The sequence below is a fragment of the Pseudomonas sp. 51_B genome (genome assembly GCF_017491595.1).
Taxonomy (GTDB): domain Bacteria; phylum Pseudomonadota; class Gammaproteobacteria; order Pseudomonadales; family Pseudomonadaceae; genus Aquipseudomonas; species Aquipseudomonas promysalinigenes.
In genome coordinates, this window is sequence record NZ_JAFGYW010000001.1 from 1 (window position 1) to 55,228 (window position 55,228).

At 61.4% G+C, this 55,228-nt stretch carries 58 protein-coding genes (1 of these 58 cut by a window edge); 31 read left to right on the top strand and 27 right to left on the bottom strand.

The window, feature by feature from the left end; genetic code table 11:
* Window positions 1-628 (bottom strand): LLM class flavin-dependent oxidoreductase (locus J5M56_RS00005; protein WP_207868896.1); only part of this gene is annotated, 628 nt, incomplete at its 3' end.
* Window positions 629-640: 12 nt separating this feature from the next.
* Window positions 641-1,594: an ABC transporter substrate-binding protein gene (locus J5M56_RS00010; protein WP_186477101.1), complete on the bottom strand. Its 954-nt coding sequence runs from the start codon at window positions 1,592-1,594 to the stop codon at window positions 641-643.
* Window positions 1,595-1,890: 296 nt separating this feature from the next.
* On the opposite strand from J5M56_RS00010, the gene J5M56_RS00015 reads away from it, so the two are divergent.
* From J5M56_RS00015 to J5M56_RS00025, 3 genes are all read left to right on the top strand, one after another.
* Window positions 1,891-2,499, top strand: a complete 609-nt coding sequence (locus J5M56_RS00015; RefSeq protein ID WP_207868898.1) for a cysteine dioxygenase — start codon at window positions 1,891-1,893, stop codon at window positions 2,497-2,499.
* A complete protein-coding gene (locus J5M56_RS00020; RefSeq protein WP_207868900.1) occupies window positions 2,496-4,079 on the top strand; it encodes a rhodanese-related sulfurtransferase in 1,584 nt (527 codons plus the stop codon). Before J5M56_RS00015 ends, J5M56_RS00020 begins: the two co-directional genes overlap by 4 nt.
* Window positions 4,080-4,370: 291 nt before the next feature.
* Window positions 4,371-5,030, top strand: coding sequence for an HAD-IA family hydrolase (locus J5M56_RS00025; protein ID WP_060476542.1), 660 nt, complete (start codon window positions 4,371-4,373; stop codon window positions 5,028-5,030).
* Window positions 5,031-5,146: 116 nt separating this feature from the next.
* Here J5M56_RS00025 and ureG read toward each other — a convergent pair whose 3' ends face one another.
* The 8 genes from ureG to J5M56_RS00065 are packed head-to-tail and all read right to left on the bottom strand — an operon-like array spanning window position 5,147 to window position 10,709.
* Entirely contained in the window at window positions 5,147-5,770 is a 624-nt protein-coding gene (gene ureG / locus J5M56_RS00030; RefSeq protein WP_027916761.1) for an urease accessory protein UreG, read from the bottom strand.
* Window positions 5,771-5,781: 11 nt separating this feature from the next.
* Window positions 5,782-6,456, bottom strand: a complete 675-nt coding sequence (locus tag J5M56_RS00035; RefSeq protein ID WP_207868902.1) for an urease accessory UreF family protein — start codon at window positions 6,454-6,456, stop codon at window positions 5,782-5,784.
* Window positions 6,456-7,001, bottom strand: coding sequence for a HupE/UreJ family protein (locus J5M56_RS00040; RefSeq protein WP_186477096.1), 546 nt, complete (start codon window positions 6,999-7,001; stop codon window positions 6,456-6,458). Before J5M56_RS00040 ends, J5M56_RS00035 begins: the two co-directional genes overlap by 1 nt.
* Before the next feature lie 23 nt (window positions 7,002-7,024).
* Window positions 7,025-7,516, bottom strand: a complete 492-nt coding sequence (gene ureE, locus J5M56_RS00045; protein WP_060476545.1) for an urease accessory protein UreE — start codon at window positions 7,514-7,516, stop codon at window positions 7,025-7,027.
* Window positions 7,517-7,526: 10 nt separating this feature from the next.
* Window positions 7,527-9,230, bottom strand: a complete 1,704-nt coding sequence (gene ureC, locus J5M56_RS00050) for an urease subunit alpha (RefSeq protein WP_060476546.1) — start codon at window positions 9,228-9,230, stop codon at window positions 7,527-7,529.
* On the bottom strand, window positions 9,227-9,544 hold the full coding sequence (locus tag J5M56_RS00055) for an urease subunit beta (RefSeq protein ID WP_060476547.1): 318 nt from the start codon (window positions 9,542-9,544) through the stop codon (window positions 9,227-9,229). The genes ureC and J5M56_RS00055 overlap by 4 nt, the downstream gene beginning before the upstream one ends.
* Window positions 9,545-9,563: 19 nt before the next feature.
* On the bottom strand, window positions 9,564-9,866 hold the full coding sequence (locus J5M56_RS00060; RefSeq protein WP_060476548.1) for an urease subunit gamma: 303 nt from the start codon (window positions 9,864-9,866) through the stop codon (window positions 9,564-9,566).
* Between the two features lie 9 nt (window positions 9,867-9,875).
* Window positions 9,876-10,709 carry an urease accessory protein UreD gene (locus J5M56_RS00065; protein WP_207868904.1) on the bottom strand — a complete coding sequence of 278 codons (834 nt, stop codon included), beginning with the start codon at window positions 10,707-10,709 and terminating at the stop codon, window positions 9,876-9,878.
* Window positions 10,710-10,980: 271 nt separating this feature from the next.
* Here J5M56_RS00065 and J5M56_RS00070 point away from each other — a divergent pair, with 271 nt between their 5' ends.
* From J5M56_RS00070 to J5M56_RS00090, 5 genes are all read left to right on the top strand, one after another.
* Window positions 10,981-11,358 carry a glyoxalase superfamily protein gene (locus J5M56_RS00070; protein ID WP_060476550.1) on the top strand — a complete coding sequence of 126 codons (378 nt, stop codon included), beginning with the start codon at window positions 10,981-10,983 and terminating at the stop codon, window positions 11,356-11,358.
* Window positions 11,355-11,714, top strand: coding sequence for a hypothetical protein (locus tag J5M56_RS00075; RefSeq protein ID WP_207868906.1), 360 nt, complete (start codon window positions 11,355-11,357; stop codon window positions 11,712-11,714). Before J5M56_RS00070 ends, J5M56_RS00075 begins: the two co-directional genes overlap by 4 nt.
* Before the next feature lie 294 nt (window positions 11,715-12,008).
* Window positions 12,009-13,028 carry a branched-chain amino acid aminotransferase gene (locus J5M56_RS00080; RefSeq protein WP_207868908.1) on the top strand — a complete coding sequence of 340 codons (1,020 nt, stop codon included), beginning with the start codon at window positions 12,009-12,011 and terminating at the stop codon, window positions 13,026-13,028.
* Between the two features lie 146 nt (window positions 13,029-13,174).
* Window positions 13,175-13,855, top strand: coding sequence for a response regulator transcription factor (locus J5M56_RS00085; RefSeq protein WP_060476553.1), 681 nt, complete (start codon window positions 13,175-13,177; stop codon window positions 13,853-13,855).
* Window positions 13,833-15,224 (top strand): HAMP domain-containing sensor histidine kinase, encoded by a 1,392-nt coding sequence (locus J5M56_RS00090; RefSeq protein WP_207868910.1) that lies wholly within the window; start codon window positions 13,833-13,835, stop codon window positions 15,222-15,224. The genes J5M56_RS00085 and J5M56_RS00090 overlap by 23 nt, the downstream gene beginning before the upstream one ends.
* Window positions 15,225-15,257: 33 nt before the next feature.
* Here J5M56_RS00090 and cysS read toward each other — a convergent pair whose 3' ends face one another.
* A complete protein-coding gene (gene cysS, locus J5M56_RS00095) occupies window positions 15,258-16,640 on the bottom strand; it encodes a cysteine--tRNA ligase (RefSeq protein ID WP_060476555.1) in 1,383 nt (460 codons plus the stop codon).
* A gap of 9 nt (window positions 16,641-16,649) precedes the next feature.
* Entirely contained in the window at window positions 16,650-18,353 is a 1,704-nt protein-coding gene (locus tag J5M56_RS00100) for a glutamine--tRNA ligase/YqeY domain fusion protein (RefSeq protein WP_186477090.1), read from the bottom strand.
* Between the two features lie 244 nt (window positions 18,354-18,597).
* Here J5M56_RS00100 and J5M56_RS00105 point away from each other — a divergent pair, with 244 nt between their 5' ends.
* Together J5M56_RS00105 and J5M56_RS00110 are read left to right on the top strand one after the other, a co-directional pair.
* Complete coding sequence (locus tag J5M56_RS00105; protein ID WP_207868912.1) at window positions 18,598-19,098, top strand: peptidylprolyl isomerase; 501 nt, start codon at window positions 18,598-18,600, stop codon at window positions 19,096-19,098.
* Window positions 19,095-19,817 (top strand): UDP-2,3-diacylglucosamine diphosphatase, encoded by a 723-nt coding sequence (locus J5M56_RS00110; RefSeq protein ID WP_207868914.1) that lies wholly within the window; start codon window positions 19,095-19,097, stop codon window positions 19,815-19,817. The genes J5M56_RS00105 and J5M56_RS00110 overlap by 4 nt, the downstream gene beginning before the upstream one ends.
* 60 nt (window positions 19,818-19,877) lie before the next feature.
* Here J5M56_RS00110 and J5M56_RS00115 read toward each other — a convergent pair whose 3' ends face one another.
* Window positions 19,878-22,190, bottom strand: coding sequence for an acylase (locus tag J5M56_RS00115; RefSeq protein WP_207868916.1), 2,313 nt, complete (start codon window positions 22,188-22,190; stop codon window positions 19,878-19,880).
* Window positions 22,191-22,388: 198 nt separating this feature from the next.
* Between J5M56_RS00115 and J5M56_RS00120 the strand changes: the two genes are divergently transcribed.
* Window positions 22,389-22,763: a hypothetical protein gene (locus tag J5M56_RS00120; protein WP_060476560.1), complete on the top strand. Its 375-nt coding sequence runs from the start codon at window positions 22,389-22,391 to the stop codon at window positions 22,761-22,763.
* A gap of 13 nt (window positions 22,764-22,776) precedes the next feature.
* Here J5M56_RS00120 and J5M56_RS00125 read toward each other — a convergent pair whose 3' ends face one another.
* Complete coding sequence (locus tag J5M56_RS00125) at window positions 22,777-22,965, bottom strand: hypothetical protein (protein WP_060476561.1); 189 nt, start codon at window positions 22,963-22,965, stop codon at window positions 22,777-22,779.
* Between the two features lie 147 nt (window positions 22,966-23,112).
* On the opposite strand from J5M56_RS00125, the gene J5M56_RS00130 reads away from it, so the two are divergent.
* The 4 genes from J5M56_RS00130 (at window position 23,113) to J5M56_RS00145 (ending at window position 25,539) form a co-directional block, all read left to right on the top strand.
* On the top strand, window positions 23,113-23,571 hold the full coding sequence (locus J5M56_RS00130) for a hypothetical protein (RefSeq protein ID WP_207868918.1): 459 nt from the start codon (window positions 23,113-23,115) through the stop codon (window positions 23,569-23,571).
* Window positions 23,572-23,803: 232 nt separating this feature from the next.
* Window positions 23,804-24,184: a Mor transcription activator family protein gene (locus J5M56_RS00135; protein WP_207868920.1), complete on the top strand. Its 381-nt coding sequence runs from the start codon at window positions 23,804-23,806 to the stop codon at window positions 24,182-24,184.
* A 61-nt stretch (window positions 24,185-24,245) separates the two neighbouring features.
* Complete coding sequence (locus J5M56_RS00140) at window positions 24,246-24,908, top strand: DUF2589 domain-containing protein (protein WP_060476564.1); 663 nt, start codon at window positions 24,246-24,248, stop codon at window positions 24,906-24,908.
* A 73-nt stretch (window positions 24,909-24,981) separates the two neighbouring features.
* Window positions 24,982-25,539: a DUF2589 domain-containing protein gene (locus J5M56_RS00145; RefSeq protein ID WP_243430400.1), complete on the top strand. Its 558-nt coding sequence runs from the start codon at window positions 24,982-24,984 to the stop codon at window positions 25,537-25,539.
* Window positions 25,540-25,545: 6 nt separating this feature from the next.
* Here the strand turns inward: J5M56_RS00145 and J5M56_RS00150 are convergent, their stop codons facing one another.
* Genes J5M56_RS00150 through J5M56_RS00160 form a run of 3 tightly spaced genes read right to left on the bottom strand, consistent with a single transcriptional unit; the run spans window position 25,546 to window position 31,663 of the window.
* A complete protein-coding gene (locus tag J5M56_RS00150; protein WP_207868922.1) occupies window positions 25,546-29,220 on the bottom strand; it encodes a translocation/assembly module TamB domain-containing protein in 3,675 nt (1,224 codons plus the stop codon).
* Window positions 29,217-30,959: an autotransporter assembly complex family protein gene (locus J5M56_RS00155; RefSeq protein ID WP_207869629.1), complete on the bottom strand. Its 1,743-nt coding sequence runs from the start codon at window positions 30,957-30,959 to the stop codon at window positions 29,217-29,219. The genes J5M56_RS00150 and J5M56_RS00155 overlap by 4 nt, the downstream gene beginning before the upstream one ends.
* Before the next feature lie 53 nt (window positions 30,960-31,012).
* Entirely contained in the window at window positions 31,013-31,663 is a 651-nt protein-coding gene (locus tag J5M56_RS00160; protein ID WP_207868924.1) for a GNAT family N-acetyltransferase, read from the bottom strand.
* Between the two features lie 163 nt (window positions 31,664-31,826).
* Between J5M56_RS00160 and xthA the strand changes: the two genes are divergently transcribed.
* A complete protein-coding gene (gene xthA / locus J5M56_RS00165) occupies window positions 31,827-32,639 on the top strand; it encodes an exodeoxyribonuclease III (RefSeq protein WP_207868926.1) in 813 nt (270 codons plus the stop codon).
* Between the two features lie 56 nt (window positions 32,640-32,695).
* Here xthA and J5M56_RS00170 read toward each other — a convergent pair whose 3' ends face one another.
* Entirely contained in the window at window positions 32,696-33,448 is a 753-nt protein-coding gene (locus J5M56_RS00170) for an anti-sigma factor (protein WP_207868927.1), read from the bottom strand.
* On the bottom strand, window positions 33,445-33,966 hold the full coding sequence (locus J5M56_RS00175) for a sigma-70 family RNA polymerase sigma factor (RefSeq protein ID WP_207868929.1): 522 nt from the start codon (window positions 33,964-33,966) through the stop codon (window positions 33,445-33,447). Before J5M56_RS00175 ends, J5M56_RS00170 begins: the two co-directional genes overlap by 4 nt.
* Window positions 33,967-34,098: 132 nt before the next feature.
* Between J5M56_RS00175 and J5M56_RS00180 the strand changes: the two genes are divergently transcribed.
* The 3 genes from J5M56_RS00180 to J5M56_RS00190 all read left to right on the top strand — a co-directional run bounded on the left by J5M56_RS00180 (window position 34,099) and on the right by J5M56_RS00190 (window position 36,354).
* Window positions 34,099-35,145: a catalase family peroxidase gene (locus J5M56_RS00180; RefSeq protein ID WP_207868931.1), complete on the top strand. Its 1,047-nt coding sequence runs from the start codon at window positions 34,099-34,101 to the stop codon at window positions 35,143-35,145.
* Window positions 35,142-35,675, top strand: a complete 534-nt coding sequence (locus tag J5M56_RS00185; protein ID WP_186477078.1) for a cytochrome b — start codon at window positions 35,142-35,144, stop codon at window positions 35,673-35,675. Before J5M56_RS00180 ends, J5M56_RS00185 begins: the two co-directional genes overlap by 4 nt.
* A gap of 133 nt (window positions 35,676-35,808) precedes the next feature.
* The gene (locus J5M56_RS00190) at window positions 35,809-36,354 is read left to right on the top strand and encodes a cupin domain-containing protein (RefSeq protein ID WP_027916793.1); all 546 of its coding nucleotides are present in this window, start codon (window positions 35,809-35,811) and stop codon (window positions 36,352-36,354) included.
* A gap of 37 nt (window positions 36,355-36,391) precedes the next feature.
* Here the strand turns inward: J5M56_RS00190 and J5M56_RS00195 are convergent, their stop codons facing one another.
* Window positions 36,392-36,985 (bottom strand): 2-hydroxychromene-2-carboxylate isomerase, encoded by a 594-nt coding sequence (locus J5M56_RS00195; protein WP_207868933.1) that lies wholly within the window; start codon window positions 36,983-36,985, stop codon window positions 36,392-36,394.
* Between the two features lie 25 nt (window positions 36,986-37,010).
* Window positions 37,011-37,742 (bottom strand): SDR family oxidoreductase, encoded by a 732-nt coding sequence (locus J5M56_RS00200; protein WP_207868935.1) that lies wholly within the window; start codon window positions 37,740-37,742, stop codon window positions 37,011-37,013.
* Window positions 37,743-37,827: 85 nt separating this feature from the next.
* Between J5M56_RS00200 and J5M56_RS00205 the strand changes: the two genes are divergently transcribed.
* Window positions 37,828-38,391 (top strand): TetR/AcrR family transcriptional regulator, encoded by a 564-nt coding sequence (locus tag J5M56_RS00205; protein WP_207868938.1) that lies wholly within the window; start codon window positions 37,828-37,830, stop codon window positions 38,389-38,391.
* Window positions 38,392-38,545: 154 nt separating this feature from the next.
* Here J5M56_RS00205 and J5M56_RS00210 read toward each other — a convergent pair whose 3' ends face one another.
* Window positions 38,546-39,550, bottom strand: a complete 1,005-nt coding sequence (locus tag J5M56_RS00210) for a bile acid:sodium symporter family protein (RefSeq protein ID WP_186477075.1) — start codon at window positions 39,548-39,550, stop codon at window positions 38,546-38,548.
* Window positions 39,551-39,654: 104 nt separating this feature from the next.
* On the opposite strand from J5M56_RS00210, the gene ampC reads away from it, so the two are divergent.
* A complete protein-coding gene (ampC, locus tag J5M56_RS00215) occupies window positions 39,655-40,824 on the top strand; it encodes a class C beta-lactamase (protein WP_207868942.1) in 1,170 nt (389 codons plus the stop codon).
* 261 nt (window positions 40,825-41,085) lie between these two features.
* Complete coding sequence (locus J5M56_RS00220) at window positions 41,086-41,418, top strand: hypothetical protein (RefSeq protein WP_060476575.1); 333 nt, start codon at window positions 41,086-41,088, stop codon at window positions 41,416-41,418.
* 73 nt (window positions 41,419-41,491) lie between these two features.
* On the opposite strand, the gene J5M56_RS00225 is transcribed toward J5M56_RS00220, so the two are convergent.
* From J5M56_RS00225 to J5M56_RS00240, 4 genes are all read right to left on the bottom strand, one after another.
* Window positions 41,492-41,794 carry a hypothetical protein gene (locus tag J5M56_RS00225; protein ID WP_060476576.1) on the bottom strand — a complete coding sequence of 101 codons (303 nt, stop codon included), beginning with the start codon at window positions 41,792-41,794 and terminating at the stop codon, window positions 41,492-41,494.
* Between the two features lie 160 nt (window positions 41,795-41,954).
* Complete coding sequence (locus J5M56_RS00230; RefSeq protein WP_060476577.1) at window positions 41,955-42,143, bottom strand: hypothetical protein; 189 nt, start codon at window positions 42,141-42,143, stop codon at window positions 41,955-41,957.
* Window positions 42,144-42,279: 136 nt separating this feature from the next.
* Window positions 42,280-42,600 (bottom strand): YbjQ family protein, encoded by a 321-nt coding sequence (locus tag J5M56_RS00235; protein ID WP_060476578.1) that lies wholly within the window; start codon window positions 42,598-42,600, stop codon window positions 42,280-42,282.
* A 57-nt stretch (window positions 42,601-42,657) separates the two neighbouring features.
* Window positions 42,658-43,545: an EamA family transporter gene (locus J5M56_RS00240; protein ID WP_186477073.1), complete on the bottom strand. Its 888-nt coding sequence runs from the start codon at window positions 43,543-43,545 to the stop codon at window positions 42,658-42,660.
* 421 nt (window positions 43,546-43,966) lie between these two features.
* On the opposite strand from J5M56_RS00240, the gene yghU reads away from it, so the two are divergent.
* The 4 genes from yghU to J5M56_RS00260 all read left to right on the top strand — a co-directional run bounded on the left by yghU (window position 43,967) and on the right by J5M56_RS00260 (window position 48,374).
* Entirely contained in the window at window positions 43,967-44,806 is an 840-nt protein-coding gene (gene yghU, locus J5M56_RS00245) for a glutathione-dependent disulfide-bond oxidoreductase (RefSeq protein ID WP_207868944.1), read from the top strand.
* 135 nt (window positions 44,807-44,941) lie between these two features.
* Window positions 44,942-46,642, top strand: a complete 1,701-nt coding sequence (locus tag J5M56_RS00250) for an amidase (protein ID WP_207868946.1) — start codon at window positions 44,942-44,944, stop codon at window positions 46,640-46,642.
* A 140-nt stretch (window positions 46,643-46,782) separates the two neighbouring features.
* On the top strand, window positions 46,783-47,460 hold the full coding sequence (locus J5M56_RS00255) for a PAS domain-containing protein (protein ID WP_207868948.1): 678 nt from the start codon (window positions 46,783-46,785) through the stop codon (window positions 47,458-47,460).
* A complete protein-coding gene (locus tag J5M56_RS00260; RefSeq protein WP_207868950.1) occupies window positions 47,457-48,374 on the top strand; it encodes a pyridoxal-phosphate dependent enzyme in 918 nt (305 codons plus the stop codon). Before J5M56_RS00255 ends, J5M56_RS00260 begins: the two co-directional genes overlap by 4 nt.
* A 26-nt stretch (window positions 48,375-48,400) precedes the next feature.
* Here J5M56_RS00260 and J5M56_RS00265 read toward each other — a convergent pair whose 3' ends face one another.
* Window positions 48,401-48,610 (bottom strand): DUF2945 domain-containing protein, encoded by a 210-nt coding sequence (locus tag J5M56_RS00265; protein WP_060476584.1) that lies wholly within the window; start codon window positions 48,608-48,610, stop codon window positions 48,401-48,403.
* Between the two features lie 196 nt (window positions 48,611-48,806).
* On the opposite strand from J5M56_RS00265, the gene J5M56_RS00270 reads away from it, so the two are divergent.
* The 5 genes from J5M56_RS00270 to J5M56_RS00290 form a co-directional block, all read left to right on the top strand.
* Window positions 48,807-49,904 carry a carboxynorspermidine decarboxylase gene (locus tag J5M56_RS00270; RefSeq protein ID WP_207868952.1) on the top strand — a complete coding sequence of 366 codons (1,098 nt, stop codon included), beginning with the start codon at window positions 48,807-48,809 and terminating at the stop codon, window positions 49,902-49,904.
* Between the two features lie 33 nt (window positions 49,905-49,937).
* A complete protein-coding gene (locus tag J5M56_RS00275; protein WP_207868956.1) occupies window positions 49,938-51,182 on the top strand; it encodes a saccharopine dehydrogenase family protein in 1,245 nt (414 codons plus the stop codon).
* A gap of 136 nt (window positions 51,183-51,318) precedes the next feature.
* Entirely contained in the window at window positions 51,319-52,539 is a 1,221-nt protein-coding gene (locus tag J5M56_RS00280; protein ID WP_186477066.1) for a putative DNA modification/repair radical SAM protein, read from the top strand.
* The gene (locus J5M56_RS00285; protein WP_207868958.1) at window positions 52,530-53,375 is read left to right on the top strand and encodes a TIGR03915 family putative DNA repair protein; all 846 of its coding nucleotides are present in this window, start codon (window positions 52,530-52,532) and stop codon (window positions 53,373-53,375) included. Before J5M56_RS00280 ends, J5M56_RS00285 begins: the two co-directional genes overlap by 10 nt.
* A 116-nt stretch (window positions 53,376-53,491) precedes the next feature.
* Window positions 53,492-55,228: the 5' portion of a TonB-dependent siderophore receptor gene (locus J5M56_RS00290; RefSeq protein WP_207868960.1), read on the top strand. Its footprint extends 420 nt past the window's final position; the window shows 1,737 of its 2,157 coding nt (coding positions 1-1,737); the start codon lies at window positions 53,492-53,494; the stop codon falls past the right edge of the window.

Below are 55,228 nucleotides of genomic sequence, written 5' to 3' on the forward strand. Positions count from 1 at the left end.
GCGGCGAACGTTGTATGTTCAGCGGCCCGACCACCGAAAAGTACTCGCCCCTGTGATTGAGGGCGTGCAACTTGGCCGGGTCTAGGAAGCGGCCACTAGTGCGGTCCCGAGGGAAGGCATCGTCCTCGTACGAATTCCAGAGACCTTGCACCACCTGGACATGTTCCTGGGCCCGGGCATAGCGGGTATCGTAGTCGTAGTGCTCGTCCAACCCATAATTGCCCGCAGTGCCAGCATCGCCGCTGGTGACCACGTTCCAGCCGGCGCGGCCTTTGCTGATCAGGTCAAGCGAGGCCAGCCGGCGAGCAACGTTGAATGGTGCGTTGTAGGAGGTGGTTAGGGTACCGACCAAGCCGAGATGACGAGTGCTGACCGCCAGCGCCGAAAGCAGTGTCAGTGGCTCCAGACGGTTGAGGTAGTGCGAGGGCGAGTTTGCGGTGATGAACTGGCTGTCGACGATGAACATAAGATCGAACAGCGCCGCCTCGGCCTGGCGGGCGATGTCGATGTACCAATCGATATTGATGCTGGCATCGGCCGGCAACTCGGGATCAAGCCACAGGTTGTGCCGACCAGGGCCACCGCAACCCATGGTCAGGGCACCAAGTTTGATCTTGCGTCTGCTCATTGGAGGCTCCTTTCAGTGGTTGCCGGCAACAGGCGTCTGCAAGGCCGTGCCAAAGGAAGTGTCGAATAGGCTCGACGCCGGGTAGGCTTTGATCAGGCCAAGCCCGGCGAAGAAGTCGATGGTCTTCTGTGCATCGACGATTACCTGCGGATTCAGCGGCGCCAGGTCAGTGCGCGCGCGGGCGAACCAGACTCGGGCGATGTCGCGGTCGGCTCGCGTGCGCTGGGCCCATGCGTCGGCGTAGGCATCGGTATTGGCCGTGTCTTTCAAGGTCCATTGGCGGGCTTTCTTCAGGCGCTGCAGGAAATCGGCAATCTGCGCGCGCTTTTGCTCCACGGCCTTGATGTTGGCCACCACGAAGCTTTGCGCGGGGATCACCCCCTCGGCGGTAGCCAGCACACGGGCGCCCTGGCGCTCCTGTTGGGTGACATAGGGCTCCCAGGTGGCTATGACATCTACCGAGCCGCCGTCCAAGGCATGAGAAGCATCAAGGGCGCTGAGGTAGCGCAGTTCAACTGCCTCGCGTGGCACTCCAGCCTTGTCCAGAGCACTCAATAGCAACTGCTGACTCCACGAGCCCTTCCAGATCGCTGCACGTTTGCCGCGTAGGTCCTGCAGGCTTTGGATCGACGAATCTTTGCGCGCAAGAATAGCGACACCTGCAAGGTTCTGGTGACTGACCGCGATGACCTTGATCGGCGCCCCGAGCGCACCGAGGAACAACGGGGGTGCATCGCCGAGCAGGCCGATGTCGAGGCTGCCGACATTGAGCGCCTCCGCCACCGGCGAGCCGGCGGTAAATTGCTTCCATTCCAGGGTGTAGGGCAGGTCGCTGAGTACGCCGGCCGCTTCCATTACTGCACGGGCGTTGTAGCTTTGGTCACCCACTACCAGCGTCTGGGCGGCGGCAGCACCGCTGAATGTTATGGCCAACAATGTGGCCGCCAAATGTTTGATGTAGCGCACGTTCGTCTCCAATTACCCACCGGGGGAAGATGAGGCGATCCGCGCGTGCGGTCTCGTCAAAAGCCTTATATAACCACAAGGAATTCATAAGGTTATTTTTATAACACTAACCTTGTTAAGCAGTGCCTGCAATGCACATTAGGTTTCAGCTCAGCCCTTGGGCTAATGACATTTCAAAACAGAATGCCAGCGCTGTAAATGCATTTTATGCATATTAGCTTATGATCATTTTGCATTTTGAGAATATATGATTGGTTTGCTAGGGTTAACTCACACCCAGAACCTGAGCATGATCCATGACCCAGACATTGCGCCCGGAGCGCTTGCGACACTTCATCGACCGCCTCGCCGCACTGCTAGACCAGCGCCCTGACGACAGTGACCTGCTTACCCGCGGTCAGCAGTTACTTGCCGAGCTGGTCGCCCACGACGACTGGCTGCCAAACGACCTCGCCCAGCCTGATCCACAGCGCTACCAGCAGTACCTTCTGCATTGCGACTCGCGTCAGCGTTTCTCTGTGGTGAGCTTCGTCTGGGGCCCCGGCCAGCAAACGCCGGTGCATGACCACCGGGTCTGGGGCCTGATTGGGATGCTGCGCGGCGCGGAGCTGGCGCAAGGTTTCGCGCGCGACGGTCGAGGCGCACTCTCATCACACGGCCCGGCAGTGCGCTTGTTGCCTGGCCAGGTTGAGGCAGTGTTGCCCGGCGTCAGTGACATACATCAGGTCAGCAATGCCTTCGCCGACCAGGTGTCGATCAGCATTCATGTCTACGGCGGCAATATCGGCGCGATCAAGCGCGCTGTTTACGCAGAGGACGGCAGCGAAAAACCGTTCATTTCCGGCTACTCCAATACCCACCTGCCCAACATCTGGGACCTATCTAAAGAGAACCCTATCCGATGAGCACTGTCACCACCCGCCGCTATCGCGACATCCGTCGAGCCCTGCTGGCCCGGGAGGAATTGGCCCTGATCGACGTGCGCGAAGAAGATCCGTTCGCCCAGGGCCACCCGCTCTTCGCCGCCAACATTCCCCTGTCTAAACTGGAACTTGAGGTACTCGCCCGCGTGCCGCGAGCAGCAACCCCCATCACCGTCTACGACAATGGCGAAGGCCTCGCCACGGTGGCCGCACGGCGCCTGTTTGCGCTGGGCTATAGCGACGTGGCCGTGCTCGACGGCGGCCTGGCCGGCTGGCGCGCTGCCGGTGGCGAGCTGTTCCGTGATGTCAACGTGCCAAGCAAGGCTTTTGGCGAACTGGTGGAAAGCGTGCGCCATACGCCGTCTCTGGCTGCCGAGCAGGTCCAGGCGCTGCTGGATGAAAAAGCCGACGTAATAGTGCTGGATGCCCGCCGTTTTGACGAATATCAGACCATGAGTATACCGGGAGGCATCAGCGTGCCAGGCGCCGAACTGGTGCTGCGGGTGGCTGAGTTGGCGCCAGATCCAAACACCCAGGTAGTGGTCAATTGTGCCGGCCGTACTCGCAGCATCATCGGCACTCAGTCACTGGTCAACGCAGGCATACCCAACCCGGTGGCGGCCCTGCGCAATGGGACCATTGGCTGGACACTCGCCGGTCAGCGACTGGCCCACGGCCAGCAGCGGCGCTTCACTGAGGTCGGCGCCGGCACCCGTGCCAATGCTGGGCGCCAGGCCCGTCAAGTGGCCGATCGTGCCGGGGTACTGCGGCTGGACCGTGCCGGACTCGCGCAATGGCAGACCGAAGCCGGCCGCACCACTTACCTGTTCGACGTGCGTACGCCTGAGGAATATAGCGCCGGGCACCTGCCTGGCAGCCGTTCGGTACCGGGTGGTCAATTGGTACAGGAAACCGACCACGTGGCAAGCGTGCGCGGGGCGCGGATCGTGCTGGTGGACGACGACGGTGTCCGCGCTAACATGAGCGCCTCGTGGCTGGCACAAATGGGCTGGCAGGTCGCCGTGCTCGACGGATTGTCGCCGGCTGACTTCGACAACGCGGGTGAATGGCAGCCGCCACTGCCAGAACTGCCCGCAGCCAACGAGATCAGTGTCGAGCAACTGTCCACCTGGCTCAAGCAAGACGGCACGGTGTTGCTGGACTTCACCACCAGTGCAAACTACGTCAAACGCCATATCCCAGGCGCCCACTGGGCAATTCGTGCACAACTGGCCGAGGCCTTGGAACGGCTGCCTCAGGCCAGTCGCTACGTGCTGACCTGCGGCAGCAGCCTGCTGGCGCGCTTCGCCGCTCAAGACCTGCAGGCACTCACACGCACTCCGGTCTACCTGCTTGAGGGCGGCACTGCGCAGTGGATCGCTGCCGGGCTGCCGCTGGAGACTGGCGAATCCCAACTTGCCGTGCGAAGAAGTGATCGCTATCGGCGCCCCTACGAGGGCACAGACAATCCACGCGAAGCGATGCAGGGTTACCTGGACTGGGAATTCGGCTTGATTGCGCAACTTGAGCGCGATGGCACCCACGGGTTCAAGGTGCTCTGAAGCGGAGCAGGCAAGTGTACGCTGTGGATCGATAGCAGCCTTTCGTAATGTGAGGCGTATTGGATCAGACAATGTACTGTTCGCTATCCGCTACGTAGCGTCGCAGGCAAGCGTGTCGAGATCAATCGGGTACTAGTGGTGGGGTCGAGCTATCATCGACCATTCAGATTTGCAGATCCCATCCGACGCCCCGTTGTGTTGTTGCTCAATTGGGGCTTGAGAGCGCAAATGCCTACAGCCACCTGGATGTTTTCAATCCTGCGTGTTTGTTTTCTTTGACTTGGATACCTGATGCTGACTGCCCTGCTGTTCGATCTCGATGGAACCTTGACCGACACCGATACCCTGCATTTGCAGGCATTTCGCCAATTACTCAACGCCTATGACGGCCGCGAACTGACCCAGGAGCAATTTGACGCCCAGGTCAGTGGGCGCGCTAATGGCGCATTGTTCGCTGAATTGTTTCCACTGGCGAGCACAAGCGAGCGCCAGGCGCTTGCCGAGCGCAAGGAGGCGCTGTTCCGCGAACTGTCCACTGAACTGCACCCCCTGCCCGGCCTGCTGCGCCTGATGGACCATGCCCGCGCCTGGGACATCGGCATGTGCGTGGTCACCAATGCGCCGCGGCTCAATGCCGAGCACATGCTCAACGCCATGGGGTTGGCAGCTCGTTTCGAGCACGTATTGGTAGCGGAGGAGCTGGCGCGGCCAAAGCCTGATCCGCTGCCGTACCTGACCGGCCTGTTGCGCCTAGAGGCGCTGGCGAGTGAAGCGTTGGCATTCGAGGACTCGTTGCCGGGGGTCGCTGCGGCAAGCGGCGCCGGAATATTCACCGTTGGGGTTGCCACCACGCAGACGCCAGAGCGCCTGCTTGCGGCTGGAGCAAAACTGGTTGTGAAGGATTTCGATGATCCAGCGCTCTGGGCGTTGATCGAAACCCTGCACGGTTGAACCTAGCAATGAGGTCGCCTTGTGTCTTTCATCGAGGCGGCAACCGGGCGCCGCACAGGCGGCGCTCGATCTCACTGGCAGCAGCGTTTTAGCCAAGCCCACCCATTGACCGCTGTTCAGCCTCTGACGCCGAGCATTCCACGCTCGACGATGAAGTCGATCACCGCCTGCAAACCCTCACCCTTCTTCAGGTTGCTGAAGGTCCAGGGCCGCTGGGGCCGCATGCGCTGGGTGTCACGCTCCATCACTTCCAGCGAGGCACCCACGTAAGGCGCCAGGTCAGTCTTGTTGATCACCAAAAAATCCGACTTGGTGATGCCGGGGCCGCCTTTACGCGGGATCTTTTCACCCTCGGCCACGTCGATGACGTAAATGGTCAGATCGGCCAGTTCCGGGCTGAAAGTGGCGCTGAGGTTATCGCCGCCACTCTCGACGAAAATCACCTCAAGGTTGCCGAACTTGCGCGCCAGTGCTTCTACCGCCGCAAGGTTCATCGAAGCATCTTCACGGATGGCGGTGTGCGGGCAGCCGCCGGTTTCTACGCCGACAATCCGCTCAGGCTCAAGCGCGCCGGCTTCGGTGAGAATACGCTGGTCTTCCTTGGTGTAGATATCGTTGGTGACAACGGCGATCTGGTAGTGGTCACGCATGGCCTTGCACAGGCATTCGAGCAGTGCGGTCTTGCCAGAGCCGACCGGGCCGCCGACACCGACGCGCAGGGGTTGCTGATAGCTTTGCATGGAGGCAGTCCTCAGGAACGGAATAAACGGGTGTATTGAGTTTCGTGACGTGATGAAGCGATCGCCAACAGCGGCAGACCCCCGCCTAGCTGGTCATCCGCCAGCGTCAGGGCCCGGTCCAGCACGCACGGCAGTTCGGCGCCCAGATCCCGCAGAAGAGTCTGCGCTGCCTGCTGGCCGAACGGCACCAGCTTGACCCCGGCCATCACCGCCCCTTCCAGCCAGGCGAAAGCATGGCCAAGGGCGAGTTGACGAAGGGGTATCTGCCAGTGCGCGGCGAGCCATGCCATGGCGCCGAGCTGGCTGAGTTCCAGGCTGCTGCGCCAGGCAGGCTCCTGACCTAGCTGCCAACCATCGAGCATCCGCGCCAGGGCCGCGCCGCGCTGCTGTTCTTCCAGGCGCAATTCGGCCGTTTCGCGGTTGGCCAGCAAGAATTGGCTCCAGCGAGTGAACCCTTGTGAATCGCCGGCCTCGCAGGCGTGGTACAGGCGCGCCAGCACAGGCCAGTCAAGGCAGGCCAGGGTGTCGTGGATCTGTTCGCGCTGCCAGGCGCAGAAGCTGGCGGTGTCACGCACCCAGCCAGCCTCGACGGCCCACTCCAAGCCCTGTGAGTAGGTGAAACCACCCACCGGCAGGCCCGGGCTGGCCAACTGCAGCAAACGCAGCAGTGCCAGGTCGCTGTTCATCACCCAGCGAGCACCAGAGCAGCACCGGCCAACATGCCGCCGCCGAAGGCTTTCTGCAGGCCGCTGTGGCGACGCAGCAGGCAACCTACCGCGAAACCGGCCAGCAACAGCAGGCCGCTGACGGTGACGAAGCCTGCGCTGAACATCCAGAATGCGCTCGGGGTAGCTTCAACGCCATGGGCCCAGCCGTGGAACAGGGCGAACACCGGCATGGCCAAGGCCAACACCAATTGGCGGCTTGGCAGCAGGACTGCGGCGGCGGCAACCAGCACCGAGACGGCAATCATGGTTTCCATCCCCAGCACGTCGCCGAACAGGTGGCCGCACACCGCACCGGCGAACATCGACGCCAGGGTGGCCAACGGCAGGGTCAGGTTGCGCCGGGTCAGTGCGGCGAGCACGCCTGTGCCAAGCAGCATCAGCAGGTGGTCGAGCCCGGTCAGCGGGTGCAGCAGACCATCATGCAACGGGTTGCCATCGTGGCCGGGGTGAGCGAAAGCCGGCAACGCGACCATCAACAGTGCAAGGGCGAAAATCTTTTTCATGGTGGACTCCTACGGGGAACGTTTCAGGAATGGGCAGGCAGGCGCACGAAGGGGTGGTCGTTGCCATGGCTGTGGCTGTGGCCGTGCGGCGCACTCTGGTAAGCGCCGGCTTCAGGCTCGAAGGGAGCCTGCTCGGCTTGTACCGTCAGGCCCAGGCCCCGCAGCATGTCGTCGAGCACATGGTCGTGCTGATAACGCAGCAAGCCCGGTTCGATCTGCAGGGGAACATGGCGGTTGCCAAGGTGATAAGCCGCGCGCGCCAGCAGGTGGGGGTCGGCGCAACGCACTGTCGATACCGCTTCTGGTGCCGCCAGCACACGCACCACTTGGCTTGCGGCATCATCGGTGAGCAACTCGCCGCCACGCAGCAGGTGGCCACGTTCGAGCATCAAGCCAGCTTCACGGCCATCGTCGAGGGTTACCCGTAAGCGGCTCTTGATGCGGCTGTCGACATCCAAGGTGACGCTTGCAGTGACATTGTCGGATGCCTCGATTCGGCGGGTCAGAACAATCATCTTCACTCCTTCAGAACAGAAAATATCGCTGGGCCAGCGGCAGTTCGCTGGCCGGCTCGCAGACCAGCAACTGGCCGTCGGCACGAACCTGGTACGTCTGCGAATCGACTTCGATCAGCGGTTGCAGGGTGTTGTGGACCATGTCGGCCTTGCGCACTTGGCGGCAACCGTGCGCTACGCCAATCAGGCTCTGCAGCCCAAGCTCCTGGTGCAAACCACGGTCCATGGCGGCCTGGGGCAGGAAGGTCATGCGCGTGGCATGTCGCGCCGCCCCCATGGCGCCGAACATCGGCCGGTAGTGCACAGGCTGCGGCGTCGGGATCGAGCCGTTGATGTCGCCCATGGGCGCAGTGGCGATCATCCCGCCCTTGATCACCAAGGCAGGCTTGACCGCAAAGAAAGCCGGCGCCCACAGCACCAGGTCGGCCAGCTTGCCGACTTCCACCGAGCCGACTTCATGGGCGATGCCATGGGTCAACGCCGGGTTGATGGTGTACTTAGCGATATAGCGTTTGACCCGGAAGTTATCGCTGTAGGCGGTGTCCGGTGCCAGCGGGCCACGGCGCAGCTTCATCTGATGGGCCACCTGCCAGGTGCGCAGCACCACTTCGCCCACCCGGCCCATTGCCTGGGAGTCGGATGAGGTCATGGCAAAGGCGCCCATGTCGTGGAGGATGTCTTCGGCGGCGATGGTCTCGCGGCGGATGCGCGACTCGGCAAATGCCACGTCCTCGGCAATGCTCGGGTCCAGGTGGTGGCAGACCATCAGCATGTCCAGGTGCTCGTCGACCGTATTGATGGTGTATGGCAGGGTCGGGTTGGTCGAGGACGGCAACACATTGGCCTGCCCCGCCGCGCGAATGATGTCAGGGGCATGTCCGCCACCGGCACCTTCGGTGTGGAAGGTATGGATGGTGCGGTCGCCAATGGCCGCCAAGGTATCCTCGATGCAGCCGGACTCGTTGAGGGTATCGGTATGGATGGCGACCTGGATGTCCATCTCTTCGGCCACCCCCAGGCAGCAATCGATGGCAGCCGGGGTCGAGCCCCAGTCTTCGTGCAGCTTCAGGCCCACCGCACCCGCGGCGATCTGTTCGCGCAGCGCTTCAGGGCGCGACGCATTGCCCTTACCCAGCAGGCCGATATTGATCGGCAGGCAGTCGGCGGCTTGGAGCATGCGGGCCAAGTACCAGGGCCCTGGCGTACAAGTGGTGGCATTGGTGCCAGTAGCAGGGCCGGTGCCACCGCCGATGAACGTGGTGATGCCACTGGTCAACGCCTCCTCCACCTGCTGCGGGCAGATGAAATGGATATGCGAATCGATCCCGCCTGCGGTGACGATCTTGCCTTCGGCGGCGATCACTTCGGTACCCGGGCCGACCGGCACGGTCACGCCCGGCTGCACATCCGGGTTGCCGGCCTTGCCTATGGCTGCGATGCGCCCGTGCTTGACGCCAATATCGGCCTTGACGATGCCCCAGTGGTCGATGATCAGGGCATTGGTCAGCACCAGATCCATGGCGTGGGCGGCGAGCATCTGGCCTTGGCCCATACCGTCGCGGATCACCTTGCCACCACCGAACTTGACCTCTTCGCCATAGATGGTGAAGTCCTGCTCGACCTCCACCCACAGCTCGGTGTCGGCCAGGCGTACGCGATCGCCCACGGTGGGGCCGAACATATCGGCATAGGCCCTACGCGAAATACGACTCATGCCTTGCCCTCCAGTGGGCCATTGATTTTGCCCTGAAAGCCATACACCTCACGCTTGCCGGCGTAGGCCACCAGCTGCACGGTGCGCGACTGGCCCGGCTCGAAACGCACCGCGGTGCCTGCCGGGATATCCAGGCGCATGCCACGGCTGGGATCGCGTTCGAACACCAGTGCTTCGTTGACTTCATAGAAGTGGTAGTGGGAACCGACCTGCACCGGCCGGTCGCCATGATTGGCCACACTCACGCGAACGGTTTCACGGCCGACGTTGAGTTCGATGTCGCCATCGGCGACCTGAATTTCACCTGGAATCATGCTGGGCTCCTGCTTCAGGTCAGACGATAGGGTCGTGTACGGTCACAAGCTTGGTGCCGTCGGGGAATGTTGCTTCGACCTGCACGTCGTGCAGCATTTCGGCCACCCCTTGCATGACCTGATCACGGCCGAGCACTTCGCGGCCAAGGCTCATCAGCTCGGCCACCGTGCGGCCATCGCGGGCGCCTTCGAGCACCGCTGCACTGATCAGCGCCACAGCCTCGGGGTAATTGAGCTTGAGGCCACGGGCCAGGCGCCGCTCGGCCAGCAATGCGGCGGTGAACAGCAGCAGTTTGTCTTTCTCTCTCGGGGTCAGCTCCATGGCGCTCTCTCAAGTGGCCCAGATGCGCGGCGGGCACGCGGCCAGGCCCAGAACGGCCGGGCGCAGCACGTACCACAGGCGCTGCAGGGTCTGTTGCAGATGTTGGTTGTCGTGGTCGAGCAAGCGAATCACCAGCAGCGAGCCGAGCAAGGTCGCGCCGGCGGGGATATCAAGTGCGTCCAGTTGCGCGCGCACCTGCTCCAGTACGAGCGGTGTCGCGGGATAGGCGCAAAAGGTAGCGACCAGCGGATGGTCCGCGACTTTGGCCAGTTGCCCGCCTGCGATGCGTAGACGCTCGTGCAGCCCCGGGTCGCCTGGCAGCTCTATGCACAAGCGGCTGTCGATGGCGCCCTGTTCGAAGCGCTCGTTCATCACCGGGCGCCCCAGGCACAAGGTCTCCCATGCCAGCAGTTTGGCACCGGGTTCAAGGGTAAAACGGTTATCCAGGCTGGCGCGGGCGCCGTTGAAAAAGATGCTGTCCTGGGGCAGCCATTCCAGGGTGCTGCCTGCCTGCAGGTGAAAATGCTGAGCCAGGCGCGCGGTGGGGCCGATACTGCGGTAGAACTTGCTGGCACCGGGCATGGTGAGCAGCGCGTGGCTACCCGGTTCGAGGTGTATGTCCAGTTCCAGCCGATCACCTGCGACGATGCCGCCAGGTGGATGCAGCACGTAAACATGACAAGGAGCACCCTCCGGATAGAATGGGCGCTGCACCAAAAGTGGGCCGAAATGCCGACGCGCACCAAGGCGGGTCATGCCCTCACCCTCGACAAAGCGCAAGTGCAGGTACGCGCTCCAGCCGGCGTCTGTTTCCAGTGGTTCGATATGCTCCGCGAGCGACATCCTGCGGCCCCTTGATTTCTGTGGCCTTGCGGCCTTTTTGAGGATCATGCGCCGGCCCTTGGGAGCACACGGACTGACCACTCGATCAAATTTCGTGGGTGGGATATAGCAGGTTGCGGGCCAACTCCGCAGGTGAACGAAGATGAAAGCTTGCAGGCTATGGCTCTGGCATGGGGCACAGCTGTGATGTGCGCCCATTACCGGGGCGCCTCTTGGCCCTGTTTCAGTGCTGCGCTAGAGTCACGTCACTCCCATCGACCCTGGTACCGCTATGTCCCTATCCCCCGCCATCCCGGTCTTGAGGATTTTTTCTGTCGACAAAGCCAAGGAGTTCTACCTCGACTTCCTGGGCTTTGAGCTCGACTGGGAACACCGCTTCAGCCCAGATTTGCCGCTCTATGCGCAGATTCACCGCGATGGCCTGATCCTTCACTTGAGCGAACACCACGGCGATGCCTGCCCAGGCGCCACCGTGTTTGCCCGTACCCAAGACCTGCGCGCACTGGAGCGCGAGCTGTTGGCCAAACAGTACGGTTACGCCCGCCCTCAGGCCGAACGCGTGGACTGGGGCCTGCAAATGCAGGTGCGCGACCCGTTCGGCAACCTGTTGCGCTTTTGCCAGCAGATCGATGAGCAGGCCGCCCAATGAGAGCCATGAGCAAGCGCGATCTGGCGCGCCTGGAGCGCGAACTGGTCGCCTGTCTGACTGATGCCTGCGAAACGGCCAAGGCCGAGATCGTCGGGTTCAGCTGGCTGACCCATCGGCTCGATCCAAACGATATTCCAGCAAGCCTTCGCGTCACTTGGGTGTTCGAGTACGAGGCCGACAAAGCAGCGGCGCTAGCGGGTGAAGCCAAGGCGCGGATGCTTGCGCTGACAGGCCAGGCGCTTCAAGAAGCCGGTGTGCACCTGGACCACTTGGCTTGGCATGTGCGCTTCGACAGTGAGCAGGCCTGCATCGCCAGCCATGCAGGTGACTGGAAACGGCGCCTACAGCAAGGCTGACGTCTAGTTGAGGCTGGGCTGGCCTCCTCGCGGGCGAACCCGCTTGCTCAACGAGAGATTGAGTCTGCTTTTGTTTACTCAGCCCGATCTGGGAGCACGGGCACCTCAGGGCTTAAGCAGTTCTTCCAAGAGCGGCTTTAGCCTCGAAGAGGCCAGCCAACCAGTGAGCGCTTGCAGATCAGTGCCAATTCGTGACTGACCGTTCCCGATCCGCGACGGATGTATTATCGTGGCGTGGTGCGCATATAACAGCAGCCCGAGCGATCGGGCACTTGCAAGACAATCGAGGGTGTCATGAGTAACGAAAGCATTAACTGGGACAAGCTGGGTTTCGACTACATCAAGACCGACAAGCGCTTCCTGTCCGTATGGCGCAATGGTGAGTGGGACAAAGGCACCCTGACCGAAGACAACATGCTGCACATCAGTGAAGGCTCCACCGCCCTGCACTATGGCCAGCAGTGCTTCGAAGGCCTGAAAGCCTATCGTTGCAAAGATGGCTCGATCAACCTGTTCCGCCCAGACCAGAATGCCGCCCGCATGCAGCGCAGCTGTGCGCGCCTGCTGATGCCTCAGGTCCCGACCGATGTGTTCATCGAGGCCTGCAAACAAGTGGTCAAGGCCAACGAGAAGTTTGTCCCTCCCCATGGCAAAGGCGCCCTTTACCTGCGCCCGTTCGTCATTGGCACCGGCGACAACATCGGCGTGCGCACCGCCCCCGAGTTCATCTTCTCGGTGTTCGCCATCCCTGTGGGTTCTTACTTCAAGGGCGGCATGAAGCCACACAACTTCCAGATTTCCAGCTTCGACCGTGCCGCCCCTCAAGGCACGGGCGCAGCCAAGGTCGGCGGCAACTATGCTGCCAGCCTGCAACCGGGCGCTGAAGCCAAGAAAGCCAACTTCGCTGACGCCATCTACCTCGACCCTCTGACCCACACCAAGATCGAAGAAGTCGGTTCGGCCAACTTCTTCGGTATCACGGCCAACAACGAGTTCGTCACGCCTAAGTCGGCCTCGGTGCTGCCGGGTATCACCCGCCTGTCGCTTATGGAACTTGCGCAATCGCGCCTGGGCCTGACCGTGATCGAAGGCGACGTCGAAATCAACAAGCTCGACCGCTTCATCGAAGCCGGCGCTTGCGGCACTGCCGCAGTGATCACCCCCATCGGCGGCATCGAGTACAACGGCAAGCTCCACGTGTTCCACGACCTGGAGAAGGTCGGCCCGGTTACCCAGAAGCTTTACAACGAGCTGACCGGTATCCAGAGCGGCGATGTCGAAGCGCCGGCGGGCTGGATCGTCAAGGTCGCCTGATACGCTGCGCCATGCTGACCGACGGGGCATGCCAGACACTGGCATGCCCCGTTTGGTTTAAGCCGGCGTAGATGAATTTTTCTTAAATCGCCGTTTGGCTATTCTTTGGCACAATCGAGTCTCCAACTAGACGCCCAGGAACGAGCATGCCACGCGTATTGACCATCGAAGACGACGCCGTCACCGGCCAGGAAATCGTCGCCGAACTCTCAAGCCACGGCCTGGAAGTGGATTGGGCCGATAACGGCCGCGAGGGCTTGGCCAAGGCTATCGCCGGCGGTTACGACCTGATCACCGTCGACCGCATGCTGCCCGAGGTTGATGGCCTGACGATCGTCACCACCCTGCGCAACCTGAAGATCGCCACCCCGATTCTGATGATCAGTGCCCTGTCCGACGTCGACGAGCGGGTTCGCGGCCTGCGTGCAGGGGGTGACGACTATCTGACCAAACCATTTGCCTCCGATGAAATGGCGGCGCGGGTCGAGGTACTGCTACGACGCAACAGCGTGCCGATGACCCAGACCCGCCTGCAAGTGGCAGACCTGCAACTGGACCTGATCAGCCACGAGGCGCGCCGTGGCGAGCAAACCCTGAACCTGCTGCCTACCGAATACAAATTGCTGGAATACCTGATGCGCCACAGCGGCCAGGTGATCACCCGAATGATGATTTTCGAGGAGGTCTGGGGCTACCACTTCGACCCAGGTACCAACCTGATCGACGTCCATATCGGCCGCCTTCGCAAGAAGATCGACTCCCCCGGCCAATCGCCGCTGATCCGTACGGTACGGGGCTCGGGTTATGCCATTGCTGAACCCGTCTAAGGGCTGGAGCTCCTCGACGAGCCGCCTGCTGGCGCTTTACAGCTTCCTGTTCGTGGCCTGGAGCTGCATCCTCATGGGGGTGCTGTACTTCGAAGTGTCCAGCTACCTGAACAAACTCACCCGCCATTCCATGCTGCAGCGCCAGCACCTGTTCGCGCACATGAGCGGCAAGCAACTGGACGACGCTCTGGTGGCAAGCCAAGCGTTCGAAGAGCGCAGCTTCGATGCCTATGGTTTGTTCGATGCCCAACTCAACCCTGTGGGCGGGCGGATTCGCACCATACCTCCTGAACTTGGGCTGGACGGTAAAGTGCACGAACTCAAGCGCTGCCTCGATGCTGACGACCCCCATGTGCCGCGCGACAGTTGCGATGCCGTGGCGATCAAAGTGCAAGATGGCCGCTGGCTGGTGCTGTTTCGCGACAATGGCTCGTTGTTCGTGGTCACGCGGATCATTCTCGATGCCCTGCTATGGGGTATCTCACTGACGCTGATTCCAGGCTTTGCCGGCTGGTATCTGCTGCGCCGCCGACCGCTCAAACGTATCCGCGCCATCCAGGCCCAGGCCGAGCTGATCGTCGCAGGTGACCTCACCCATCGCTTACCGCTGTCTGCACGCCGCGATGAGCTGGACATGCTCGCCGCCATCGTCAATGCCATGCTCGACCGTATCGAGCGGCTGATGCATGAAGTCAAAGGCGTCTGCGACAATATCGCCCATGATTTGCGCACGCCCCTCACCCGCCTGCGCGCCCAGCTCTATCGCATTCGCCAGCACAGCGAACACGACTCGCCCCAGGCCGAGGCACTGGACCAGGCGATCGGCGAAACCGACACATTGATGGCGCGGTTCCGTGGATTGCTGCGCATCAGCGAACTGGAAGACCGCCAGCGCCGTGCGGGTTTCGTTCAGCTGGACCCTCACGAGCTGCTGGTGGAGCTGCATGATTTCTATCTGCCCTTGGCCGAAGATGGCGGGATCCGCCTGAACCTTGAGCAGCCTGCGCAGTTGCCGGCACTGCATGGCGACCGCGAGCTGTTGTTCGAGGCCTTGGCCAATCTGGTGGGTAACGGCATCAAGTTCACACCTGAAGGCGGCCGGGTTGCCATCACCGCTCACCAGGATGATACAGGCGTGCACATTGCCATCGAAGACAGCGGCCCCGGTATCCCTGAAGAGGAACGGGCTGCGGTACTCAAGCGCTTTTATCGCAGTGAGGAAGGCCACCGCCACGCAGGTTTCGGCCTGGGGCTGTCGATCGTTGCGGCGATCGTCGACTTGCACGGGTTCGGGCTGGAGATTGGCGAGAGTGAGCTGGGCGGGGCAAAGCTGGTATTGCACTGCCCGCTGGCCGGCGCGAGCAAATAAATTCGGGGCCGCTTTGCGGCCCCTTCACATCGGTCAGTCCGCCAGGCGCCAGGTCGTTGCGCCCTTGCTGTCTTCCAGGACCACACCCATGGCGGTGATCTGGTCACGGATCCGGTCGGACTCTGCCCAGTTCTTGTCCGCACGCGCCTGCAGACGCGCCTGGATCAACGCTTCGACCTCAGCTGCATCGACCTTGCCCTCGGCACCGGCACGCAGGAAGTCATCGGCTTCTAGCTGCAGCACACCCAGCACATCACCCAGTTCACGCAGGCGACCGGCCAGCCCCGCTGCGGCATCGACATCGCTGTCACGCAAGCGATTGATCTCGCGCACCAGGTCGAACAGCACAGCGCAAGCTTCAGGGGTACCGAAGTCGTCGTTCATCGCCACGCTGAAGCGCTCGACGAAGGCTTCGCCACCCTTGGCGGCTACCCGCGGCAGGCCACGCAGGGCGTGGTAGAAACGCTCCAGGGCGCCCTTGGCATCGCGCAGGCTGTCTTCGGAGTAGTTGATCGCGCTGCGGTAGTGGCTGGCCACCAATAGATAGCGCACCACCTCCGGGTGATACTTGGCGAGCACATCGCGGATGGTGAAGAAGTTGTTCAACGACTTGGACATCTTCTCGCCGTTGATGCGGATCATGCCGCAGTGCATCCAGGCGTTGGCGTACTGCTTGCCAGTGGCAGCCTCACTTTGAGCGATCTCGTTTTCATGGTGCGGGAACTCGAGGTCGCTGCCGCCACCGTGGATATCGAAGCTCTCGCCCAGGCAGCAGGTCGACATCACCGAGCATTCGATGTGCCAGCCCGGACGGCCAGGCCCCCACGGCGAGTCCCAGTACGGCTCGCCTGGCTTGACGCCTTTCCAGAGAACGAAGTCCAGTGGGTCCTGCTTGGCCTCATCGACCTCGATGCGAGCGCCAATGCGCAGGTCTTCGACCTTTTTGCGCGACAGCTTGCCGTAACCGACGAACTTGCCGACACGGTAGTAGACGTCGCCATTCCCAGGGGCGTAGGCATAGCCCTTGTCGATCAGGGTCTGGATCATCGCGTGCATGCCGGCGATATGGTCGGTGGCACGTGGCTCCAGGTCCGGCTTGAGGATGTTCAGCCGGCGCTCGTCCTCATGCATCGCGTCGATCATGCGCGCGGTCAAGGCGTCGAACGCCTCGCCGTTTTCATTGGCGCGGTTGATGATCTTGTCATCGATGTCGGTGATGTTACGTACGTAAGTCAGCTCGTAGCCGCTCTTGCGCAACCAGCGGGTGACCAGGTCGAATGCCACCATGCTGCGGCCATGGCCAAGGTGGCAATAGTCGTACACGGTCATGCCGCATACATACATGCGCACCTTGTTGCCGTCGAGCGGCTTGAAGGCTTCCTTGGTCTTGCTCAGGGTGTTGTAGATGGTAAGCACGGCGGTTCCTCAACTCCCCCAGGAGTCACGCAGGGTGACGGTGCGATTGAATACCGGGCGCCCCGGCTGGCTGTCTTTGAGGTCGACGCAGAAGTAGCCTTCGCGCTCGAACTGGAAGCGGTCCTCAGGCTGCGCCTGAGCCAGCGACGGCTCGGCGCGGCAACCGGTGAGCACCTGCAGCGAGTCGGGGTTGATGTTGTCGAGGAAGCTGCCGCCTTCTTCGGTTTTTTCCGGGTTGGCGGAGCGGAACAGGCGGTCGTACAGACGCACTTCGCACTCGATGCTGTCTTGGGCAGGCACCCAGTGAATAACGCCCTTGACCTTGCGGCCTTCAGGGTTTTTGCCCAGGGTGTCGGGGTCGTACGAGCAGTGCAGCTCGACGATGTTGCCTTCGGCATCCTTGATCGCCTCGTCGGCACGGATCACATAGCTGCCGCGAAGGCGTACCTCCCCGCCCGGCTCCAGGCGCTTGTAGCCCTTGGGCGGCTCTTCCATGAAATCGTCGCGGTCGATGTACAACTCACGGGCGAACGGCAACACCCGCACACCCATGTCTTCTTTCGGGTGGCGCGGCAGTTCGAGCTGCTCGACCTGGCCTTGCGGATAGTTGGTGATGACCACTTTCAGCGGGCGCAGCACGCACATGGCACGCGGGGCAGTACGGTCCAGATCGTCCCGGATGCAGAATTCGAGCATCGACATGTCGACCACGCCGTCGGAACGGTTGGTGCCGATCATTTCGCAGAATGCACGGATCGATGCCGGGGTGTAACCCCGACGGCGGAAGCCCGACAGCGTCGACATGCGCGGGTCATCCCAGGCGGTGACGTGCTTTTCGTCGACCAACTGCTTGAGCTTGCGCTTGGAGGTGATGGTGTAGTTCAGGTTCAGGCGGCTGAACTCGTACTGACGCGGGTGCGCCGGTACCGGCAGGTTGTCGAGGAACCAGTCGTACAGCGGGCGGTGGCCTTCGAACTCGAGGGTGCAGATCGAGTGGGTGATGCCTTCGATGGCGTCCGACTGCCCGTGGGTGAAGTCGTAGTTGGGGTAGATGCACCACTTGTCACCGGTCTGGTGATGGTGAGCGTGGCGAATGCGATACAGGATCGGGTCGCGCAGGTTCATGTTCGGCGAAGCCATGTCGATCTTGGCACGCAGCACGCGCTCACCGTCCTTGAATTCGCCAGCCTTCATGCGTGCGAAGAGGTCGAGGTTTTCTTCGACGCTGCGCTCGCGGAACGGGCTGTTCTTGCCAGGTTCGGTCAGGCTGCCGCGGTATTGCTTGGCCTGATCAGGGGTCAGGTCGCAGACATAGGCCTTGCCACGCTTGATCAGTTCAACGGCCCAGTCATGCAGCTGGTCGAAGTAGTCGGAGGCAAAGCGCACCTCGCCTGCCCAGTCGAAGCCCAGCCACTTGACGTCGCGCTGGATGGCGTCGATGTATTCCTGGTCTTCCTTGGCCGGGTTGGTATCGTCGAAGCGCAGGTGGCACACGCCGCCAAACTCCTTGGCCAGGCCGAAGTTGACGCAAATCGACTTGGCATGACCAATGTGCAGGTAACCATTAGGCTCCGGCGGGAAACGGGTGACAATGGTGCTGTGCTTGCCCGAGTCCAGGTCGGCCTGAATGATTGGCCGCAGGAAGTTCGCAGGGACAGCGGGGGCGCCTTTGGTAGCGGCGTTGGGCGCGTTGTCGGCAGTGGGCTTGCTCATAGGATCCTTGAATGCACGTGTCCGGCCTGGGTAGGCCGATTGAATCAAAGGGCCTATCATAGCCGAAGCAGTCAAGCTGCTGACAGCCGGGCACCGACAAACTGGCGCGATTTATCGCCAGCCGTGCAAAATGACCGCTGCGGGCCATGCACATGTGTCGCGCTTGGCCGATGCTTCGTCTGGTCACTACCACGCGCCCAGCGCAGCCTATTTTCCTGTATGCCTTCAAAGAGCGAATTCCAGCATGTCCAAAGTCAAACTGACCACCAACCACGGCGACATCGTTCTGCAACTGAACGCCGAAAAAGCGCCGCAGACCACCGCAAACTTCGTTCAGTATGTCAAGGACGGCCACTACGACGGCACCGTTTTCCACCGTGTGATCAAGGGCTTCATGATTCAGGGCGGCGGCTTCGAAGCCAGCATGAAACAGAAGCAAACCCGTCCCAGCATTCAGAACGAAGCTGACAACGGCCTGAAGAACACCAAGTACAGCATTGCCATGGCCCGTACCATGGAGCCGCACTCCGCCTCCGCGCAGTTCTTCATCAATGCCTCCGACAACGACTTCCTCAACCACAGCGGCAAGAATGTGCAAGGCTGGGGTTACGCCGTGTTCGGTGAAGTGACCGAAGGCCGTGAAGTTGTCGATGCCATCGAAAAAGTCGCCACCGGTTCCAAGGCTGGCCACCAGGACGTGCCCAAGGATGACGTGATCATCGAGAAAGCCGAGATCATTGAGTGATCCTGCTGATCTCCGATCTGCACTTGCAAGAAGAACGCCCGGATATTACCCGGGCGTTTCTTGATCTGCTCGACGGGCGCGCCCGTCACGCCAAAGCGTTGTACATCCTCGGCGACTTTTTCGAAGCGTGGATCGGTGACGATGCCATGACCCCGTTCCAGCAGTCGATCTGCCAGGCCCTGCGCCAACTCAGCGACAGCGGCACGGCGATCTACTTGATGCATGGCAACCGCGACTTCCTGATTGGCCAGGCGTTCTGCAGCGCTGCCGGCTGCACACTGCTGGCTGACCCGAGCGTGATCGAGCTGGGCGGTGAGCAGGTGTTGCTGATGCATGGCGACACCCTGTGCACGCGGGACGTCGGCTACATGAAGATGCGCCGTTACTTACGCAACCCGTTAAGCCTTTGGGTTCTGCGGCACCTGCCGCTGGCCACTCGCCAGAAGCTGGCACGCAAACTGCGCAACGAAAGCCGGGCACAGGTGCGCACGAAGGCTACCGACATCGTCGACGTGACGCCGGACGAAGTGCCGAAAGTGATGGCAGCCCACGGGGTGCGCACGCTGGTGCATGGCCACACTCACCGGCCGGCGATTCACCAGTTGTTAGTCGAAGGTGAACCGGCACGGCGCATCGTGTTGGGGGACTGGGATCGCCGGGGCTGGGTTCTGCAGGTCGATGCCCAGGGCTTTGCTCTGGAGCCATTCGAGTTTTCCTGACCTGCCGACTCTGCCCCCGTCGCCGGTTGACCCGCGACGGGGGCAGTGTCGGCCAGGGCCTTAAGGCTGGCTAGCCACAGCATCCTTGTCTCGCTCGCTGATTGCATACTGACGGTACCCTGGGTCCGCCTTGATCTGCGCCTCGGTGAACGGCAGCGGTGCCAGTTGCTTGGCGGCGAACGCCTTGGTCTGGTCGCTGAAGTGCGCCGAGCCCGCTTCGCTGGACTGCGAAAACGCCAGTAGCCCACGCGCCTGCGGCCCCCGCTCGGTGAAACTCACCAGTTGCAAATAGCTGGTGCCGCTGACCACCAGACGTTTGCCTGGCCCATTGGGCACACTGAACATTGCGTTATAGACCCCCAGCTGTTGCGGCCCACCTGGCACCGGCGTGCCATCGGCAGCTTGTTGAATTTGCCCCCAACGCCGCCCCGGCGCCACACCGGCCTTAGCCACCTGCTGCATCGAAGCCAGAGCCGCATCGTGCAACAGCTTGCGCACCGATGCCTGCTCGACCGCCAGGCCACGCGGCGTGTGTTGCGGGTCTGCCGGGTCGAAAGGCACACGCCAGCTTTGCGGATCGCTGGCCAACGCCTCGAACAAGTTCTGGAAGTGCATCAGGCCCACGCCACTGTCCAGGTCCGCCTTGCCATTCCAGTCAGCAAGGCTCGAGCACACGCCCTGCACGTCTTGCCCTTCCCCTTTGCACCACTGCAGCAGGTCGGGCAGGACCAGATCGGCCAGGTACACCTGGTCATCCAGCACCATGCGCTGCAGGTCATCGACACTGAGCTTGGTGTTGCCTTGCAAACGTTGCAGAGCGAAACGCCCGCGCATACCCAGCGGCTGATCGCTACGACTGATCAACGGCGAAAAGCCCATCAGTGGCTGAGCCGGGTTGGTCATCCAGGCCGGGTCATTGGAGTTCTGCACATAATCACTGCGCTCCAGGCTGGGCAGCATCGCTGCCGGAAAGATGCCAGGCTGCGCGGCCTGGGCATCGACCTTCCACCGACAAGCACTGCGAGCGCCATCCAGTACTACCAGCGGCCCTTGCCCTGCCGGATCGCCGCATTCGCTGAGCAGTTGCTGATCGACATAGGGCACCACGGACTGGTTGAGGTAAAGCGCGGTGCCTTGGGCATCGACGGCCAAGGTGTTGACCCATGGAATACCTTGCAACTTTTCGATCGATCCTCTCAGCTCACCCAGGCTGTCGGCGCGGTTGATGCCGTACCACTGCTGCAGCACACGCGTGTTGTCCAGGTTGGCATCGCGCAGGCTGAAGGCCGCTTGAGTATCCCAGTCCAACCGGCCTGGCCATTGCACGATCGGCCCGAAATTCGAGCTGTAGACCTGGCGGTCAACCTGGTGGAGGGTGCCATCGGCGGCTTTGACCGTGACGCTGATGGTTTCCTGCGCCATCGGCACCGATTTGCCGTCCTGCAGGTAGTGAGTCGGGTCTTTGGGGTCCAGTTGCAGGCGGTACAGGGTGAAGTGCTTGGAGGTGTCCACCGTATGGGTCCAAGCCAAGTGACGATTGAAGCCGATGTTGACCACTGGCAGGCCAGGCAGCGCAGCGCCCATCACGTCCAGTTTGCCGGGAATGGTCAGTTGCATCTGGTAGAAACGCATGCCTCCTACCCACGGGAAATGCGGGTTGGCCAATAGCAGGCCTCGGCCGTTGGCTGAGCGCTCAGCGCCCACCGCTACCGCGTTGCTGCCGCGCTCGAAGGCAAAGCGCTGCTGCTGGGCCATTGCCACGTCGAAGCCCAGTGCGGCCTGCTGCGCGGCCTGCTTGGGCGGTTGTGCCCCCGCCAGCGCTTCGGCGAACTGGCCCAGCCCGCCTTCTGCCAGCAGCCGGCGCGTCAGTTTGATCAGGTCTTCACTGCTGATCGGCCGTACCCACTGGCCATCGCCGCATTCCGCTGGCAGGCCTTGGTGACGACGCTCGGCCAGCGCGCGGTTGAACCCGTTGGCGTAGCCCTGGAGCAACTCACGTACTGCGCCAGGCTGAGCCTGCAGGAAGCCATCTACCGCCGCCGGCTTGTTCAGCCAGGTGAAGAACAGGTCGCTGGCAAGGTTTGCGCGTTGTTCAAGCGTGACGCCCTCGGCGCCAAAGTAGCGCGAGCGCTGGCCATTGACCGTGAGCACTTCGTTGGCCAGCAGGCACAGGTTGTCCTCGGCATAGGCATAACCAATGCCATAGCCCAGACCACGCTCGTCCTTGGCGACGATGTGGGGGATGCCAAAACTGGTGCGGCGGATTTGCGCAGCGTCATCGCTGCCCGCCTCCCGCGCCTGTCCTGCGGCACTAAAGGCGACCAGGGCAGCGGCCAGGCTGGCACAGGTCAATGGACGCGATATTGGCAACACAGGCACTCCTCGGATTCAGGGGGTTATCCCTGGTCAGACGAATGGCGCGATGAAAATTTACGCGCTCAGTCTGCGCGAGCCGTCTTCATCAACGCAGGGCAGATTTTTATCAGCCACAGACTGCAGATTTGCCGCGCTCATTCGTCCTATCAGTGAGCCACCGAAATTTCGGGAAAGTCCACGAAAAGGAGTATTCACATGTACAACCCGCGACTCACAGCGCACACCGGGGGTAGTCCAGGCAAGCCGGTAAGTGCAGCGGCGGCCTGCGTGGACGAGCGAACCGGCAACGAGCAGATTCGCGAACTGCTGCGCAGCTACGGCCTGCGTACCAGCCTGATTCGCCTGAAGGTGATCGACGCGCTGTACAGTGCACAGCGCAGTGGGCGAAGTATCGGGGTGCGGGGAGTACACGCGCAATTGGAACAACTGGACATACCACTGTCGTTCCTGAGCGTACGAGAAGTGCTCAAACGGCTCTGCGCCGAAGGCGTGATCAGCCTTGGCAGCGACAAATGCTATAGCCTCGAACCCGAAGCGCGCGCCGTGCTCGAGCAGGCCTTACCGCGCTGATCCTAAGCTGGCGTCAGGGTTTGACCTTGCGCCGCAGAATGCCGTTTACCACCACCACAACCACGGCAATGGCGATGGCCAGCATCTGGAAGGTCTGTTCACTGATCGTGCCTTGCTTCTGCAGGTGCGACAGGCCCAGCATCAGGCCCAGCACCACCAGTATGATCAGAAGCGAGTATTTAAGGCGCTGCACGTGTGTCATCGAAGATTCCTTCAACATCAGGGTAATTGGCTCGCAACGAGCGAGCGCAATGATACAACGGTGATGGCTTGAAGCGGTGTATTTCCTGCTTAGCGCGATCATCGAGCCCTGAAAGCATTGGGTCTCACACCCCATGCTGGAGGGACTATGCGCCATCTACCGCTGTTGATCATGCTACTCACCCCGTCACTTGCCATCCATGCCCTGGAGACGCAACAAGCCCCGCCCGAACAATTGCACAAGCTGGGCAGCCAGTTGGCGGCACAGGCCGGCAATAGCCAATGGCAACAGCTATGGCAACGAACCCGTGCTGCTGGGCACCTGCAGGCCACCTCCGGGCATGCCTACTTCACGGTGCCTCACCCACTGCTGCCAGGCCTGGCTAGGCAGACGCTGGCGCGGGCGGATCAGGTCGAAGCCCTTGGCAATACCCTGGCGCGTTATCGGCGAAGCTTTCCCGACAGCGTGATCGGCCTGCTCGATGGCCGGCCTTTGAACAGCTTATGCCTGGTTATCGACTGGCGCACATTGCCCCAAAGCAACGCCAGCGAACCCCATGCCTACCTTGGCAGCGCCACCTTGCTAAAGAGCTATCCATGCGATTAAGGGTACGGGCAACCGTCTGCATGCTGGAAACACAACCCACCGTGAAATGGGGGCTGCAGGGCATCGCTAGGGCATCGTCCTACATTGCGCGACACCGTTGCCTGCGAGCCTTACTCACCGAAGCTACAACTGCCAGCCCACATGGCGCCTAGCGACCCACTTCGTCGCTCACCGAGAATTCCCCCATGCCAACGACAGGCATCGCGCCCCATCCACCGCGAGGAAGTCTCTTATGGAACTGCCAGATCTCACATCCATCGACATCGGCCAGTTACCGCATTCGTTGCAGGCCCTGATCGAATGCATCGGCATTGAAAACGCTTACTTGCTGACTTGCGCCTACGGCGGAAGGCCCAAGTACATACCCAAACATCGAGAACGCACCAAGCTTGCCGACGTGCTGCCGGCCGATGCCCTCGACGCCCTGATCAAACGCTTCGCAGGGGTCGCCCTGGAAATCCCCAAGGCTGATCACTTCCTGCGCCAACTGCGCAACCTGCAAATCCAGAAAGAAAGTGCCAACGGTTTGTCCCGCAGCTTGCTGGCCAATAAATACGGCTTGAGCCTTCGCCAGATCGGCAACATCCGTCGCCAGGAGCAATGCGTCCGCTGACGGCCCGCTCGGCCGCCCACAGCGGCCGTGTCCTCAACCCTAGAAAGAAGAGAGATCAACAATGTCCATCGACAATAGCCTCATCGGCTCGGTCATCAATGCTCTGCCCATGGACCGCATGATCGCTGCACCCCTGCAGGCCATGGTTCAGGCCCAGGTCACCGCCAGTAAATCCTATGCAGACTTCCTCATGCAGGTCTGTGTCCAGGATGGCAAGGCGGTAGCCATTCAGTTCGACTACGACGAAACCATCGTTGACGAACAAGGCGAGTACAAAGGCGTCGTCAGCAAGTCCATGAAGGTGCCGCTGCTGGCAGCCATCACGCACCCGAACATCACCATCGAACAAGGCAACGTCGAGTTCGAATTGACCATCAGCCAGATGGCCGAAGACTTCAGCGAATCGAACAAGTCCGGCGAACTTGCAGCGTCCCTGGGCTGGGGGCCATTCAAGCTGGATGTCAAAGGCAGCATCAGCAGCAAATCCACGCAAACTCGCAAGACCGATACCCGGGCACGCTATGCGTTCAACACCTCGCTGCGCCGCCAGGACCCGCCAGAGGCCATGATGCGAGTGATCGACTTTCTCACCGAAGCCGCTACCAAGCCAACCGTGGTGAAAACCTCGACACTCGAGAGCCAGGACTCGATCTCCCAGGCCGACACGCTCAAAGCGCTGCCTGGTGAGCAACAACCCGCTGGCAATAGCGCCCCCACCCCTTGATTGTCAGCTCGTCGCTTGACCGGTTGCCCCGCTACCGACAGCGGGGCTTCTTGCTGCCTCAGGAGCCCAAACCTTGGACAACTCACCCGCCCCCATGACCGCCATCGACCTGCGGGACATTACCCGTGGTCTGCAAGAAGCCGCTGCGGCTACCAACAGTTTGATCGCCCAGCAGTACATCAATCTGTTCGACCAGTTCTTCGATTGTGATACCCAGGCATTGGGCAGCCCGATGAAGGCCAAGATGGTCGAGGTTGCCATGGACGACCGGCACATCATGCGCGTGCCATTGTTCGCCCTGGTGGCTCCCAAGGGCCTGACGCTCGAGCGCATGCAGGTAGACCTGTCGGTACGGGTCAACGCTACCGAAGAGTTGCGCGCCCTACGCGAAGAATGTGACAAAGCCAGCACGGCCAGCTTCAAGGTGACCATCGGCGCGCAGGGTCGCCAGGGCGAAGCCCGGGACCCTGATGAAGTGCAGATCCGCATGCAGTTTCATGCCAGCGAACCCCCTGAAGCGCTCAACCGCTTGATCGAGGAATACACCAAGCTGATCACGCCGACGCGCAAGCCCGACACGCCTGCCCCCGAGCCAACCAACGAGTTCGTCGAAGCCGCTACAGTGCGTTGATGCCACTTAAAAGTCGCGCTTGTAGAAGATATCCAGGGAGCTTGCCAGCCCGCTGGCGGCCTCCAGATACACCTTCTTGCTCAGTTTGTAACGCAACGCAATGGTATTGGCCGGCTCGAAAACCCCTACGCCATAGCGCAGACTGAGCTTTTCGGTCAGGTTGCCGCTGGCCACCACGCTGGTACTGTTACCAGAGCCTTCGGTATCCAGCTGGAAGTCATCGATCCCCAGGCCAGATGCCAGCTTGCCGGTGATGCCCGCACTACCGGCCAAGCCCAAGCCCAATGCCGCTTCGGCCAACATGTTGTTGTCCTCTCCAGAGTTGCCTAGCGGGCGTCCAAGGACCAGATAAGACAGTGCTTGCTCCTGGCTCATGGCTGGCTCGGAGAACACGGTAGTCGTGGGTTGCTCGGCACTGCCACTGAGGCGAATGCCCGCGATCACATCGTCGACGGTGCGGATCGCCTCGATATCCAGATAAGGCTGATCTATCGGCCCTGCGAACAGCAGCCGGGCGCGGCGTATGGTCAGGCGTTGACCATAGGCGCGGTAGCGGCCGTCGGCCAGGCTCAGTTCACCCCGGGTGTCCATGTTGTCACCGATGTGCACATGGCCCAGCAGGTTGGCAGTCAGGCCAAAGCCGCTGAACGACAGCTTGTCCTGCCCCACCGCTACGTCGATGTCCATTGCCATCGCCATGGGCGGCTTGCCTTCTTCGGTCTGTTGGCCAACGATGACCGTATCATCCGAGACTTTGACGGTCGAAGGTGGCAGCTCGCGAACGGTAATCTTACCTTTGGGCACCAGCACTTTACCGGTCACCGCGAGCTTGTCGTCGATCAGGCGCAGGTTCAGATCTGGGGCGACTTCAAGGGTGGCGTAAGGCTCGACGGTCACGGGCAACTGCTGCCCCTGCAGCCGCAGGTCCATACCCAGAGCCTGCCCCCAGGTCAGTTGGCCGTTGAGCTGGCCGCGCCCGGCATCGCCGCTGCGCCAGTTGCCATTGAGCTGTACCTGCTCGCCGGCAATCAGCGCCCGTAACGACAAGTCATGCAGGCTGACCGGTAACTGTGCACCACTGACCTGGCCGCCACTGAGCTCCAGGTTGCCGTTGACCTGCGGCGCCAGCAGAGTCCCGGTCAAGCGCCCACTGCCATTGAGCTGCCCCGTCAACTGTTCGACCATCGGCACGAACGGCCGGGCGATCGACAGGTCCAGACCCGACAGGCGGAAATCACCCGACAGCGGCTTGTTGGTACCCAGCGGATCGATACGCGTGTTCAGGCTCAACTGGCCCAGGCGTTCACCGCGAAACTCCAAGCGGGTATCGACCCGGCGCGGCGCCAGCGTGCTGTCTACACGCAGGGCCTGGTAGGGGAAGTCGATCCAGCGCCCCTGGTCGCGAACCCGCAGCGTCCCACCACTGGCATCGACGCGAACGCTACCTTTCGGGCCGCCAGCCGGTATATCCAGGTTCACGTCTGCATTGAGCAGGCCTTGCCAGGCAAAGTCTTTGGGTAGCCATTGCGCCAGGCTGTCGAGCGGGAACTGCTTGAGGTGATAACGCAGGCGAGGCTCGGGGGCCAGGCGCTGGTCCTCACCGCACAAGCTCGCCTGGCCAGAGCGCCAGCAATGGGCGCCGAAATCCAGCTGACCATTGGCCAAGCGCTGCAAACGGGCCGGCCCCTGCAGCTGCCAGTCCTGGCCGCCGGCCTGGATCCTGCCTGTGGCCAGCCGTCCGCGCCAATCACCTTTGTTCAACTGGCCATCGAGCCCCAGGTTCAACTTCAGCTGAGGCCCCTCAAGGGCCAAGGTCAACGCCTGCTGACGAATATCGCCCTTTCCATTGGCTTGCAGGGTACCCAGCACGGTGTCACCCGAGCGGATGCCATCGGCTTTGAGCGCAAGCAGTGCGCGCTGGGCGCTGTCCAACTTCGCCTGCAGATCGAGCCGCTGAATGCGGTTAGCTTCTTGCGCCAATTGCTGGCCCTGCAAGGTCAAGTTGCCCTGCGGCGCGTCCAGGGTGCCACTGACGTCCACACGGCCCTTGATCTGGCCCTGCAGCCTTGGCCATAGCTGGCCCAGGCGCGGCAGGTCGAGGTCGATACGACCGGCAAGACGCTGCTGCAAGCTGCCGCTGCCGTTGATGCGGTTATCTCCCAATTGCACTGCCAGGGCGCCAAGGGTCCAGTCCTGGCCGCCACCCTGCGCCTGGACTTTGAGCAGCGCTGGTTGCCCGCGCAGGCGCCCTTTGAGGTCGAGCTGGGCATCCAGGCTCAGGTGCTCACCCTTCATTTCCCCCTTGCTGCGCAAAGGGCCTGCCAGGGTGCCCGGTAACTCAGCGAGCCAGTACGCAGGGTCCAGGGCAGACAACTGCAAGTCGACGTCCCAGGCCAGGGCGTCGGCGAAGCGTACCGCGACGCTGCCAGCCGCTTTGCCCTGCCCGGCAGTCAGCGCCAGTTGCGGTAGGCGCACTTGGCCCAGGTCACCCTCGAATGGGCTGGCCAGGTTGAACGCACCTGCCGGCCCATCGAGATCACCGTTGAAGTTGCCGTTGTAGGTACCGTCGCGGTAGTGCACCTGAGCGTTCAGCCGCTTGAGAGTCACCTGCGGCGCAGCCTCAAGCGGATAAAGCCGCAGCCATGGAAAGTCCTGCCAGTCGAGTTGCGCATCAGCCTGCAGACCTTGCTGCCAGTCCGCTTTGGCCTTGAGCTTGACCTGTTGAGTTTCGCTGGCGGTCAGGTCCAGCGCATCGAGCTGAGCGCCTTTGGCATCTACCTTACCCGCCAGAGCCAGTGCAATTGGGCCCTGTTCGGCGGGCAGACTGGCAGTGCCAGACAACCGGTAGCCATCGAGCAAATCGCCTTGGGCGTTCAGTACCAGCTGATCGAGCTGCAAGGTGTCAGGCAAAGAGGCCGCAGGTTTGAAGGCATCTGAACGAATCTGCAAAGTCGCCGGTAAATGTTCGGCCAAGGCCTGGATCGACCCGCTCAGGCGGGCATCGAGATAACCGCTGCTGGTGGCATCGAGGCTAAGCGCTTTCTGAAGCTCACCTTTGGCGCTCAGCGCCAGTTGCCACGCCTTGCCATCAACTGCCGGCAACTGCACCTGCCCTTGCAGTTGCAGCGGCCAATCGCCGTCAGGCTGCACATCACCTTGCAGGTCCACGCGCAAGTCGTCACGTTGCAATTGCAGGCTGTCGATATGCAATCCAGCGCCGGTCCAATGGGCCGCCAGGTGCAGATCGGCCAAGAGGTCGCTGCCATCCAGACGCAGCTGGCCAACCCTGACCTCCCCCACTTCGATCCCCAACGGCAAGCGCAGCGTCGGCAATTGTACGGGGCCGGGCTCGGCTGGCGTGTCGCTGGGGGCAAACGCCATGTCGATTCGCTCTGCACGCAGTTGCTCGATGCACAGCGTGGCACGCAGCAGGCAGGCCGGCGACCAGATCAGCAGCGGCGCCTGCACCTGGACCTGGCTATCACCCTGGCGCCAGCTCAACTGGCTGGCCTGCCAGGTGCCGGCCAGGCGCCCCTGGAAGTCATCGACCGTGAGCCCAGGCACGCGACTCAGCGCCCAGCGACTACCGCCTTCGGTGCCCAGTAGCAGACTCAAAACCAGAGCCACCAGCAGCACAGCCCCCACTACGCCCAGCAAAACCAACTTCAACGCACGCTTCACAGCTCAGGCCCCATGGAGAAGTGCAGGCGTATACCGCCATCGTCATCGAGCGCTTTGGCCAGATCCAGGCGCAACGGCCCTACCGGCGAGACCCAGCGCACCCCGAAACCCACCCCGGTCTTGAGGCTTGGCAGCTCCAGGGTATTGAACGCGTTACCTTGGTCGATGAAGGTTGCCACGCGCCATTTTTCGGTCAGTGAATACTGGTACTCCACACTGCCTGCGACCAGATAACGGCCACCGATACGATCGCCATCGCTGTTCTTGGGCGATAGGGTCTGGTAGTCATAACCGCGCACGCTTTGGTCGCCACCTGCGAAGAAGCGCAGCGAAGGTGGGATGTTGTTCTTGTAGCCGTTGGTGGCGCTGCCCCCGAACTGCACCCGGCCAAGCAAACGATGGTTGTGGCCCAGGGTGGTCAGGCCCTTGAGCAGAACATTGGCATGCAACAGATTGGTATCGGACACCAGACCTTCCTTTGCCACCTGGGTGTCGAACTGCAAGCGATAACCGTTGTGCGGGTCGATGCGGTTGTCACTGCGCAGATAGGAAAAACTCACACCTGGCATCAACAGGTTGCTCAAGCCCGAGTCATCGCCCAGGCGATACTCCTCGCGCTGGTATTTGAGCGAGATGACCCGTTGCCAGCCGCTGGGCAATTTACTGTGCCACTCGGGGCCGACGGTCAGCAGCTTGCTAAGCGTATCGGTGCCAGCGATTTCTTCGTTTTGATAGCCGCCCGCGAAGCGCAGCTTGTCGGTCAAGGGTGGATCAAGCGGCACGTCATACCACAACCCGACGTTTTGCCGCGGCGGCGACAGCTCTGTTTCCCAGCCATAACTGTGCCCCTGGGGGTTGACCCAGTGCCGGGTCCAGTTGGCCTTGCCACGTGGGCCCACGTCGGTGGAAAAGCCCAGCCCCAGGCCTAGGGTACGTGGTTTGCGGGTCTCGAGATGAACATCCACCGGGATGTCTTCGCCCACCGCCGCGGTAGGTGCGGCATCGACCCGCACCCCTTCGAAGTAGCCACTCGATTGCAGGTCGTTGTTCAGGCCGGCGATCAGTTCCGAGTCGTAGGGCGTGCCAGGCTTGAACGAAACCATGCGCTGCAGCAGGTCCTGGTCCAGCGGGGTGTCGCCACTGAATGTCACCGCCCCCAAGCGATAGCGCGGGCCACTCTGGTAAACCAGCTCGATGTCGGCAACCCCGGCCTGTGGGTCGACGGCCAGGCGCTGTTGCGTGAAATGGCCAGCAAAAAAACCATACCGCGAGGCCTGGTTCTGGATAAGCCGCTTGGCATCTTCGTAGAGGCCATGGTTGAGCTGCTCGCCCGGCCGCAGGGCCTTGCTGTCAGGTACGCGGAAGGCTTTGAGCTCACTGGCCGGCCCCTCGATGCGTACGGTTACGTTGCGCAAGCGCACCGGCTCACCTGGCTCTATCTTGACGACCAGTTGAGGGGATTGGTCTGCTTGGGCAGGCGGATTGACCTCGGTGTCGATCTGCGCCTGATAATAGCCAAGTGCCTGCGCAGCTTTGCGCGCCTGCTCCTGGGCACCGCGGCTGAAACGCAGCAGCGCTTCTTCGTCGCGGTCCCCCAGGGTACCGATATAGCCTTCGACATTGGCCTTGAGTGCTTTGTTGGCTGGTTTGACCTTCACCAGCAACTCGCTCTGGCCCCATGCGGCAAAACTGGCGGCCCAGAAAACCAGGCCCCAGGTGAATCTTCCTGAATACGTCATGCGGCGCATGCTACCAGAGCCAAGCGCTCAAGGGAGGCACTTGGCAGCCTTGCTCAGGCAATTGATGACAGCGATACCTCGGGATTTGGATGAAAAAACACCCTCTCCCGAACCGGCCCCAGTACCACCTCGCCAATCTCTTCATAGCCCTGACGCGCATAGAACGCCAGGTATTGCTCGTTGCCAGAGTCCAGCACCACCCCTTGGGTAGTGGGGTCCTCGGCGCACCAGTCATGAACAGCTTGTAACAATTGTTCACCGTAATGCCCGCCGCGAAAGTGCGGGTGAACGCCTAACAGCGGCAGCATATGCACCTGATCGGAAGGCACACAGCCAATCACGGCTGCCTGATAGTCCAGGTAGCGCCGGGTACAGCGCTGCCCAGCTCCCAGCAGCATGCGCAAGCGCCAGACCCAACTGTCGGCGACCCCCAGACGCCGCTGCGGCGGCACGATCAGAGCCAGGGCAATCAGGCGGTCATCAAGCAGTAGGCCTATGGCTGGCAATTGCAGGTAAAAGTGCTGCCGCACCCAATGGCGAATCATCACTCGCAGCCTTCGCTCATAGCCTGGACGATGCGCTTCGAAGATATAGGCGAAGGTTGGATCGTGCCGATAGGCGTCGTACAACAATGCGCGGGCCTCACGGCGGTAGCCGTTATCGAGCGTACAGACACGGGCCTGGGCGGCAGTGACATCGGGCATAGCGGGCGGTCCTTCTGAAAAAGGGCAATATCAATGCCTTGGAGGTGCCCGTGCGCACATCGTTCACCTCGGCACACGCACGATGTGGCAGCAGTAGGCTGGCATGCTGGTGATCAACGCCGATGTTCGTTAGCATCGGCGCTTTTACCGGGATTATCTTTCCATGAAGATCGTCTGTTTCAACATCAACGGCCTGCGGGCCCGCCCGCACCAGCTGGCGGCGCTGATCGACAAGCACCAGCCGGACGTGATCGGCCTGCAGGAAACCAAGGTCAGCGACGATCAGTTCCCCTTGGCCGATGTCCAGGCCTTGGGCTATCACGTGCATTACCACGGCCAGAAAGGCCATTACGGCGTAGCCCTGCTTTCGCGCCAAGCCCCGCTGAGCCTGTTCAAAGGGTTCGCCACGGATGAAGAAGATGCCCAGCGCCGCTTCATCTGGGGCACCTTCGCCGATGCCCAGGGCAACCCGATCACGATCATGAACGGCTACTTCCCCCAGGGGGAAAGCCGCGACCACCCCACCAAGTTCCCCGCCAAGCAGCGCTTCTACAGCGACCTGCAAGCGCTGCTTGAGGGGCAGTTCAAGAATGACCAGCCCATACTGGTGATGGGTGACATGAACATTTCCCCCCAGGATTGCGACATCGGCATCGGCGCGGACAATGCCAAGCGCTGGCTGAAAACCGGCAAGTGCAGCTTCCTGCCTGAAGAGCGCGAGTGGATGGAACGCCTCAAGGGCTGGGGCCTGGTGGACAGTTTCCGCCACCTGCACCCGGAAGTGGCCGACCGCTTCAGTTGGTTCGACTATCGCAGCCGTGGCTTCGAGGACGAACCCAAGCGCGGGCTGCGTATCGACCTGATCATGGCGTCCCAGGCGCTGGTGCCGCGGATCAAGGCAGCCGGTGTGGACTACGAGCTGCGCGGCATGGAAAAACCTTCCGACCACGCACCGATCTGGCTGCAGTTGCACTAAAGCACTCTCACCCGCCTACCGGGGGGGCGGCTTGCGTCGTGCCTCCGGTCAGCTGCTCACAACCCCAAGCGCAACGCCTCCCCCACCCTCGCCCCACGCCCATCGCTTGCCGCGCTGACCAGGGCAAAGTTGTAGGCCCCATGCGACCAGTAGCGGGCCTCGAGCTGACCATCCACCCGTTGACCCTGCGGCATGCTTGCATAGCGATCGCCCGGCGAGCGCAAAAACAAACTGATGCGTTGCCCACTGCGGTCCTGGAATACCAGCAACGCCGCCGGGCCCTGCTCGTTGCTGAGCAGCCGCGCCCCAACCGGCTCGAAGCCATACCCCGCCAGGTCCGGTAATTGTCCCACGCGGCTGAAATGCCGCCCCAGCCATTGGCGCAACTGCTCAGGGTCACTGGCCTGAATGTCCAGCGCCTGGGTGCCGGCAAACAGCCGATGGGCCTGCACGGCATCGGCCATTGGCAACGTATCGCTGGCCAAGGTGACCTGGCGAGCCTGCCATCCGCCGAGCCCGCCGACGCCCAACGCCAGCAACAGCATCGCCGCCGACGCCACGCGCTGTAGCCTGCGCTGGCGCAGCCGCTGCTGAACCTGGTGCAGGTCGAGCTTCGCCGCGCCCTGGGTCTCCCCCAACCCCGCCAGTGCGGCACGCAGGCGCCTGGCATCGCTGCGCCAGGCCTCCACCCGCGCCGCCTGCTGAGGGTTGGCCGCCAGCCATGCCTGTATTTCAGCACGCCGCGCCGGCTCCAGGCGGTCATCGACATAAGCATGCAGTTCGTCTTCACCAGGGATCAGGCGTTTCATTTGAGTCTCCGCAAGGCTGGCGGCTGGGGGGCGCCCTCGGTCAGTTCACGTAGGGCGGCGCGCGCGCGCGAGAGGCGCGACATGACCGTCCCGATGGGGATGTTCAAGGCCGTGGCTGCCTCCTTGTAGCTGAGCCCTTCGATGCTGATCAGCAACAGCAAGGCGCGCTGTTCCGTAGAAAGCTGGGCGAATGCCTGCAAATCCGCTTGGGCCAGGATGATGTCTTCGGTATTGTCGCCAACCGGTTCATCGGCGGCATCGGTGCGGCTGAACCACGACAACCAGCGCGCGTGCAGGCGCTCCCGGCGCTTGGAGTCGAGAAACAGCCGATACAGGATCGTGAACAGCCAGGCGCGCAAGGCCTCGCCTTCGCGTTGCTGGCTGCGGCGGGTCAAGGCGCGCTCGACCGTGGCCTGGACGAGGTCATCGGCACTGCCGGGTTCGCGCGTCAGCCAAACGGCGAAGCGCCGCAGGCGCTGCAGCAGCTCACGCCACTGCTGTTCGTCCAAATCGTGCATGGTGAGTTACCGGGCGCTAGGGTTGTCAGTGTATGGGGCAGACGCCTGGCGAGAAAATCTATTCCCTGCCATGGAATAAGTTTTTTCCTGGGACGTCGTACTGGCACCTTCTCACTGAACCGGGTATCTACCATGAACTCACCCTTGCATGGCCCAGCCAAGGCGCTTCGCCTGGCCGGCATAGGCGCCGTGATGCTGGCGCTGGGCGCAGGCTTCGCCTATGCCGCCGGCTGGATCGGCGGGCCGCAACTGACCCCTCAGCGCATCATCGATACCTTCGAGGCCCAGGCCGGCCACTATCCGGGCTACCGCAAGAACCACGCCAAGGGCCTGTGCGTCAGTGGCTACTTCCAGGCCAGCGGCCAGGCTGCAACGTTGTCCACCGCAAGGGCTTTCAGCCAGGAGCGGGTCCCGGTGATCGGCCGCTTTGCAATCGGCGGAGCCAATCCATTCGCCCCGGATACGGCAATACCGGTGCGTAGTATGGCGATCCAGCTGAGCACCGATGATGGCCAGATCTGGCGAACCGGCATGAACAACCCTCCGGTACTGGCAGTGAGCAACCCGCAAGGTTTCTATGACCAGGTGCTGGCCGGCGCGCCAGACCCCGCCACTGGCAAGCCTGACCCTGCCAAGATGCAGGCATTTTTCGCGGCGCACCCGGAAAGCGCGGCGTTTCGCCAGTGGGCCGCAAGCTACAAACCCAGCGACAGCTTCGCCAACACCCAATACCACAGCATCAATGCCTTTGAGCTGATCGATGCCAGCGGTACGGCGCATCCGGTACGGTGGCAGCTGGAACCACAAACAGCGTTCAGCCCCCTTCCCGGCCAGGTCGATGACAAGCTGTTCCTACAGCATGACCTGCAACGGCGCCTGGCCCAAGGGCCGCTGCGCTGGACCCTGCGCCTGGTGCTGGCCAACCCGGATGATGCAGTGGATGACCCGGCTCGACCATGGCCAGCTGACCGGCGCAGCGTTGAAGCCGGCACGCTGGTGATCGAGCAGGTCGATGCCCCCGAACAAGGCGCCTGTCGCGACTTGAACTTCGACCCATTGATCCTGCCTAGCGGCATCAAGCCCACTGCCGATCCGATCCTCGCTGCCCGTTCTGCCGCCTATTCGGAATCTTTCAACCGCCGCAGCCGCGAAGCCCAGGGCGAAGGAGCACAGCAATGAAACCCGACGTCTTTCACCCTCTGGCCCGCCTGATTCACTGGCTGATGGCGGTGCTGATCATCGCCATGCTGTTCATTGGCGTGAGCATGGTCGGCGACCTGTCCCTGCGCCACCCACTGTTGATCGACCTGCACAAAGCCACGGGCCTGGCCTTGCTTGTACTGGTGATCGTACGCCTGTGCCTGCGCCTGACTTTACCGCACCCGCCCTTGCCGACCGACATGCCAGCCTTGCAACGCATCGCCGCAGGCGCATCCCATTGGCTGCTGTATGGGCTGATGCTGGCCATGCCGCTGCTGGGCTGGGCGATGCTTTCGGCCGGTGGCTACCCACGCCCGCTGCAACTGCCGGCAATCGCCCCGCACGACTTGCAGCTGTACGCGGTGCTTCGCCAGGCCCACGGCTGGGCCGGCTATCTGCTGTTCGCCACCGTACTGGTGCACTTGGGTGCCGCGCTGATGCATGCCCTGGTAAGGCGTGACGGGGTGTTGCGCAGCATGTGGCCAGGCCCTGTGAGACGCGGCGAATGAAAAGCTGCTAAGCCGCACGGCGCTGGCAATTGCCATGCGCCGCGCGCCCGCTGATAAGCACTGCGCGCAACCTTGCAGAGTGTGTTTTAATGCGTCGCTAATTATTTTAAACACCTCTGATTACAAGGCGGCTATGGACACGGGGACGCGACTCAAACTGGTGCGTGAACGCAACAACCTCTCCCAGCGGGAACTGGCCCGCCGCAGCGGGTTGACCAATTCGACGATCTCGCAGATCGAACAGAACCGTGTCAGTCCATCGGTCAGCTCACTGAAAAAACTGCTCGAAGGGATCCCCATGACCCTGGCCGAGTTCTTCAGCTTCGACGAGCCAGTACGCGAGGAGCGTTTCGTGTTCCGCGCCAGCGAGCAACCAGACCTTGGCCGCAATGGCTTACGCATGCTGTTGGTCGGTGCCAGTGTCGAGGCCCGGCAGATGCGCATGTTGCGCGAGCTCTATGCCCCAGGTGCCGATTCAGGCGAGCCGATCGTGCATGCCGAAGGCGAAGAATGTGGCCTGGTGACTCGTGGCACTGTCGAGCTCTGGGTCGACGGCCAAGTGAGCATTCTCAACTCCGGCGACGGGTACTACATTCCCACCACCTTGCCACACAGTTTCAAGAACATCGGCCAGGACGAGGCGGAAATCATCAGCGCCAACACGCCGGCAAACTTCTGACCGAGCTGCGGCCTCGCCAGCGCGAGGCCTTGGTAGCTCATCGTTGCAGCGCTTGTTCGACGAAGTCCAGGCGGTCCTGGCCAAAGAACAACTCACCGGCGACGAACATGCTTGGCGCACCGAATATACCCCGCTCCACCGCCTGCTCAGTGGCGTGCTTGAGTTTCGCCTTGACCTGAACATCCGCCGCCAAGGTTTGAAACCCTACAGGGTCTAAACTCGCTTGGCGCAGTGTCTGTTCTAACACCGCCGCATCGCTCAGGTCGCGCTGGTGCTCCCACAGCCCCTTGAACAATACGCCCAGCAACGTTTCGAAGTGCTCCGGGGCATGCAACTGCGTACCAATGACCCCACGCATCAAGGTCAGCGTGTTCACCGGGAAGCCGGGCGGCAGCCCGAAGGGCACGCCGTAGCGTTTGGCACAACGCCCTAGATCGTTGAACATGTAACGACCTTTTGCCGGAATCATCGCCGGCGAGGCGTTGCCAGTGGCCTGAAACACCCCGCCCAGCAGCATTGGCCTATAGCTCAGGGTCGCGCCATTGCGGGCACACAGACTAGGCAACTGAGTCCAGGCCAGATAGCTGGCTGGGCTGCCCAGGTCGAAGTAGAACTCTACGGTCTTGCTCATTTAATCCACTCCTTGATTCCCAGGCTTACCAGCGCTCCATCCACGGCCGCAGATCCAGTTCGAAGGTCCAGGCATCACGGGGCTGGGTGTGCAGGAACCAATAGCTGTCGGCGATGTGTACCGGGTCCAGAATGCCGGCCTGATCTCTCAATGCGTAGCGCTCTGGGAAACTGTCGCGGATAAAAGCAGTATCGATGGCTCCATCCACCACCACATGGGCAACATGGATATGACGTGGCCCAAGCTCGCGCGCCATGCTCTGGGCCAGCGCCCGCAGCCCATGCTTGGCGCCGGCGAACGCAGCAAATCCGGCGGCACCCCGGGTACCTGCCGTTGCACCGGTGAACAGAATGGTGCCCCGTTCGCGAGTGACCATCCTACGGGCAACGGCCTGAGCCGTGAGAAAACCTGCAAAACACGCCATTTCCCAGACCTTGAAGTATTTGCGCGGGGTTTCATCAAGAATGCTGCACGGGACATTGGCGCCGACATTGAACACAAACACTTCGATTGGCCCGATATCACGCTCGATGCGTTCGACCAGCTCAGCTACTTCCTGCTCCTTACGAGCGTCAGAGCCGTAGCCATGGGCCTGGCCGCCCTCGCCGCGAATTTCATCGATCAGCGGCTGCAACTTGTCGGCTTGACGACGCGTTACACAGGCCACGTAACCCTCTCGGGCAAACCGCTTGGCGATCGCGCCGCCGGTGGCATCGCCGGCGCCGACGATCAGCGCCACCTTGGGTTGCTCTCCCATGCCTGCCTCCATTAATGAATGATCGTTTAGTAAACGAACGCTATGTTAAGATCAGCGCTTCGTCAAGCAGCGCGCAGAGGCCGCCATGCGCTACTCCTCAGAACACAAACAGCAGACCCGCGACAGGTTGTTGGCAAGCAGCGGCGCGCTGGCCAAGCGCGGTGGTTTTTCTGGCACCGGCGTGGCCGGCCTGATGAAGGCCATCGGCCTGACAGGCGGCGCCTTCTACAATCACTTTCCCTCCAAAGACGCGCTATTTACCGAAGTGGTCCGCCAGGAGCTGTGCAATAGCCCTTTGGCACGACTGGCCGAACAGGGCGCAAGTCGCGAGCGCCTGGCGCGATGCCTTCAGCAGTACCTGAGCCTGGCGCACTTGCACAATGCCGAGGGCGGCTGCCCGCTACCGCCGTTAGGTGTGGAAATCGCCCGTGCCGAACAGCCTGTGCGCGAAGAGGCTGAACACTGGCTGGTGACTTTGCATGGCGCATGGAGCCAGACGCTGGAAGACTCGGACTTGGCTTGGGTACTGATCAGCCAGTGCGTCGGCGCGGTGATGGTCGGGCGCATGCTAGCCAGCGAGCAGGTGCAGCAGCAGTTGCTCGATGCCAGTAAAGGCTTCGTGGTCAGGGCGCTGAATGAGGGTGATTGACTTGCAACAGAGGCCCATACCGCTTCGCGCCGCACGGGCCAGCCTTAATGATCGCCCATGGCGTCACGAATAGGCTATCGGGGCCAACGGGTTGGAAAACCCGCTAATCGATCGTATCCCTCAGGCACGGCCAATTGCGGGTTTGCCACAGTGATCACGAAGAAGCACTCAACGCCTGACTGGTTTGCTCCCGGGCGGCATAACGCTGCGCCAACACCGCACAAACCATCAACTGGATCTGGTGAAACAGCATCAGCGGCAGAATCATCGCGCCAATACCCGCCCCAACGAATAGCACCTGCGCCATCGGCACGCCGGTGGCGAGGCTTTTCTTGGAGCCGGCGAACAGGATGGTGATGCGGTCTTCCAAATTGAACCCCAGCACCTTGCCAAGCACGCGTGTGCCCAACAGTACCACCGCCAGCAGGATGCCGCAGACCGCGAATAGCCCCGCAAGATGCTGTGGCGACACGGTGTGCCACAGGCCAGTCACCACTGCATCGCTGAACGCGGTGTAGACCACCAGCAGGATCGAGCCCTGGTCGACGATCTTGAGCCAGCGAGCATTCTGCTTGACCCACGCGCCTATCCAGCGTCGTGCGATCTGGCCGGCCACGAAAGGCACCAACAGCTGCAGAGTGATCTTCAACACAGCATCCAGACCCGACCCGGTATCGCCATTGGCCCCGAGCAACAACATCACCAGCAGCGGCGTCAGGAAAATACCGATCAGGCTGGACGCGGCAGCACTGCAAATAGCAGCTGGCACGTTGCCGCGGGCTAACGAGGTAAAGGCGATGGCTGACTGCACGGTTGCGGGCAACGCGCACAGATAAAGCACTCCCAGGTACAGCTCATTGCCTACCAGCGGCACGAACAACGGCTTGAACGCCAGCCCCAGCAACGGGAACATGACGAACGTGCAGGAAAATACCAACAAATGCAGGCGCCAGTGACCGGCGCCGGCGATGATCGCCTCGCGGGAAAGCTTGGCACCGTGCAGGAAGAACAACAGACCGATTGCCAGGTTCGTCAGCCAGCCAAAGTACACCGCGCCGTCGCCCGAGCAAGGTAGCACGGAGGCAGTCAGCACCACCGCAAGTAGGCAGAGGGTGAACTTGTCGAACAACATGCGCAAATATTTCATAACAGTTTCCATCTTGTCGTTGTGCAACGATGGACGATAAGGTCTGGCGTTTTTTCCTGCTAACGCCGAAACCCCGGTCGATATCGCTAAACGGACACCTCAAACAAGGACATTGCATGATCATCAAACGTCTCGCCCCACTTAGCCTGATGTTCGCTTTCAGCTCGGTGTACGCTACCGACGCTTTGCAGGCCAGGGTCGACCAGGTCATTGGCCCTTTGATGAAAGAGCAGGACATCGCAGGCATGGCCGTTGCGGTGTATGTCGATGGCCAGCCCCACTACTTCACCTATGGCGTCGCCAGTAAAGCCGATGGCAGGCCAGTGACCGCTGACACACTGTTCGAAATCGGTTCACTGAGCAAAACCTACACCGCTACCCTGGCTGCCCTGGCCAGTGCCGAGGGCAAGCTCGACCTGCAAGCTTCGGCACGCAAGTACCAGCCCGCACTAGCCGGCACGCCCTTGGGCGAGGTCAGCGTCCTTGAACTGGGCGCCTACAGCGCGGATTGCCTGCCTTTGCAGTTCCCTGATGAGGTACAGAGCGCCGAGCAGACCCTGGCATTCTTCCAGCACTGGCAGCCGCGCACTAAGCACGGCACTCAGCGCTGCTATTCCAATCCCAGCCTGGGCTTGTTTGGCGACCTCGCGGCACGTGCGCAACATCGCCCGTTCGCCGAGGTGATGACCGATCATCTGTTGCCGCAATTGGGTCTCCGACATACCTATCTGCAGGTGCCAGGCAGCGCCCAGGGCTTGTACGCCCAAGGCTACGACGCGCAGAACCGCCCGGTGCACGTTGGCCCAGGTCCGTACGCTGATCAAGCCTATGGCATCAAAACCAGTGCCAATGACCTGCTGCGCTACCTGCGCCTACAAATGCAACCGGCTGAACTGGCACCCGCCCTGCGTAAAGCCATGGCCGTCACCCAGGCAGGTTACTTCAAGGTAGGTAGCATGACGCAAGGCCTGGGCTGGGAGCGCTACGCGTACCCGGTGCAACTGAACACGTTGATCGAAGGTAACAGCTCTCAACTGATTCTTCAGCCACAGGCTACTCAGCGCCTGACCCCACCACTGCCAGCCCAACCTGCGGCCTGGTACAACAAGACCGGCTCGACCAATGGCTTCGGTGTATACGCCGCTTTCATTCCCTCCGAAGGCAAAGCCATCGCTCTGCTTGCCAACCGCAATTATCCCAACGAAGCCCGCGTGCGGGCCGCCTACAAAATCCTCGAAAAACTCGACCACCAAGTCACGCGAAAAGGATTGTCGGACAAAATGTAGTGGTTGAAAAATTTCACTACAAAACCATTGACGCCCTTCATCGGCCTTGGGCATGATGAAGCTGTCTCCCCGATCGGGAGCGGTGGCAAGGGTGTTCCAGGCGGTCTGCGCGGTAACGCAGGCTGCCCGTGGAGAGGGAATCTGTCCAAAAGGCAGCGTAAGAAAGCCCCTGTTGCGATGCTGCTGTAGCAGCCTTGGTAGCGCGCTACAACCTGTGGCGCCAACTGTGAAAATCAACAACAACTGGGTGATGGGGGCTTTATGATGAACCTGAACAACAATCCGACTATCGATCAACTGGCAGAGCTGTTCGCCGTTCGTAAGGACAGCCTCGACGACCACCTGCTGTGGGTCAGCCAAACCGGCGAGGTGCGTATTGACCGCCTGCCGCCGAACACCGTCGAGGATGAATTCGAAACGCACCTGCCCAGCATGCGTGCTCGTTTCAAGGTCTACCGCCGTGGCCAGGGCTATGTCGGCAAAAAGGCCGCAGCCGACACCGAGTTCGTTGGCCGCGTTCTGCAGACCCTGCAACAAGAATGGCCCGCCGCCCGTGAGCGGCAGGCAGTCAAGGTGATCGAATCGCTCAATTGAGCATCCATCATCATTAATCAAGCCCGGCCTCAATAGGCCGGGCTTTTTTCATGACCGCTACCAATACGCTTGGTCAGGCCTTGAGCCGGTGCGGCTGCCCAGGCATCGGTAAAGCCCCCGTGGCAAGGGCCCGAGCGCGGTCGACACCCCACACCAGCGCGCGAGTCATGGTCTCGCCTGGCCGTGTTGGGTAGTACTCCTCATGCAACGACCTACCATCGCGCGCGTATAACCCAAGAAACAACTGCGTCGCGCCGAGCCGCGACAGGCGCACTTGGATATCCAGCGAAGTGCCATCGCTGAGTACCTCGTCGTGGCTGCGACAATGCAACTGGGCATCGGCCCATTGCCAATACGTCTCGTCCCTGACTCGCATGAAAGCTCAATCCTCTGTGGCCTGAATGCCACCCAAGAAGACCACAAGTGAGCAGCGGCTACGAGCGCAACCGGCTATTACCATGAGCCGGGTCAATCAACACGAACAAAAACCCCGCCGTTGGGCGGGGCACTGTGAGTAGGTTCACATATTGATGGGTTTACTTACGTGCAGGTACCCGGGGCGTGAAACGGCCTTTCTTGCTGCGCTGTACTGATGCGGGCTTGAGCTCCTCTGAATCATCCAGCGTCATGTGTGCAAAGCCAAGGCGGAAAGCTGCCTGGCCGCAACGCACTTGGCTGTTGATCGGAAAAGCATCGTTCATGTCTTCGTAAAAGGAATCGCTCATGCCCTGTCTCCGTTCAGTGGCGACCGCGCCGGCCAGTGCTGGACTGGCCTCAAGAACACGGCCTGTGAAAATGAGACTAGCCGGTCACATGCAGACTGCCCGGACAAAAAACATCGAACCGACAAGTGGCATTTAGCTACCTCAGCCGCACCGCCGTGCCGGTAGCGAATACAACAACCATGCCACCCTGAACCGATGGCATGCTGATTTCAAAGTCCACCCCGACCACGGCATCGGCTTGCAACTGCCGTGCCCGCGCTATCAGCTCTTCTGTTGCCTGCTGGCGCGCCTCACGTAGCGCGCCTTCCAGCGTCTGCGAACGCCCGCCGAACACGTCACGAAACCGGGTGAAGAAATCGCGCACGAAGTTGATGCCTTGCACCGATTCGGAGCTCACCACGCCGAGATATTCGGCGATCGGGCGACCTTCGAGCTGGCTGGTGGTAGAGATGATCACATTGCGCTCCTTGGCCTGGGTAAAATGCCGAGTCTACCAAAGCCGTGCAGTGCTTCCCTATTGCGCGCTGGCTGCCCGCAGGCGCTGCCCAAGTTTCGCCCCGAACACATTGACCACCAGCCCGAGCATCACCAGCAGCGCGCCCCACCCTTGCACCGCCGTCAGCCGCTCACCCAGCAACCAGGCCGAAGAGCTCAGGCCGATGACGGGCACCAGCAGCGAAAAAGGCGCTACCTTGCCTGCTGGGTGGCGCGACAACAGCTTGCTCCACAGGCTGTAGCCAATCATGGTGGCCACGAATGCCAGGTAAGCCAGTGCCAGCACCGAGCTCCAACCTATGTTTGCCAGAGAATGGCCGATGCGCTCCGGCCCCTCCAGCCACCAGGACAAGGCCAGAAATGGCAGCGGCGGGATCAACCCGCCCCAGATCACCAGTGCCACCAGGTCCACCGAGCCGAAGCGTCTGGTGATGATGTTGCCCATGCCCCACATGGCACCGCCACACAGGGTCAGCAGTAGCGCAATCAGTGGCACATGACCGCTGTCTTCGCTGCCGATCAGCGCAAGGCCACTCGCCGCCACCAGCAAGCCCAGCACACTGGCCAGGCGCAGACGCTCGCCGAGGAACAGCGCAGCGAAGCCAAGCGTGAAGAAGGCCTGCGACTGCAATACCAGCGACGCAAGCCCTGGCGGCATGCCGCTGTACATGGCCTGAAAGAGGAAGGCGAATTGGCCTAGGGAGATGGTCGCGCCGTAGGCGATCAACCAGCGCCATGGCAGCTTGGGTCTCTTGACCAGAAGCACGGCAGGAAACGCCACCAGCAAAAAGCGCAAAGCGCCCAGGAGCATCGGTGGCAAGCCATCCAAGCCGACTTTGATGACCACGAAATTGACTCCCCAGGCGACGATGACCACTAGGGCGATCAGCAGGTCCTTGAGCGGCATTGCAGCTTCCTTCTTCAAGCGTTCTAGACATATTTAGTAACAGCATAAGGGCTTTCTCAAAGGAGCGACCAGCACAGTTGTGGCCAACCCTTGCACTACAGATAGTGTTACGTCCGCCGAAGTCCGCTGACCTCTTCTGCATGTTCATCAGTAAATCCACTGTGAATCATCAGCGCTTTCGCCGCTGGCGACTATCTCGGGGTGGATAGGGGATCAGAAGAAAGCAGGCGTACTCGTAGTACGTAATACGTATATACCGAAGCCTGCGGCAGCCGCGGGGAATGTCCGAGCATCACTGGACAGCACTAGGAATAGCCAAGAGCTTGCGCCCCACGCATTTGCACCTAGCTCCGAACCCGTGGCATAGATACTGGTCAACGTTCTTATGTGGTCGATTTCGCGCTTTCCGAGGAGAACCTGCATGAGCAAGCCCAGCTACGTCCCGCCCAAGGTCTGGCGCAACGAGGCCGCGTCCGGCGGCCAATTCGCCAGCATCAACCGCCCCATCGCAGGGCCGACCCATGACAAACAACTACCGATCGGCAACCACCCTCTTCAGCTGTACTCACTGGCCACGCCCAATGGGGTTAAAGTCACCATCCTTCTCGAGGAATTGCTTGCCTTGGGCCACAGCGGCGCCGAATACGATGCCTGGCTGATTCGCATCAGCGACGGCGATCAGTTCTCCAGCGGGTTCGTCGAGGTCAACCCCAACTCCAAAATCCCAGCACTGCTCGACCGCAGCGTAGAGCCGCCGGTGCGTGTTTTCGAATCTGGTTCGATCCTGCTGCACTTGGCGGAAAAATTCGGTGCATTGCTGCCCACAGCTCCAGCAGAGCGCACCGAAACGCTGAACTGGCTGTTCTGGCAGATGGGCGCGGCGCCGTATCTTGGCGGTGGGTTCGGCCACTTCTACGTCTACGCGCCGGAAAAAATCGAGTACGCCATCAACCGCTTCACCATGGAAGCCAAGCGCCAACTCGATGTACTGGAGCGCCGTCTGGCGGTCAGCAAGTACCTGGGCGGCGAGCGCTACAGCATCGCCGACATCGCCGTGTGGCCATGGTATGGCCAGCTAGTGCTCGGCAAGCTTTATGATGCCGCCGAGTTTCTTGCGGTAGACGATTACCCGAACCTTCAGCGCTGGGCTAAAGCCATCGCCCAACGCCCAGCTGTGCAGCGCGGCACCCGCGTCAACCGCACCTGGGGCGATGAAGCCAGCCGCGTGCCGGAACGTCACTCGGCAGCGGACCTGGACTGATGCAACAGGGGCCGCGCTGCGGCCCCGACAATGCCCCGACGCAACAACCCATTTCTGCAGCGCAAACCTCCCTCTCTCGATCCCTTCTTGTACACTCCTGGCATTAGCCCAACCTGCACAAATTCTGGTGAAAGCATGATCGAGGTAACCGAGGTTTCCATCGCCGAACTGCGCGATGCGCTCGAAACAGGCCGCACGACGTCGGTCGAGTTGGTCAAAGCCTATCTGGCACGAATCGAGGCCTATGACGGTTCCGATACGGCCACTGCACTCAATGCCGTAGTGGTACGCAACCCCGAAGCGCTCAAAGAAGCTGAAGCCTCCGACGCTCGTCGCAGCAAGGGCCAAACGCTGAGCCCGCTGGACGGCATCCCCTACACCGCCAAGGACAGTTATCTGGTCAAGGGCCTGACCGCCGCTTCCGGCAGCCCTGCGTTCAAGGACCTGGTCGCCCAGCGCGACGCCTTCACCATCGAGCGCCTGCGGGCTGCCGGTGCGGTGTGCCTGGGCAAGACCAATATGCCGCCGATGGCCAATGGTGGCATGCAGCGTGGTGTCTATGGGCGCGCCGAAAGCCCATACAACGCCAAGTACCTCACTGCACCGTTCGCCTCGGGCTCATCCAATGGCGCCGGCACTGCGACCGCCGCCAGTTTCAGCGCTTTCGGGCTGGCCGAAGAAACCTGGTCGAGCGGGCGCGGCCCGGCCTCGAACAATGGCCTGTGCGCCTACACCCCATCGCGCGGGGTGATTTCGGTACGCGGTAACTGGCCGCTGACCCCCACCATGGATGTCGTGGTGCCCTACGCCCGGACCATGGCCGACCTGCTGGAAATCCTCGATGTGGTGGTAGCCGATGACGCCGACCCGCGCGGTGACCTGTGGCGCTTGCAGCCGTGGGTGCCGATCCCCAAACCGTCCTCTGTACGCCCAGCCTCCTACCCAAGCCTTGCGGCCAGCGCCAGTGTCAAGGGTAAGCGATTTGGCGTACCGCGCATGTACATCAATAAAGATGAAGCGGCCGGCACTTCAGCGAAGCCTGGAATCGGCGGCCCAACCGGGCAACGCATCAACACCCGCGCCAGCGTCATCGACTTGTGGAACCAAGCGCGTCAAGCCCTGGAGGCGGCCGGCGCCGAGGTGGTCGAGGTGGATTTCCCGCTGGTGTCCAACTGCGAAGGCGACCGGCCGGGTGCGCCGACGGTTTACAACCGCGGCATCGTCAGCAGGCAATTCCTGCACGACGAACTGTGGGAGCTGTCCGGCTGGGCATTCGATGATTTTCTGCGGGCCAACAATGATCCGAAGCTCAACCGCCTGGCCGATGTAGACGGCCCGCAGATCTTCCCCCACGACCCCGGCACACTGCCCAACCGTGAGGACGACCTGGCCGCCGGCATGGACGAATACGTCAACATGGCCAAGCGTGGCCTGAAAAGCTGGGAGCAGATCGAGACGCTTCCAGACGGCCTGCGCGGGCTGGAAAAAACCCGCAAAATGGACCTTGAAGACTGGATGGACGCTCAGCGCCTGGACGCCGTGCTGTTCCCAACCGTGGCCGATGTTGGGCCGGCCGATGCCGACGTCAACCCAACCTCGGCGGACATTGCCTGGAGCAACGGCATCTGGGTCGCCAATGGCAACCTGGCCATACGTCACCTCGGTGTGCCGACCGTAACCGTGCCAATGGGCGTAATGGCAGACATCGGCATGCCAGTTGGCTTGACCTTCGCCGGCAAGGCTTACAGCGACAATGACCTGCTGAGCTTTGCTGCGGCGTTTGAGGCCACTGGATCGCGGCGGATGATTCCGCCGCGTACGCCGGCTCTGGGTTAACACACCCAGGCTACAGGTGAACCCGCTTGCAGGGCGATTCGGCCAGCATGAGGGGTTCACCTGCACTGACATAGGCCATGTGTCGCTTATTTCAACGAGCTGTGTAAAAATCAACACAAAGTTGAAATAGTGGTCCCTCCATGGCACCCATCGAAGAACGAGCACTGACATTCAAAGTGCTCAAGGCCGCTATTCAGGCCTTGGGCAGTGTCGCCCCGCGCAACATGGAAATCCTCCTGCACGACCTGGACCACCCGGAGCATTCCGTGGTGTCTATCGTCAACGGCCATATTTCCGGGCGGGTCATCGGCAGCCCGATCCTCGCCGCCCCAGAGCAGGACCAAGGTTTCAAAGCGCTGATGCACGCAAGCCACGCCCAACGAGGCGCGGACCCCGTGGTATTGCCTGATTACCCCACCTCGGTGAAAGGCCGCACGCTGCGCAGTGCCACGGCGATTCTGCGCGACAGCAGCGGCCACCCCTTCGCCAGCCTGTGCGTCAACACTGACCTGAGCGACCTGAATGCCGCGATGGATTTTCTGCGCCAGCTGCAGCCATTGGGCGCTGAGCCGCCGGAGGCTATCGTTGAGGAGCCTGCCGACATGGCGTTGTTGATGGCAGAAATCATCGAAGACGCGCTACAGCGCACAGGCCATGGCCGAATGAACAAGCAGGCCAAGGTCGAGGCCGTGAGCGTGATGCAGGAGCGCGGCCTGTTCATCGTCAAGGGCGGCGTGGAAAAGGCCGCTGCTGCCCTCGGCGTCACCCGTTACACCATCTACAACTACCTAGAGCAATTGCGCGGAGCGAACCGATGACCTTGCACATTCACACGCCATTGATCGAATCTCGCCCGCTGTCGCTTGCCGCAGGTGCTACGGTGCGGCTCAAACTCGATGCCCTGCAGCCCTGCGGCTCGTTCAAGCTGCGCGGCGTAGGCCACGCCTGCGAGATACACCACAGGCGGGGTGCGCGGCACTTTGTGTCGTCGTCGGGCGGCAATGCCGGGCTAGCGGTGGCCTATGCCGGGCGCACGCTCGGGGTACCCGTCACTGTGGTGGTGCCTGAGACCACCACCGAGCGCGCCAAGCAGTTGCTGCGCCTTGAGGACGCCAAGGTGGTGGTGCATGGCAGTTCGTGGCAAGAGGCCAACGAACTGGCCTTGACGCTGGTTGGCGCCGAAGATGCATTCATTCACCCGTTCGACGACCCGCTGCTGTGGGCAGGGCATGCCAGCCTGGTAGATGAAGTGGCAGCAGCAGGCTTCAAACCCGATGCAGTGGTGCTGTCGGTTGGCGGCGGGGGGCTGCTCAGCGGTGTGGTCCAGGGCCTGCAGCGCAATGGCTGGGACGACATACCGGTATTGGCAGTGGAAACCCGCGGAGCTGCCTCACTGCATGCGGCCATGCAGGCCGGGCACACGGTGGAACTGCCGGGTATCGCTTCGGTGGCCAGCTCACTGGGTGCCAAACGCGTGGCGGAACAGGCGCTGACGTGCACCCGAGCACATCCCGTGCACAGTCACGTGGTCAGCGACCGCGCCGCGCTACAGGCTTGCGAGCGCTTTCTACTTGACCATAGGTTGCTGGTCGAACCGGCGTGTGGTGCTGCCCTTGCGCTCGCCTACGATGAGCAGACCCTGGCCAGCTACTCACGTGTGCTGGTAGTGGTTTGCGGCGGCGCCACCGCCACGCTGGAACAGATCCAGGCGTGGCTCAAGCAGGCTGACTGACCCGCGATCAAAGAAGGTTGCACCTGTCAGGCTTTTTCCAGGGCATCTTCTTTGTGCATCGCCAAATGCCCGGTCTTGTCGCTTTTGACTTCATATTGCGGCGCCTCTTTTGAGCAGTGGCGCTGTCGCCCGCAGAATTCGACGTCCTGCACATGCACCTTGACTACCTTGCCATGGATGACGCCGGCCTCGGAATTCCACTTCACGTGGTCGCCAGCCTTGTACCGATTGCTCATGATATTCCCCTTGCCATTGGTCGAACTGTCATCAAGTTGTTCGCTTTGCGCTGTACTACTGAACCTTCCATAGGTTGAACAATTCAATGCTGATCACCGCCGCCTGGACGAAATGCACCCTGCGCCCTTTCGATCTGTGGCAAGTGAAGGCACAATGCGGGTCTTTTTTTTGGCCGGCCTGGCCGGGGGCCTTTAAATGATCAAGACGCCGTACTACCTCATCGACAAAACCAAGCTGCTGAGCAACATGGAGAAGATCGCTTACGTGCGTGAAAACTCCGGGGCCAAGGCGCTGCTCGCCCTCAAGTGCTTCGCCACCTGGTCGGTGTTCGACCTGATGCAGCAGTACATGGACGGCACCACCTCGTCGTCGCTGTTCGAGCTCAAGCTCGGCCGCCAGAAGTTCGCTGGCGAAACCCATGCCTACAGCGTGGCCTGGGCCGATGACGAGATCGAGGAAATGCTCGAGAATTGCGACAAGATCATTTTCAATTCTATCGGGCAGCTACAGCGCTTCGCCGAACAGTCCGAAGGCAAGGTCCGCGGCCTGCGCGTCAACCCCCAGGTGAGTAGCTCCGACTATTTGCTGGCCGATCCAGCCCGCCCGTTCAGCCGCCTCGGGGAATGGGACCCGGAAAAGATCGAGCAAGTGATCGAGCAGATTTCCGGCTTCATGTTCCACAACAACTGCGAAAACGGCGACTTCAGCCTGTTCGACAACATGCTGTCGCACATCGAAGAGCGTTTCGGTCACCTGCTGCACAAGGTCCAATGGGTCAGCCTGGGTGGCGGTATCCATTTCACCGGCGAAGGGTATGCACTGGACGCCTTCTGTGCGCGCTTGAAAGCTTTCTCGCAGAAATACGGTGTGCAGGTCTACCTGGAACCAGGCGAGGCCGCCATCACCAATAGCGCTTCGCTTGAAGTGACGGTGCTCGACACCCTGTTCAACGGCAAGCACCTGGCCGTGGTGGACAGCTCGATCGAGGCACACCTGCTGGACCTTCTGATCTACCGCCTCAACGCCAAAATGGCCCCCAATGACGGCGAGCATACCTACATGGTGTGCGGCAAGTCGTGCCTGGCGGGTGACATCTTCGGCGAATACCAATTCGACCGCCCTCTGGCCATCGGCGACCGCCTGTCGTTCATCGACACTGCCGGTTACACCATGGTCAAGAAAAACTGGTTCAACGGTCTGAAAATGCCATCGATCGTGGTCAAGCAGCTCGACGGCAGCGTCGAGGTGGTCCGCGACTTCGGTTTCGAAGACTACGTTTCCAGCCTGTCTTAAGACTGGCAATCCAAGTAAGGAGCAACAGGTAAATTGAAGAAGAACGTTCTTATCATTGGTGCAGGAGGTGTCGCCAAGGTGGTGGCCCACAAGTGCGCGCAGCATAACGACGAACTGGGTCGTATCGCCATCGCGTCACGGAACATCTCCAAATGCCAGGCCATCATCGACAGCGTCAAGGCTAAGGGTAGCCTGAAGGTACCCGCCGACATCCAGGCCTTTTCGCTCAATGCCCTCGATGTCGAGGCGACCAAGGCACTGATCCGCGAGACCGAGTCGCAGATCGTGATCAACGTAGGTTCCGCCTTCCTCAACATGTCGGTGCTGCGTGCCTGCATCGATACCGGTGTCGCCTATCTGGACACCGCCATCCACGAAGAGCCGGGCAAGATCTGCGAGACCCCGCCGTGGTACGGCAACTACGAGTGGAAACACCTCGAAGAGTGCCAACAAAAGAACATTACCGCCATTCTCGGCGTCGGTTTCGACCCGGGTGTGGTGAACAGCTACGCAAAACTTGCGCAGCAGCAATATTTCGACAGCATTGACTCGATCGACATTCTCGACGTCAACGCAGGCTCCCACGGCAAGTATTTCGCCACCAACTTCGACCCGGAAATCAACTTCCGTGAATTCACCGGGCAAGTCTGGAGCTGGCAGAACAGCCAGTGGACCAGCAACACCATGTTCGAAGTCAAGCGTACCGATGACCTGCCGGTAGTCGGCTCGCAAAACCTGTACCTGACCGGCCACGATGAGGTGCATTCGATCTCGAAGAACCTCAATGTGCCGAATGTGCGGTTTTGGATGAGCTTCGGCGAGCACTACATCAACGTGTTCACCGTGCTGAAAAACCTCGGCCTGCTCTCCGAGCAACCGGTCAAAACCGCCGAAGGCCTGGAAGTGGTACCGCTGAAAGTAGTCAAAGCCGTGCTGCCTGACCCAGCTTCGCTGGCCCCGGGCTACACCGGCAAGACCTGCATCGGTGACCTGGTCAAAGGCACCAAGGACGGTAAGCTACGTGAAGTGTTCATCTACAACGTTGCTGACCACGAAGAGGCCTACGCTGAAACCGACAGCCAGGGTATTTCCTACACTGCCGGTGTACCCCCTGTGGCGGCAGCTCTGCTGGTTGCCCGTGGCCAGTGGGATGCCAAGCGCATGGTCAACGTCGAGGAGCTGCCAGCCGAGCCTTTCCTGAAGGCGCTGGACGTGATGGGCCTGCCGACCCGTGTGAAAGACGAAAATGGCGATCGTCCATGGGACGCTGAAGTCTAAACGGTCAGACACCAGGGGCGCCCACAGGGCGCCCCTTCTCTATTGAGTGTTCGCGCACATACCTTTCGTAGGCTACCCCTTGCAAAAGCCAGGCTCTGCAAATACTGTATGAATATTCAGTATCTCGGGGCACGCCATGCAGCTCATCGCCAAACTCGGTATTCTCGCCGACGCCGCCAAGTATGATGCCTCTTGCGCCAGTAGCGGGGCGCCAAAGCGCAGCTCGCGCGGCAGCAGTGGCCTAGGGGCTACCGATGGCATGGGTATCTGCCACAGCTACACCCCTGATGGTCGCTGTGTTTCGTTACTCAAGGTGCTGCTCACAAACTTCTGCCTGTACGACTGCCAGTACTGCGTCAACCGCCGTTCGAGCAATGTGCCCAGAGCCCGCTTCAGCCCTGAAGAGGTGGTACGCCTGACCCTGGACTTCTACCGGCGCAACTGCATCAGCGGCCTGTTCTTGAGCTCCGGCATCATTCGTTCCGCTGACTACACCATGGAGCAGTTGATCCGCGTGGCGCGCCTGCTGCGTGAGGAGCACAACTTCCGTGGCTACATCCACCTCAAGACCATCCCCGATGCCGACCCTCTGTTGATCGAAGAAGCCGGTCGGCTGGCCGACCGACTCAGCGTCAATATCGAGTTGCCGACCGATGCCAGCCTCAAGCGTCTGGCGCCGGAAAAACAGGCTCACACCATTCGCCAGGCCATGGGTGTGATTCATCAGGGCCAGCAAGCAGTAGCGGGTGAACCGAAGGCCCCACGCTTTACCCCAGCCGGGCAGAGTACTCAGGTGATCGTCGGTGCCGACAGCACCGACGACAGCACGTTGCTGCGCAACGCCGAGTCCCTGTATCAGGGCTTTGGCCTCAAGCGGGTGTATTACTCGGCCTTCAGCCCGATCCCTGACAGCCCTGGCAGTGTTCCCCTGGCCGCACCGCCACTGCTGCGCGAACACCGTTTGTATCAAGCCGATTTCCTGCTGCGCGGTTATGGCTACAAAGCCGGAGAATTGCTCGGCCAGGCCGGCAACCTGGCGCTGGACATCGACCCCAAGTTGGCCTGGGCACTGGCCAATCGGGAGGTGTTTCCGCTGGACGTGAACCGCGCTGAACCAGCGCTGCTGGCCCGCATCCCCGGCATAGGCTTGCGCAGCGTACAGCGGCTGGTAGCCCTGCGCCGTGAGCGACGGGTGCGCTACGACGACCTGATTCAGTTGCGCTGCGTGCTGGACAAGGCGCGGCCATTCATCGTCACCAGCGACTACCGCCCCGCCGATGGGGAATTGCGCAGCGGCCTGCTTCGGGCGCGTTTGCGCGAACCTCAGGCACCGGTGCAGATGGGGTTATGGGGGTGATCGCGCTCGATTGCGATGGGCAGTTCGGCATCTGGCGTAACCAGGCCCGTACCCTGCTCGGCCATGGCATCGACCCTGCCAACGTGACCTGGGCCCAAGGCCCAACTCAAGATTTACTGGCGTTACCCATACCACTGCCCGAGGGCCCTGGCCCATTCCGCGCCAAGGTGCCAGCCGCGTTGTTGACGCAATTGGAGCAAGCCTCACGCTACCGCGGCGAGCAACGCTGGAACTTGTTGTACGAAGTGCTTTGGCGCGTCGCCCATGGCGACCGTACCGCAATGCTGGCCGGTGACCGCCTGGGTAGCGAATTGCAGCGGCGGATCAAGCAGGTCAGTAGAGAAGCGCATCACCTGCATGCGTTCGTGCGCTTCGTGCCCTTGCCAGACCCGTTGGCCGAAACCCTGCAATTGGATTTGGTGGCGTATCACGAGCCTGCTCACGACATTCTGGAAAGCGCCAGCGGGCACTTCGCCGACCGCCTGGGCACCCAGCGTTGGTTGATTGCAACGCCTCAGGACGGTATTCGCTTCGATGGTCAGGGCTTCGATTACCGGCGGCGCTGCCCTATCGACTGGCAACAATGGGCGCAACACGCTGAAGACCCAGGTGCGCAGCTTTGGTGTACCTACTATCGGCACACCTTCAACCCGGCCAGGCTCAATCCCGATGCACTGCGTCTGCACATGCCTGGGCGATTCTGGCGGCACTTGCCCGAGGGTATGCTGATTCCTCAGCTAGTAGGCCTGGCGCGGCAAGGCAAGCAGCGTGACGGGCAGGCGCTGGAGGTGGCTAGCCAACAAGGCAAGACGATTAAGCTTTCCAGCGAGTTGTGAAAATTTTGTAATGGATTTGGTATACCACCTTCCCATGTAGCGACACATCCTGACAGAATTACTGCTAATCATTCTCATGTTTAATTACATTAGCAGTACTCAGGAGCCTATCCACCATGCTGTCGCCCCTCGCGCCCACGCGCCCCCTGCCCGCCCGCAACTTGCTCGCCATGGCCGTGTGCATGGCCATCGCCTCACCGGTGCTGGCCGAAGACGCCCCCGCAACGCTAGAGCTTGGCGCAACAGAAATCAGCTCCGAGACACTGGGCAGCACTACCGAAGGCTCGGGTTCTTACACCACCGGCTCCATGTCCACCGCTACTAAATTACCGCTGAGCATGCGTGAGACACCCCAGGCAGTGACGGTGATCACTCGCCAGCGCATGGATGACCAGGCCATGACCAGTATCAACGACGTGGTCAGAGCTACCCCTGGCCTGTTTCTCGATTACTCCAGCGGCCCTGGCCGACAGACCTACTCGGCGCGTGGCTTCGACATCGACAACCTCATGTACGATGGCATCCCCAGTGGCTATACCGGCTACGTGGTCGGGGTACAACCCAACCTGGCAATGTTTGATCGGGTCGAGGTCGTGCGCGGTGCAACTGGCCTGGTCACTGGTGCCGGTAACCCGTCGGCGGCGATCAACCTGGTACGCAAGCGTCCACTGGCCGAGCAGAAGGTCACCCTCACTGGCGCTGCTGGCAGTTGGGACAACTACCGCGGCGAGCTGGATGCCTCCAGCCCGCTCAACGACAGCGGCACCCTGCGTGGGCGAGTGGTTGCATCCTACCGGGACGCCAACAGCTTCGTTGACGACGTCGAAGAAGACCACGGTCTTTTTTATGCTGTGACCGAGGCGGATCTGTCCGATGACACCAGCCTGCTGCTGGGTTTTTCCCATCAAAAGGACAAGACCAATTACTTCTGGGGCGCAATGCCCACTGCCCTCGATGGCCACCACATGGGCTTCTCGCGCTCCTACAACCCCGGCACCGATTGGGAGAACAAGGACCAGCAGATCGACACCCTGTTCGCCGAATTGCGCCATCGCCTGGCTAATGACTGGACGCTTCAGCTCAACGCCAACTATGCGCAACAGGATGGCACCTTCACAGGTTCCTACCAGTCGCGCTGGAGTGGGCTGCAGGCGCCCATCTCGCGCACGGTTTACCAATCCAAGCACCAGGAGAACCAGACGGGCTTGGATGGTTTCCTCAGTGGCCCCTTCGAGCTGCTGGGGCGAACCCACGAACTGGTGGTCGGTGCCAGCAAACGCATCTACGACATGGACACGCGCAACTATGACCCTTACGACCTGAGTTGGCCGCTCAACGCCAGCAAGCCAAACTTCGTACATATCAGCAACGAACGCGAAGTCACCACCCAGGACGGCGTGTACTTGACGACTCGGCTGAATTTGGCCGACCCGCTCAAACTGATTCTTGGCGGCCGCCTGGACTGGTACGACTACGATAATCGCGACGGCGACGGCGACTACAAGGTCACCCGCAACGTCACCAAGTACGCTGGCTTGATTTACGACCTCGACGACCATCACTCGGTGTATGTCAGCTACAGCGACATCTTCACCCCGCAGAGCAAAAAGGACACCTCTGGCACACCCGTCAAACCGATCGTGGGCAAGAACTACGAGGTCGGTATCAAGGGCGAATATTTTGGCGGCGCGCTCAATGCCAGTGTTGCTCTGTTCCGCATCGACCAGGAAAACCGTGCCACGCAGATCTTCGTCGCAAATTGCCCGCAAACCACTTGCTACCAAGCTTCCGGCGAGGTCCGCAGCCAGGGTATCGACTTGGAACTGCAAGGCGCCCTGACACCGAACTGGCAG

Excerpts from the sequence above, each read along its gene's own strand:
- yghU (WP_207868944.1), top strand. The coding sequence starts at position 43,967 with ATGAGCAAGCCCAGCTACGTCCCGCCCAAGGTCTGGCGCAACGAGGCC.
- J5M56_RS00080 (WP_207868908.1), top strand. The coding sequence starts at position 12,009 with ATGAGTAACGAAAGCATTAACTGGGACAAGCTGGGTTTCGACTACATC.
- J5M56_RS00105 (WP_207868912.1), top strand. The coding sequence starts at position 18,598 with ATGTCCAAAGTCAAACTGACCACCAACCACGGCGACATCGTTCTGCAA.
- J5M56_RS00085 (WP_060476553.1), top strand. The coding sequence starts at position 13,175 with ATGCCACGCGTATTGACCATCGAAGACGACGCCGTCACCGGCCAGGAA.
- J5M56_RS00205 (WP_207868938.1), top strand. The coding sequence starts at position 37,828 with ATGCGCTACTCCTCAGAACACAAACAGCAGACCCGCGACAGGTTGTTG.
- J5M56_RS00260 (WP_207868950.1), top strand. The coding sequence starts at position 47,457 with ATGACCTTGCACATTCACACGCCATTGATCGAATCTCGCCCGCTGTCG.
- ureE (WP_060476545.1), bottom strand. The coding sequence starts at position 7,516 with ATGATTGTTCTGACCCGCCGAATCGAGGCATCCGACAATGTCACTGCA.
- J5M56_RS00175 (WP_207868929.1), bottom strand. The coding sequence starts at position 33,966 with ATGCACGATTTGGACGAACAGCAGTGGCGTGAGCTGCTGCAGCGCCTG.
- J5M56_RS00170 (WP_207868927.1), bottom strand. The coding sequence starts at position 33,448 with ATGAAACGCCTGATCCCTGGTGAAGACGAACTGCATGCTTATGTCGAT.
- J5M56_RS00135 (WP_207868920.1), top strand. The coding sequence starts at position 23,804 with ATGGAACTGCCAGATCTCACATCCATCGACATCGGCCAGTTACCGCAT.
- J5M56_RS00255 (WP_207868948.1), top strand. The coding sequence starts at position 46,783 with ATGGCACCCATCGAAGAACGAGCACTGACATTCAAAGTGCTCAAGGCC.
- J5M56_RS00140 (WP_060476564.1), top strand. The coding sequence starts at position 24,246 with ATGTCCATCGACAATAGCCTCATCGGCTCGGTCATCAATGCTCTGCCC.
- J5M56_RS00025 (WP_060476542.1), top strand. The coding sequence starts at position 4,371 with ATGCTGACTGCCCTGCTGTTCGATCTCGATGGAACCTTGACCGACACC.
- J5M56_RS00055 (WP_060476547.1), bottom strand. The coding sequence starts at position 9,544 with ATGATTCCAGGTGAAATTCAGGTCGCCGATGGCGACATCGAACTCAAC.
- ureG (WP_027916761.1), bottom strand. The coding sequence starts at position 5,770 with ATGCAAAGCTATCAGCAACCCCTGCGCGTCGGTGTCGGCGGCCCGGTC.
- J5M56_RS00220 (WP_060476575.1), top strand. The coding sequence starts at position 41,086 with ATGATGAACCTGAACAACAATCCGACTATCGATCAACTGGCAGAGCTG.
- J5M56_RS00035 (WP_207868902.1), bottom strand. The coding sequence starts at position 6,456 with ATGAACAGCGACCTGGCACTGCTGCGTTTGCTGCAGTTGGCCAGCCCG.
- J5M56_RS00130 (WP_207868918.1), top strand. The coding sequence starts at position 23,113 with ATGCGCCATCTACCGCTGTTGATCATGCTACTCACCCCGTCACTTGCC.
- J5M56_RS00070 (WP_060476550.1), top strand. The coding sequence starts at position 10,981 with ATGTCCCTATCCCCCGCCATCCCGGTCTTGAGGATTTTTTCTGTCGAC.
- ampC (WP_207868942.1), top strand. The coding sequence starts at position 39,655 with ATGATCATCAAACGTCTCGCCCCACTTAGCCTGATGTTCGCTTTCAGC.
- J5M56_RS00075 (WP_207868906.1), top strand. The coding sequence starts at position 11,355 with ATGAGAGCCATGAGCAAGCGCGATCTGGCGCGCCTGGAGCGCGAACTG.
- xthA (WP_207868926.1), top strand. The coding sequence starts at position 31,827 with ATGAAGATCGTCTGTTTCAACATCAACGGCCTGCGGGCCCGCCCGCAC.
- J5M56_RS00090 (WP_207868910.1), top strand. The coding sequence starts at position 13,833 with ATGCCATTGCTGAACCCGTCTAAGGGCTGGAGCTCCTCGACGAGCCGC.
- J5M56_RS00120 (WP_060476560.1), top strand. The coding sequence starts at position 22,389 with ATGTACAACCCGCGACTCACAGCGCACACCGGGGGTAGTCCAGGCAAG.
- J5M56_RS00265 (WP_060476584.1), bottom strand. The coding sequence starts at position 48,610 with ATGAGCAATCGGTACAAGGCTGGCGACCACGTGAAGTGGAATTCCGAG.
- J5M56_RS00185 (WP_186477078.1), top strand. The coding sequence starts at position 35,142 with ATGAAACCCGACGTCTTTCACCCTCTGGCCCGCCTGATTCACTGGCTG.
- J5M56_RS00125 (WP_060476561.1), bottom strand. The coding sequence starts at position 22,965 with ATGACACACGTGCAGCGCCTTAAATACTCGCTTCTGATCATACTGGTG.
- J5M56_RS00015 (WP_207868898.1), top strand. The coding sequence starts at position 1,891 with ATGACCCAGACATTGCGCCCGGAGCGCTTGCGACACTTCATCGACCGC.
- J5M56_RS00065 (WP_207868904.1), bottom strand. The coding sequence starts at position 10,709 with ATGTCGCTCGCGGAGCATATCGAACCACTGGAAACAGACGCCGGCTGG.
- J5M56_RS00190 (WP_027916793.1), top strand. The coding sequence starts at position 35,809 with ATGGACACGGGGACGCGACTCAAACTGGTGCGTGAACGCAACAACCTC.
- J5M56_RS00270 (WP_207868952.1), top strand. The coding sequence starts at position 48,807 with ATGATCAAGACGCCGTACTACCTCATCGACAAAACCAAGCTGCTGAGC.
- J5M56_RS00285 (WP_207868958.1), top strand. The coding sequence starts at position 52,530 with ATGGGGGTGATCGCGCTCGATTGCGATGGGCAGTTCGGCATCTGGCGT.
- J5M56_RS00210 (WP_186477075.1), bottom strand. The coding sequence starts at position 39,550 with ATGGAAACTGTTATGAAATATTTGCGCATGTTGTTCGACAAGTTCACC.
- J5M56_RS00195 (WP_207868933.1), bottom strand. The coding sequence starts at position 36,985 with ATGAGCAAGACCGTAGAGTTCTACTTCGACCTGGGCAGCCCAGCCAGC.
- J5M56_RS00250 (WP_207868946.1), top strand. The coding sequence starts at position 44,942 with ATGATCGAGGTAACCGAGGTTTCCATCGCCGAACTGCGCGATGCGCTC.
- J5M56_RS00155 (WP_207869629.1), bottom strand. The coding sequence starts at position 30,959 with ATGACGTATTCAGGAAGATTCACCTGGGGCCTGGTTTTCTGGGCCGCC.
- J5M56_RS00240 (WP_186477073.1), bottom strand. The coding sequence starts at position 43,545 with ATGCCGCTCAAGGACCTGCTGATCGCCCTAGTGGTCATCGTCGCCTGG.
- J5M56_RS00225 (WP_060476576.1), bottom strand. The coding sequence starts at position 41,794 with ATGCGAGTCAGGGACGAGACGTATTGGCAATGGGCCGATGCCCAGTTG.
- J5M56_RS00160 (WP_207868924.1), bottom strand. The coding sequence starts at position 31,663 with ATGCCCGATGTCACTGCCGCCCAGGCCCGTGTCTGTACGCTCGATAAC.
- J5M56_RS00020 (WP_207868900.1), top strand. The coding sequence starts at position 2,496 with ATGAGCACTGTCACCACCCGCCGCTATCGCGACATCCGTCGAGCCCTG.
- J5M56_RS00230 (WP_060476577.1), bottom strand. The coding sequence starts at position 42,143 with ATGAGCGATTCCTTTTACGAAGACATGAACGATGCTTTTCCGATCAAC.
- J5M56_RS00100 (WP_186477090.1), bottom strand. The coding sequence starts at position 18,353 with ATGAGCAAGCCCACTGCCGACAACGCGCCCAACGCCGCTACCAAAGGC.
- ureC (WP_060476546.1), bottom strand. The coding sequence starts at position 9,230 with ATGAGTCGTATTTCGCGTAGGGCCTATGCCGATATGTTCGGCCCCACC.
- J5M56_RS00040 (WP_186477096.1), bottom strand. The coding sequence starts at position 7,001 with ATGAAAAAGATTTTCGCCCTTGCACTGTTGATGGTCGCGTTGCCGGCT.
- J5M56_RS00280 (WP_186477066.1), top strand. The coding sequence starts at position 51,319 with ATGCAGCTCATCGCCAAACTCGGTATTCTCGCCGACGCCGCCAAGTAT.
- J5M56_RS00200 (WP_207868935.1), bottom strand. The coding sequence starts at position 37,742 with ATGGGAGAGCAACCCAAGGTGGCGCTGATCGTCGGCGCCGGCGATGCC.
- J5M56_RS00060 (WP_060476548.1), bottom strand. The coding sequence starts at position 9,866 with ATGGAGCTGACCCCGAGAGAGAAAGACAAACTGCTGCTGTTCACCGCC.
- J5M56_RS00180 (WP_207868931.1), top strand. The coding sequence starts at position 34,099 with ATGAACTCACCCTTGCATGGCCCAGCCAAGGCGCTTCGCCTGGCCGGC.